Source organism: Streptomyces sp. HUAS TT7, from assembly GCF_051550175.1.
GTDB lineage: Bacteria > Actinomycetota > Actinomycetes > Streptomycetales > Streptomycetaceae > Streptomyces.
Map to the genome: position 1 here is coordinate 287,163 of NZ_CP196176.1, position 57,671 is coordinate 344,833.

Annotated in this window: 44 protein-coding genes and 2 pseudogenes; 27 read left to right on the forward strand and 19 right to left on the reverse strand. The window is 69.6% G+C overall.

The features are described from left to right. The first annotated feature begins 980 nt into the window (after positions 1–980). The 5 genes from ACSHXC_RS41685 (at position 981) to ACSHXC_RS41705 (ending at position 5,088) form a co-directional block, all read left to right on the forward strand. Positions 981–1,607 carry a hypothetical protein gene (locus tag ACSHXC_RS41685; RefSeq protein ID WP_438297432.1) on the forward strand — a complete coding sequence of 209 codons (627 nt, stop codon included), beginning with the start codon at positions 981–983 and terminating at the stop codon, positions 1,605–1,607. A 93-nt stretch (positions 1,608–1,700) separates the two neighbouring features. Continuing rightward, positions 1,701–2,396 (forward strand): class F sortase, encoded by a 696-nt coding sequence (locus tag ACSHXC_RS41690; protein ID WP_438297434.1) that lies wholly within the window; start codon positions 1,701–1,703, stop codon positions 2,394–2,396. Between the two features lie 14 nt (positions 2,397–2,410). Next, a complete protein-coding gene (locus ACSHXC_RS41695) occupies positions 2,411–3,256 on the forward strand; it encodes a hypothetical protein (protein WP_438297436.1) in 846 nt (281 codons plus the stop codon). Positions 3,257–3,294: 38 nt separating this feature from the next. Then, on the forward strand, positions 3,295–4,590 hold the full coding sequence (locus ACSHXC_RS41700) for a histidine kinase dimerization/phospho-acceptor domain-containing protein (protein WP_438297650.1): 1,296 nt from the start codon (positions 3,295–3,297) through the stop codon (positions 4,588–4,590). A gap of 78 nt (positions 4,591–4,668) precedes the next feature. Next, a complete protein-coding gene (locus ACSHXC_RS41705) occupies positions 4,669–5,088 on the forward strand; it encodes a pentapeptide repeat-containing protein (RefSeq protein ID WP_438297437.1) in 420 nt (139 codons plus the stop codon). A gap of 404 nt (positions 5,089–5,492) precedes the next feature. Here ACSHXC_RS41705 and ACSHXC_RS41710 read toward each other — a convergent pair whose 3' ends face one another. From ACSHXC_RS41710 to ACSHXC_RS41740, 7 genes are all read right to left on the reverse strand, one after another. Further along, the gene (locus ACSHXC_RS41710) at positions 5,493–6,269 is read right to left on the reverse strand and encodes a polysaccharide deacetylase family protein (protein WP_438297439.1); all 777 of its coding nucleotides are present in this window, start codon (positions 6,267–6,269) and stop codon (positions 5,493–5,495) included. Between the two features lie 502 nt (positions 6,270–6,771). Further along, the gene (locus tag ACSHXC_RS41715; RefSeq protein ID WP_438297441.1) at positions 6,772–8,322 is read right to left on the reverse strand and encodes an LCP family protein; all 1,551 of its coding nucleotides are present in this window, start codon (positions 8,320–8,322) and stop codon (positions 6,772–6,774) included. Continuing rightward, positions 8,315–8,845: a DUF6542 domain-containing protein gene (locus ACSHXC_RS41720; protein WP_438297443.1), complete on the reverse strand. Its 531-nt coding sequence runs from the start codon at positions 8,843–8,845 to the stop codon at positions 8,315–8,317. The genes ACSHXC_RS41715 and ACSHXC_RS41720 overlap by 8 nt, the downstream gene beginning before the upstream one ends. Before the next feature lie 255 nt (positions 8,846–9,100). Beyond that, complete coding sequence (locus ACSHXC_RS41725) at positions 9,101–10,561, reverse strand: D-alanyl-D-alanine carboxypeptidase family protein (protein WP_438297445.1); 1,461 nt, start codon at positions 10,559–10,561, stop codon at positions 9,101–9,103. Between the two features lie 237 nt (positions 10,562–10,798). Further along, positions 10,799–11,221, reverse strand: a complete 423-nt coding sequence (locus ACSHXC_RS41730) for a cytochrome d ubiquinol oxidase subunit II (protein WP_438297652.1) — start codon at positions 11,219–11,221, stop codon at positions 10,799–10,801. Continuing rightward, complete coding sequence (locus tag ACSHXC_RS41735) at positions 11,188–11,478, reverse strand: cytochrome d ubiquinol oxidase subunit II (RefSeq protein ID WP_438297447.1); 291 nt, start codon at positions 11,476–11,478, stop codon at positions 11,188–11,190. Before ACSHXC_RS41735 ends, ACSHXC_RS41730 begins: the two co-directional genes overlap by 34 nt. A 119-nt stretch (positions 11,479–11,597) precedes the next feature. Beyond that, on the reverse strand, positions 11,598–12,722 hold the full coding sequence (locus tag ACSHXC_RS41740) for a hypothetical protein (protein ID WP_438297449.1): 1,125 nt from the start codon (positions 12,720–12,722) through the stop codon (positions 11,598–11,600). A gap of 338 nt (positions 12,723–13,060) precedes the next feature. Between ACSHXC_RS41740 and ACSHXC_RS41745 the strand changes: the two genes are divergently transcribed. Both ACSHXC_RS41745 and ACSHXC_RS41750 read left to right on the forward strand, forming a co-directional pair. After that, positions 13,061–14,440: a fibronectin type III domain-containing protein gene (locus tag ACSHXC_RS41745; protein WP_438297451.1), complete on the forward strand. Its 1,380-nt coding sequence runs from the start codon at positions 13,061–13,063 to the stop codon at positions 14,438–14,440. Positions 14,441–14,526: 86 nt separating this feature from the next. Further along, positions 14,527–15,288: a lytic polysaccharide monooxygenase gene (locus ACSHXC_RS41750; RefSeq protein ID WP_438297453.1), complete on the forward strand. Its 762-nt coding sequence runs from the start codon at positions 14,527–14,529 to the stop codon at positions 15,286–15,288. A gap of 53 nt (positions 15,289–15,341) precedes the next feature. Here ACSHXC_RS41750 and ACSHXC_RS41755 read toward each other — a convergent pair. Further along, positions 15,342–15,518, reverse strand: a pseudogene (locus ACSHXC_RS41755) (FtsW/RodA/SpoVE family cell cycle protein); the annotation flags it as partial. Positions 15,519–15,728: 210 nt separating this feature from the next. Here ACSHXC_RS41755 and ACSHXC_RS41760 point away from each other — a divergent pair. Next, positions 15,729–17,192, forward strand: coding sequence for a chitinase (locus ACSHXC_RS41760; RefSeq protein WP_438297455.1), 1,464 nt, complete (start codon positions 15,729–15,731; stop codon positions 17,190–17,192). A gap of 104 nt (positions 17,193–17,296) precedes the next feature. Here the strand turns inward: ACSHXC_RS41760 and ACSHXC_RS41765 are convergent, their stop codons facing one another. Continuing rightward, entirely contained in the window at positions 17,297–18,916 is a 1,620-nt protein-coding gene (locus ACSHXC_RS41765; RefSeq protein WP_438297457.1) for a phospholipase D-like domain-containing protein, read from the reverse strand. 482 nt (positions 18,917–19,398) lie between these two features. Continuing rightward, a complete protein-coding gene (locus tag ACSHXC_RS41770; RefSeq protein ID WP_438297459.1) occupies positions 19,399–19,782 on the reverse strand; it encodes a WhiB family transcriptional regulator in 384 nt (127 codons plus the stop codon). A 931-nt stretch (positions 19,783–20,713) separates the two neighbouring features. On the opposite strand from ACSHXC_RS41770, the gene ACSHXC_RS41775 reads away from it, so the two are divergent. The 12 genes from ACSHXC_RS41775 (at position 20,714) to ACSHXC_RS41830 (ending at position 33,768) form a co-directional block, all read left to right on the forward strand. Continuing rightward, positions 20,714–22,018, forward strand: coding sequence for a PucR family transcriptional regulator (locus tag ACSHXC_RS41775; RefSeq protein WP_438297461.1), 1,305 nt, complete (start codon positions 20,714–20,716; stop codon positions 22,016–22,018). A gap of 293 nt (positions 22,019–22,311) precedes the next feature. Further along, positions 22,312–23,286, forward strand: coding sequence for a 3-oxoacyl-[acyl-carrier-protein] synthase III C-terminal domain-containing protein (locus tag ACSHXC_RS41780; RefSeq protein WP_438297463.1), 975 nt, complete (start codon positions 22,312–22,314; stop codon positions 23,284–23,286). A gap of 96 nt (positions 23,287–23,382) precedes the next feature. After that, entirely contained in the window at positions 23,383–24,300 is a 918-nt protein-coding gene (locus ACSHXC_RS41785) for a diiron oxygenase (RefSeq protein WP_438297465.1), read from the forward strand. Further along, positions 24,290–24,544: an acyl carrier protein gene (locus tag ACSHXC_RS41790; protein WP_438297466.1), complete on the forward strand. Its 255-nt coding sequence runs from the start codon at positions 24,290–24,292 to the stop codon at positions 24,542–24,544. Before ACSHXC_RS41785 ends, ACSHXC_RS41790 begins: the two co-directional genes overlap by 11 nt. Then, on the forward strand, positions 24,541–25,461 hold the full coding sequence (locus ACSHXC_RS41795) for a hypothetical protein (RefSeq protein WP_438297468.1): 921 nt from the start codon (positions 24,541–24,543) through the stop codon (positions 25,459–25,461). Before ACSHXC_RS41790 ends, ACSHXC_RS41795 begins: the two co-directional genes overlap by 4 nt. Beyond that, on the forward strand, positions 25,458–26,612 hold the full coding sequence (locus ACSHXC_RS41800; protein WP_438297469.1) for an SDR family oxidoreductase: 1,155 nt from the start codon (positions 25,458–25,460) through the stop codon (positions 26,610–26,612). The genes ACSHXC_RS41795 and ACSHXC_RS41800 overlap by 4 nt, the downstream gene beginning before the upstream one ends. Before the next feature lie 14 nt (positions 26,613–26,626). Beyond that, complete coding sequence (locus tag ACSHXC_RS41805) at positions 26,627–27,196, forward strand: ferritin-like domain-containing protein (protein WP_438297471.1); 570 nt, start codon at positions 26,627–26,629, stop codon at positions 27,194–27,196. A gap of 37 nt (positions 27,197–27,233) precedes the next feature. Next, complete coding sequence (locus ACSHXC_RS41810; protein WP_438297473.1) at positions 27,234–28,103, forward strand: 4'-phosphopantetheinyl transferase superfamily protein; 870 nt, start codon at positions 27,234–27,236, stop codon at positions 28,101–28,103. Positions 28,104–28,117: 14 nt separating this feature from the next. After that, positions 28,118–30,472 carry an MMPL family transporter gene (locus ACSHXC_RS41815; RefSeq protein WP_438297475.1) on the forward strand — a complete coding sequence of 785 codons (2,355 nt, stop codon included), beginning with the start codon at positions 28,118–28,120 and terminating at the stop codon, positions 30,470–30,472. Beyond that, the gene (locus tag ACSHXC_RS41820; protein ID WP_438297477.1) at positions 30,469–31,080 is read left to right on the forward strand and encodes a methyltransferase family protein; all 612 of its coding nucleotides are present in this window, start codon (positions 30,469–30,471) and stop codon (positions 31,078–31,080) included. Before ACSHXC_RS41815 ends, ACSHXC_RS41820 begins: the two co-directional genes overlap by 4 nt. Before the next feature lie 17 nt (positions 31,081–31,097). Continuing rightward, positions 31,098–32,756: an AMP-binding protein gene (locus tag ACSHXC_RS41825; protein ID WP_438297478.1), complete on the forward strand. Its 1,659-nt coding sequence runs from the start codon at positions 31,098–31,100 to the stop codon at positions 32,754–32,756. A 190-nt stretch (positions 32,757–32,946) separates the two neighbouring features. Further along, complete coding sequence (locus tag ACSHXC_RS41830) at positions 32,947–33,768, forward strand: thioredoxin domain-containing protein (RefSeq protein WP_438297480.1); 822 nt, start codon at positions 32,947–32,949, stop codon at positions 33,766–33,768. A 123-nt stretch (positions 33,769–33,891) separates the two neighbouring features. Here ACSHXC_RS41830 and lepB read toward each other — a convergent pair whose 3' ends face one another. Next, entirely contained in the window at positions 33,892–34,809 is a 918-nt protein-coding gene (lepB, locus tag ACSHXC_RS41835; RefSeq protein WP_438297482.1) for a signal peptidase I, read from the reverse strand. Positions 34,810–35,303: 494 nt separating this feature from the next. Here lepB and ACSHXC_RS41840 point away from each other — a divergent pair, with 494 nt between their 5' ends. Beyond that, the gene (locus tag ACSHXC_RS41840; RefSeq protein ID WP_438297483.1) at positions 35,304–36,743 is read left to right on the forward strand and encodes a protein kinase domain-containing protein; all 1,440 of its coding nucleotides are present in this window, start codon (positions 35,304–35,306) and stop codon (positions 36,741–36,743) included. A 147-nt stretch (positions 36,744–36,890) separates the two neighbouring features. Beyond that, positions 36,891–37,985 carry an alpha/beta hydrolase gene (locus ACSHXC_RS41845; RefSeq protein WP_438297485.1) on the forward strand — a complete coding sequence of 365 codons (1,095 nt, stop codon included), beginning with the start codon at positions 36,891–36,893 and terminating at the stop codon, positions 37,983–37,985. 226 nt (positions 37,986–38,211) lie between these two features. On the opposite strand, the gene ACSHXC_RS41850 is transcribed toward ACSHXC_RS41845, so the two are convergent. Then, positions 38,212–38,373 carry a hypothetical protein gene (locus ACSHXC_RS41850; RefSeq protein WP_438297487.1) on the reverse strand — a complete coding sequence of 54 codons (162 nt, stop codon included), beginning with the start codon at positions 38,371–38,373 and terminating at the stop codon, positions 38,212–38,214. A 239-nt stretch (positions 38,374–38,612) separates the two neighbouring features. Here ACSHXC_RS41850 and ACSHXC_RS41855 point away from each other — a divergent pair, with 239 nt between their 5' ends. Next, positions 38,613–40,814 (forward strand): transglycosylase domain-containing protein, encoded by a 2,202-nt coding sequence (locus tag ACSHXC_RS41855; protein ID WP_438297489.1) that lies wholly within the window; start codon positions 38,613–38,615, stop codon positions 40,812–40,814. A 43-nt stretch (positions 40,815–40,857) separates the two neighbouring features. Here ACSHXC_RS41855 and ACSHXC_RS41860 read toward each other — a convergent pair whose 3' ends face one another. From ACSHXC_RS41860 to ACSHXC_RS41880, 5 genes and pseudogenes are all read right to left on the reverse strand, one after another. Beyond that, entirely contained in the window at positions 40,858–45,411 is a 4,554-nt protein-coding gene (locus ACSHXC_RS41860) for a hypothetical protein (RefSeq protein ID WP_438297491.1), read from the reverse strand. Between the two features lie 89 nt (positions 45,412–45,500). Continuing rightward, positions 45,501–46,547 carry a DUF3626 domain-containing protein gene (locus ACSHXC_RS41865; RefSeq protein ID WP_438297493.1) on the reverse strand — a complete coding sequence of 349 codons (1,047 nt, stop codon included), beginning with the start codon at positions 46,545–46,547 and terminating at the stop codon, positions 45,501–45,503. A 119-nt stretch (positions 46,548–46,666) separates the two neighbouring features. Continuing rightward, on the reverse strand, positions 46,667–48,049 hold the full coding sequence (locus ACSHXC_RS41870) for a hypothetical protein (protein WP_438297495.1): 1,383 nt from the start codon (positions 48,047–48,049) through the stop codon (positions 46,667–46,669). Next, positions 48,027–48,203, reverse strand: coding sequence for a hypothetical protein (locus tag ACSHXC_RS41875; RefSeq protein WP_438297497.1), 177 nt, complete (start codon positions 48,201–48,203; stop codon positions 48,027–48,029). Before ACSHXC_RS41875 ends, ACSHXC_RS41870 begins: the two co-directional genes overlap by 23 nt. A 55-nt stretch (positions 48,204–48,258) precedes the next feature. Continuing rightward, positions 48,259–50,418: pseudogene (locus tag ACSHXC_RS41880) on the reverse strand (ATP-dependent Clp protease ATP-binding subunit); the annotation flags it as partial. A gap of 454 nt (positions 50,419–50,872) precedes the next feature. On the opposite strand from ACSHXC_RS41880, the gene ACSHXC_RS41885 reads away from it, so the two are divergent. The 4 genes from ACSHXC_RS41885 to ACSHXC_RS41900 are packed head-to-tail and all read left to right on the forward strand — an operon-like array spanning position 50,873 to position 53,632. After that, on the forward strand, positions 50,873–52,474 hold the full coding sequence (locus tag ACSHXC_RS41885) for a phage tail sheath family protein (RefSeq protein WP_438297498.1): 1,602 nt from the start codon (positions 50,873–50,875) through the stop codon (positions 52,472–52,474). 53 nt (positions 52,475–52,527) lie between these two features. Then, positions 52,528–52,986, forward strand: coding sequence for a hypothetical protein (locus ACSHXC_RS41890; protein ID WP_438297500.1), 459 nt, complete (start codon positions 52,528–52,530; stop codon positions 52,984–52,986). A gap of 41 nt (positions 52,987–53,027) precedes the next feature. Next, positions 53,028–53,456: a hypothetical protein gene (locus ACSHXC_RS41895; protein WP_438297654.1), complete on the forward strand. Its 429-nt coding sequence runs from the start codon at positions 53,028–53,030 to the stop codon at positions 53,454–53,456. Beyond that, a complete protein-coding gene (locus tag ACSHXC_RS41900) occupies positions 53,453–53,632 on the forward strand; it encodes a DUF6760 family protein (protein WP_438297501.1) in 180 nt (59 codons plus the stop codon). The genes ACSHXC_RS41895 and ACSHXC_RS41900 overlap by 4 nt, the downstream gene beginning before the upstream one ends. Before the next feature lie 2,776 nt (positions 53,633–56,408). Here ACSHXC_RS41900 and ACSHXC_RS41905 read toward each other — a convergent pair. Beyond that, positions 56,409–56,606: a hypothetical protein gene (locus ACSHXC_RS41905; protein WP_438297503.1), complete on the reverse strand. Its 198-nt coding sequence runs from the start codon at positions 56,604–56,606 to the stop codon at positions 56,409–56,411. A 612-nt stretch (positions 56,607–57,218) separates the two neighbouring features. Next, the gene (locus ACSHXC_RS41910) at positions 57,219–57,344 is read right to left on the reverse strand and encodes a hypothetical protein (protein ID WP_438297504.1); all 126 of its coding nucleotides are present in this window, start codon (positions 57,342–57,344) and stop codon (positions 57,219–57,221) included. Positions 57,345–57,671 lie beyond the last annotated feature (327 nt).

Here is a 57,671-nt window from a genome sequence, read left to right on the forward strand (position 1 = left end):
CCTCGATCCGTAGCCCTGAGGGCGTGAATACGCGGTCAGCCCTACGTCGGACCGAAAGCGCGCCGGTAGTCCCAAGGGACTACGACGGATCGGTCGAAAGGCAGAGAGGCGCCGGGGACCGCCCAGGCCTCTCCGGCAAGGCGCCCGGTGTGAGCCGGGTGGGAACGCCTTGCGCGAGAGGGCGCTGCGGCGGGACGAAGAGCTTCCTCCGGCGCTGCCGCCAGGCCGCCTGCACCCCTCGACGGCCACGGCCGTGACCTTCAGCCTCGCGAGGGCCGGCATGACCGTGGCCAGGGCCTCGCGGGGCATGACGACGACCTCGGCGAGGGCGCGCACACCGCCCGGCCCCGGCTGCCGGCCGAGGCAGATGCGGTGACGGGTGACGCTCAGTACGGAGGTGCCGTGGCAGGAGAAGCAGCGTGCCATCGCACCCTCTGCTCCAGGCCCCCACAGCGCTGGGGCAAGCCGCCCCCCCCCCCGGCCCCGCGGGGAACTGATACGAACCCCGCGGTTCCCAAGTGACCCACGCCGTACGCGCCGTGCGCGCTCCGATGGTGAGGGCCGCCGGAATTGCGGCCGCAACCACCAGGAGCCCCAAGGGGCGATTGCACCCACTTCGCGCGGTCGCCCCCCACCACGAGAAGCCCCACGTGGGTCCTCCTGCCAGACGGCCACCGACGCCAAGGCCGACTGGATCGCCTCCGACCGGACCGGCAAGTAGGGCCGCCCGGTCAACTCCCTTACGCAATCAGCACGTTGAGCGGATCGCACCACCGGATTCCTCGTACGGCACTTTCGAGGCTCGGCCATACCCATCGGTTTGTTACGAGCCCTATGGCACACCGTTACATCACTGGGCAATCTTCGCAATATGCGACATTTACGTTGTCGGAGTCAGATGAAGTCCTCGCAGTGACCAGCCGGGCAGCCCAACGGGCACAGGCCGGGGTTTCGTTGTGTGTAGTGAGAAGGAAGAGCTCTTGACCAGCAATCGCCGTGCCCTCGTCCGCGCCGTCGCTGTCTCCGCTGCCGTGAGCGGTGCGCTGCTCGCTCCAGCCGCTGTGGCCTTCGCCGACAGCCCCGCTCCCGCGCCGTCGCAGTCCGCTTCATCGACCCCCTCCCCCGACAGCAAGTCCGACAGCAAGAAGGACGAGAAGAAGAAGGACGACAAGGAGCAGGACGCCCAGGAGTTCAAGCTCAGCAACAACGCGGTCGCGCACGTCTACAAGCTGCCCAAGGGCGGCTACATGGCGTGGATCACGATGAACGGCCAGCGCATAGCGAACCTCAGCGCCGAGAACCCGACCGCCACGGTCAAGGGCTACAAGTACGAGCTCAACCAGGCCAACGGTTTCGTGGGCGTCGTGCACCCCGACGGCTGGCACAGCGAGCAGGACAAGCCGAAGCCGAACTCGGGCGACAAGAAGAAGGACGACGTCCGGCAGCGTGACGGCAAGACCGTGACGCCGAAGGGCGGCGTCAAGGCCGGCGCCGAGGGCGTCCAGGAGCAGAACCCGGCATTCCTCGTCGCCGGCGGCGGCATGGCGGCGGCCGGCGCCGCCGGTCTCGGCTACGCGATGCTGCGCCGCGGTCGCGTCAAGGCCTGACCCCGGGCCGTACGGCCACCTCTTCCCCTCACCGCACCCCGGGCCGCCGAACGGAGCCGATCCGTCCGGCGGCCGCCCTCTGCAGGAGTTCTCGTGCCCAGCACCCCCGAAGCGTCCGCCGAACGCGGCATCTCCCACCCCGGCGTCGACGGGCGACCGGACACCGCCGCGACACGGGCACCGCGCCCGGCCCGGCGCACCCGGCATTTCGCGGCGGCCGCCCTCCTCACCGGGGCGCTCGGCATCGGCCTCATCGCCTGCGGCTCGGGAGGCAACGCCCCCGACGTGAACGTGAAGAACACCGCGTCCGCCGTCGCAAGCAGCGCCGCCGCCCCGATGAAGGAGTCCAAGCCGACGGGGCTGCGCATCCCGTCGGCGGGCGTCGACGCGAAGTCGATGCTGGACCTGGGCGTCGACGGCGACCAGGAGTTGCAGGTGCCGCCGGTGGACAAGGCGAACGAGCCGGGCTGGTGGACGGGCGGCGTGACGCCCGGCGAGAAGGGCGTGTCCGTCATCGTCGCGCACTACGACACCGCCAAGGGCCCGGCGCTGATGAAGGACGTTGCCAAGGTCAAGGTGGGCGACAGCATCGAGGTGCCGCGCGCGGACGGCAGCACGGCGACGTTCAAGGTGCGCGAGATCCAGCAGGTGAACAAGAAGAACTTCCCCACGGACAAGGTGTACGGCAAGACCGACCGTCCTGAGCTGCGCCTGCTGACCTGCGGCGGCCCCATCAAGGACGGCCATCGCACGGACAACATCGTTCTGTACGCCGACCTCGTCAAGTAACGGACCCCGCAGGCGTGCACCGGACGGCCGAGAGAGCAGGCAGCAGGCGGATCGCGCACGCGGTGCGCTCCGTCGGGCACCCGAGGCGCGGCAGGGCCGGCCATCCCGTACTGAGAGCGCTCGTCGTCCTGTCCACGGTCGGCCTGCTCCTGACCGGCTGCGGCCACCCGGGCAGCCTGCACAGCGCGGGCGCCACCCCGACCGCGATCGCGCCCGCACAGCTCTGGCCGGACGCGCCGTCCGCCCCGGCGCCGGCGCCGGACTACAACGGTATTCGGCCCGAGGCGGTCGAGGGCGTGGCGGTGCCGGGCGGGAACCTGCACGCGGTAAACCCGGTCGACATCGTCAAGGCCCAGCTGGCGCACCACTCGGACACCTTCGACGATCCGCTGGCCATGTACGACGCGACGGCCCGAGCAATCGACGCGTGCACGGGCGCGGGTGTCGGCGCGTGCCCGGTCCGCAAGGCCTACTACCGCGATCTCACCGGCGACGGAGGGGACGACCTGGTCGTCGGCATCGGCATGCCCGAGCATCAACTTGCCGTCCGCGTCTACGCGTTGCAGCACGGCAAGCTGGAGATGATCATGCACCAGTTCGGCATCATCGTCAGTGTCCAACTGGCCGGACGCGATGTCGCGATCCACTCCAGGGACGGCCTCCCGGGGTTCGAGCAACACACGGTCTGGTCATGGGACGCACAGCGCCGGGCGATGCTGATCACGCGCGACGACTCCGTCCGCACCGCCCGCCCCACGCCTCACCTCGACGCCCCCACACGTTCGCTTACCCCTGCCGCGGCTCCGTTCTCCGGCGGTGTCTGCGATCCGTTCGACTCCTGCCCGCAGGACACACCGTGAGCCGTCCTCTCAACCGCCTCCGTCGCGGCGCGCACGCTCTGCTTCTGCGGTTGCCCTCGTGGACGGCCACGCTCACCTGGAAGGCCGCGGTCTTCATCACCGTGATGTGCTGCGGGCTCACCGCCCTGCTCGGCACCCTCGTGCACATCTCGGTGACCAAGCAGGTCGTGGGCCAGGCGGAGCAGCGCGCACTGTCGCGGCTGGCCGTCGCCACGAAGGCGTACCAGGCGGGAAACCGGCCCGGCCCTGACACGGGCGTGGATCCCGACGGTCTGCCCGGGCCGCTCAGAACCCTCGCGGCGGACGGCAGGCGCGGCACGATGGTGAGCACCGTCGGCGAACGGCCGGTCATGTGGGCAGCGGGGCCGGTGGACGGCGGGCGCGCGCTGGCCGTGCGGATGGACTACTCCTCCAGTGTGCGCACGATCGAGGGCTTCGACCGGGCGATCCTCTGCTCGTCCGTGCTGGCCATCGGGGCCACCCTCCTGGCCGGCGCGTTCGCCGTGACGCGCGTGACGCGGCGGCTGCACACGACCGCGACGGTGGCCCGCAGGATCAGCGCGGGTGATCTCGACGCACGCGTCGACGATCCACGGGTGCGGGGTACCGGCCGTCATCAGGACGAGGTGGCGTCGGTCGCCGGGGCGCTCGACACCATGGCGTCGTCGTTGCAGGGGCGGCTGTTGAGCGAGCAGCGGTTCACCGCGGACGTGGCGCACGAGCTGCGCACCCCGCTGACCGGTCTGCACACGGCGGCCGAGCTGCTCCCGCCGGGCCGCCCGACCGAGCTCGTCCGCAACCGGGTGTCGGACCTGCGCACGCTCACCGAGGACCTCCTGGAGATCTCCCGGCTCGACGCGCGCACGGAAACCCTGGACCTGGCGTCCCACCAACTCGGGCCGCTGCTGGATCGCATGGTGCGAGGCTCCGGCCTGGAGACCCATGTGGATGTCGTACACGACATCACGGCGGAGACCGACCGGCGGCGCCTGGAGCGCGTGCTCGGCAACCTCACCGCGAACGCCCACAAGCACGGGCTCGCACCGGTCGTCCTGACCGTGGACGGCCCGGTGATCACCGTACGCGACCACGGCTCCGGGTACCCCGACTACCTGATCGAGCACGGTCCCCGCCGGTTCCGCACCGAGGGCACCAACATGGGCCACGGCCTGGGCCTGACGATCGCGCTCGGACAGGCCCAAGTCCTGGGCGCACAGCTCACGTTCGCCAACGCCGCCGACGGCGGGGCGGTGGCCACGCTGGTGCTGCCGCACGGCGGTGATCCGGAGGACCTGGTGGCGACGCAGGCCGCCGAGCCGGTGTCCGGCCAGTAGGCCACCCGGCGAGTCAGACCCGTACGCGGCGCTCCCCCCCCCCACGCACACTACGAGGTGTGGCTGCACACCGTCCGTATGGTCGGCACCAACCTCGCGGAGACCACCTGGCTGGACAGCGAGTGCACAGCCGGCATCTTCGCCGGCACGGAAATCCACGGCAGCGAGATGCGCCGCGTCGTCTTCCACCAGTGCAAGTTCGACTCGGTCAACTTGCGTGCCACCTCACTGAAGGACGTCGTCTTCGCCGACTGCCTGCTGCGGGATGTGGATTTCGCCGGGGCGCAACTGGCGGACGTCCGCTTCCCCGGCTCGACCCTGGACCGGGCACGGCTCGACCGGGCCACCCTGACCAGGGTCGATCTGCGCGAGGCCAGCAGCCTGGGCATTGCCTCCGGGATCGACGCCCTGAACGGCGCCACGATCAGCACGCCCCAGCTGTTCGACCTGGCTCCCCTTCTGGCCCAGCACATCGGCCTCACCGTGAGCGACAACTGACCTTCACGAAACCGGCGGCTACGGCCTTTGGTCCTCCAGGCGCTTCCCCCTGAAGTTCCTGATGGAGCCGGGACGGTGGCTGCACTGCGTGGTGCGTGAGATGTGTCTGCTTCGAGGGCGAAGCACGCTTCACCCGCCGGCCGGGGGAAGGGCCTTCCGTTCGGGCTTGGTTCGAGTTCCGCATCGGGGCAGATCAACCAGAGGGCTCGGTCCCAGGCGTCCACGGTGGTCGCCAGGACCTTCTGGCCGTCGTACTGCCGAGGCAACAATGCGTGAGGACGCAGTGCTACCTTCTTCAAGAAATCACCTCACGGGAGGATGAACATGACCCACCCGTGATCACATCTCTCCTTGCCCGCCGTCCGGTCGGCCTTACCAAAGCCACGGAGGTCAGGACTTGGCGCTCAGCGCTGCGGAAAACCGAACCCGTAACCCTGCTGCTTCATCCACGGCAGCAACTGCTCCAGTGCGTCCACCGTTTCGCCGCGATTTCCGCCGCCGTCGTGGAAAAGAACGGTCGGCCCGTTGCTCATCTCGCTCTTCACCGTGTTCACTATCGATTCGGTGCCCTTGCGCTCGAAGTCCTTGCTGTCGACGTTCCAGCCCAGCGGTCGCATGCCGTGGTCTGCGGCGAGCTGGCGGCTGTAGGGAGTGAAGGCGCCACCCGGTGCACGGTAGTACTCGACCTTCGCGCCGCCCGCGGCGTCCTCGATCATCTTCTGGGCGTCGAGTATCTGCTCGGACTGATAGCTGTCGGGCTTCTTGCCCATGCCGATGTTGTGGCTGATGGTGTGATCGCACAGCTTGTGGCCGGCCGCGACGACCTTCTTGACCAGGTCGGGGTGTGCCTTGGCCTGCGGGCCGATCATGCAGAAGACCGCCTTGACATCGTTGTTCTTGAGCACCTCCAGCACCTTGGGGGTCCACACCGGGTCCGGGCCGTCGTCAATGGTGATGTTCAGGCTCTTTCCCGGCCGGTCGGAGGCGTGCACGATGCTCGGATCCACCTTGGACGGTGCCGAGTTCTGCGACGTGGCCGGCTTGGAGGGCTTGGCATCCGCGCCGGATCCGTTTCCCTCGGCAAACGCGAACACCCCCGCAACGCCCAGCAGAGCCACGGCTGTCGCGGCTATGCCTACGATCCTTCCTTCAATGCCGCCGCGCTGTCCCAGCTTTGTCATCGCCCATTCCGTCCTTCCGCGGTGCGAGTACTGCCGATCACGTGTTGTGCACTCGCTGACTTCACCAGGACAGATACGAAGTGAACCCGAGCGGATGCGCCTGTTACCGAATCATCAAGAATCTCTTTGACTTGTTCTCGGTCCCCGTGAGTGACGTTCCCGGTCAGCACAAGAGGGGGACCCGGCTGACCGAAGACGTGCCCTATCTGATCAGAGCCAACTTCCGCACGATCAAGGCCCGTGACGGGTGAGGCTCCATGGGCACCTCCACCGGCGGCTTCGCGGGGCTCAAGTCCGTGCTCCAGAAGCCGGACAAGTTCAGGCGGTGATGGCCAACGGCCCCGGCATGGTCCCGGACTCGCTCCTGTGGCAGGGCCACGAAAGGGAGAAGGCGGCGAACAACCCCCGGGTCCTCGCCCCGAAGCTCATCCAGAACGGCGGACCCGAGGTCTGCCTCGCTTTCCAGATCGGCGACGGCCGGTCACGCCGCGCCCCCCTGTGCTCAGTCGACGCAGGGAATGCCGCCTCCGTCGACCTCCGGGCCCTGGAAGACCAGACGCGGACTGGACGAGGGCGACGGCGTGGGGCCGGTGGCGGGCGGGGTGAAGCCGGTACCGAGGATCACCTGCACGTGCCCGGCCGGAACCGCCGAACTGGCCGTCGCTGTACCGGCGTTGAGCTTGGTGGCGATCTGTGTTCCCGCCTTGTCGGCGCCGGCGCCGTAGAGGACCTGGGTCTTGCCGCCCTTGGCGCGGGTGCCGACGGCGCCCTTGGTGTAGCCGGCGGCCACCAGCGACTTGGAGGTGGCCTCCGCGCCGCCGGTCACGCCGGAGGCGTTGTAGACGTCGACCGTCGCGGGGGCCGCCTTCTCCGGAGTGGCCGAGGGCTTCGGGGAGGAGCCGGCGTCCTGGGTGAACAGGGTGCGTACGGTCTTGCGGACCTGTTCGACGTCGACCTCGTTGACGGACTGCTTTCCTTCGCCGGGGACATTGACGTCGGTCAGGGCCTTGACCGGCAGGGTGTTGTAGACGACGTTGCCACCGGTGAGGTTGGGCGCCTGCTGAGCGAAGTCGAGCAGGTTCCACTGGTCGTCGATGACGATGTCCTTCTTCACCACCTCCAGCAGCCCGTGCACCTTGCCGAGATCGCTGATGATGCCCTTCTTCTTCAGAGCGATCATGGCGGAGGTGATGAACGCCTGCTGGCGGTGGGTGCGATCGAAGTCGCCGTTCTGCAGGTTGTGCCGCTGGCGCACGAAGGCGAGTGCCTGGGCCGGGGTGGCAAGGGTGTTGATGCCCTTGTGGAAGTCGGCGCCCGATCCCTGCCCCTTCATGGCGGGGTCCTTGGTGGCGTTCTTGAGGCACACGTCGATCGGGCCGATCGCCTTCGCGACGTCGTAGAAGCCGATCAGGTTGACCTCGGCGAAGTGGTCGATGTGCACGTCCAGGAACTTCTGCACGGTGGCGAGGGTGGCTTCGCGGCCCGCCTCCCGGCTCTGCCGCTCCAGGGCGGCCCCCTTGAGCCCCTTCGCCTTGAGCCCCGGTTCGGCGGCGCTCTTGGCGATCCCGTACGCCTCCTTGATCTTGTGCATGCCCTGCTGGGAGCCGTCCCCGTTGTACGTCATCACGTAGTTGTCGCGGGGGATGGAGACGGCCTGCGCCTTGGCCTTTCCGCCGGGCGGGATGTGCATGAGGATGAGGCTGTTGGTGTTGTAGCCGCCGACCTCGCTGGACGCACCCGCGTGCAGCTCCTGGCTGACGACCTCGGGCGGCAGGTCGTTGCCGTCCATGTCCTTGCGGCTGTCGAGCCCTATCAGCAGCAGGTTGACGGAGTTGTCCAGCTTGGGCGGGGCGTTCTTCTGTGTACGCGACAGCGCGTCCGAGGTGGACGTGCCGTTCGCCAGCGACTGGTAGGTGTACCAGGACGTCGCGCCACCGACCAGCGACAGGCAGCACACCCCGGTCGCCGCCGTACGCCCCACGACAGTGAGGCGCGACGGCCCGGCACCCCGGCGCTGCTCGGCCCGGCTCCTGCCTGCTCCGCGCTCACCCACGGCGCTTACCCTTCCCCCGCGTCCGCCGGACAAAGGGCACGGCGAGGGCCCCTGCGAAGGCGGACAGCATCGCGACGAAGGCGTGCGCGGACCACTTGAGCAGGCCCGTGGCGAGAGCCGCGCCGGTCGAGGTGTCCGAGCCGAGGGCGATCCGTACGCCGACGGCGACCAGCAGGACCACCACCGGCGCCGCCGTCACCGTCCACCAGGCACCGGACCGATTGCTGACCCACGTCGCCCCGGCCGCGCCGGCGGCGGCGCACACTGCGAAGAGCGGCCCCTGCCCGTCGGACACCAACGCGCCGAGCAGCGCGCCTCCGACCAGCAGCAGGCCGGCCACACCCGGACGGCCCCGGGTCCGGCCGGGCGGGGAAGCCGGTGCGCCCGACGGCGGGCGTCCGGGCTCCCGGGTGCTCTGACGCTGCTGGGGCAGCCGGAGCTGGTGCGGCCTCGCGTGCTCCGCATGCAGGTTCACCTGGCGGGCGCGGCCGGACTCGCCCGGCTGGCCCCATACGTCAGTCATCCCTCACACCTCTTGTCCGGCCACCGTGCCCGCCCTCCGCTCGCGACGCTGTGGCACTTCTTCATGGACGACAACCGAACGTACTTTTCCGTTGCTTATTTGCGCAAATGTAAGAATTTTTCATGCCTCTGAGGCAAAGGCGGGCGAACCGGGTCGCCAAGAGCCCGGCGCACACCGACGCGAGGAACCCGGAGCCGTCATGAGGGCTCTCCCGCAAGGGAGTTGACCACCGGCCGAACAGCCCGGGCCGTCAGCTCACCCCAGGCGGATCAGGCGCGAGCCGAGGGACGGGGGTGCCAAGTCGCGCTCCAGGGCGACGGGAACGCTCGGCGCGTCGGCGACACCGGCCAGCCTCAGCCGGCCGACCTTCGTCCCGGACTTCGCCGAGCGGGGCAGCGCCTTGCCCCCGTCGTCGAGCGCGAGGGTGGCCTTGTGGCCCGCTACGCCGATGAGGCGCAGGTCCTCGGTGGCGACGAGCGGGGTCCGTCCGCCGAGCCCGTCGTCCACGTACCCGACGGTCTGACCCTTGCGGACCGCGACCACCGAGGTGAGGGCGCTGCGTACGGCCTCGATGACCTTTTTGCTGTTCGCCTTGACCAGGGCAAGGGAGTTGAGCGCATTGTGATCAGGGCCGTCCGCGTGCTGGTCCATCATCGTGCCGAGGATCAGCGGGGTCTTGTCGCCGACCGACTTGTAGGCCGCCCACATCAGCGCGCCGCCCGCCGCCGAGCTGGAGCCGGTCTTGATGCCCTTGATGCTCAGACCGGACAGGAGCAGGTCGTCGTTGTTGTTGTTCAGCGGCGCGGAGAGGCCCTTGAGGGTGGCGTTCGGCAGCGTGACGATCGGCCGGAACGCGTCGGACTTCATCACCGCCTCGGCGAGTTTCAGCTGGTCGACGGCGGTGCTCACGGTCTTGGCGTCGAGACCGCTGGGGTCGGTGTAGACGGTGTCCTTCATGCCGAGGCGCTGGGCGGCCTCGTTCATCTTCTGCACGAAAGCGGCCTCGGAGTCGCTCCCGCCGTCCCAACGGGCCAGCAGCCGGGCGATGTTGTTGCCCGAGGGGATCATGAGCATCTTCAGCATGTCGAGCTGGCTGAACTTGGCGCCCGCCGACAGCCCTTCGATGCGGGACTCGTCCTCGGCCGTGCCGTCCGCCACGGCCTTCGCGTCCACCTCGATCTCGGGCCCGGCCTCGTCCTTCTTCAACGGGTGGTTCTGGAGAATCACGTACGCCGTCATGACCTTGGCGACACTGGCCGTCGGCACGGGCCTGGGGTCCCCGAAGGTGCCTATGCCGCCCACCCCCTGCACCTGGACCGCGCCCTGCCCCTTGGCGGGCCACGGTATGTCGAAGCGTCCGTCGAAGGTGTACGAAGACGCGTCGGCGCCGGTCCGCAGGACCGGGTCCGGAACGGCTCGCACCATCTGCACCCCGGCGAGGGCGAGGAGGAGCACCAGGGACAGCGGCAGCCAGATCCTGACGCGGTGCGCGGCCGATTTCCTGTCCCGGGGCGCCCCGCCCCCTCGCCGGGCGGGCGGCGCGGTGCCCTGGGCGCGGGGCATCACGGGATGAGGTGGCCGGCCGACGGCCGGGTCCGACAGCCGGCCCGTCATGAACTCACCGGCGCGCTGCGAGTCCCACACCACGTCCGACTCGCGACCGGGCAGGGCCCCGGGTCCCAGTTGCGCCGCCCGCTCCTTGGGAGACTTCCCCACCACCGCGATCTCCTTCGTCCTGCCCTTACGGGTTATTTTGCCTAGATACAGGGATATGTAGGGATGACCGGTTGGTTCCATCAAAAGGGACATAAGTGTGCTGCCGGGAGCATCGCCCGACGGCGATCGGTCACGATGCCCCGGTCGCCTGAGCCGATCTACCCGCCGGGACGACGCGGCGGCGAAGCGGCTCGGACGGAGCCACGGGCAGATCATCGAACGAAGCAGTAAGCCTTCTCACAGGCCGCGGCTTGGGCCGACATCCGCCGATGCCTGTTTCTGCTGCTGCAAGGTGACTGGCAGGTGACGTATCCCGAGACGGTGCCGGAACACCCAGTACGTCCAGATCTGGTACAGCAGGACAAACGGCAGCACGACGACCGCCACCCACGTCATGAACCGGAGCGTGTACGGCGATGCCGAGGCGTTATGGACCGTCAGACTCCACTGCGGGGGCAGAGGCGAGGGAAGCACATGGGGGTACAGCGCCAGGAACATCGCCCCCACCACCGAGGCAACTGCGGCGCTGGAGAATCCGAACGCCCAGCCGTTGCGCCGTCCCTTGTGGGCCATTACATAGGCAGTACCCAGGTTCACTACGGCGAGGAGGGCCGCGAGGACGACGCTCACCTTGATGTTCTGCCCGACCAGCCATGCCAGGAAGGCAACGAGGACGGTGAGGTGAGGGCCATCACGCCAAGTGCGGAGGCTGCCCGTCGGGAGCGCCTGCGTACGCTCCCTTCCGTGCGCAGGGCGAGGAACACCGCCCCGTGGAAAAGACACAGCGTCAAGGTCGTCACTCCACCCGGCAGGGCAAAGGGATGGAGCAGAAAGTGCGATTTGAGCTGCCACGAAAAGATGTCCTTGGGGGTTGAATCCACATCACGAGAACCCCGAAGGGAGAATCTCGATGCCATCTTGAAGAGCAGGCATACGCCACACCGCCGTCAGACGTTGACACTGTATGGCCACGGTGGACAGCAATCTGCCCCGCCTGCCGCCATCCCCGCACGCAGAATGACCGACAGACGCTCGGTCAAAGGACGTTGAGGAGTGCGGAGTCGGCCGGGACCTTCACGGCCGACATGCCGACACCGGCGGTCACCTGCCACGCCCCGGGCAGGCCCAGAGAGACGCGGTCGTGCGTCCATGTGCCGCCGTCCCGGCGGGTGAGTTCCGCTCGGACGGTTCTGCCGCTTTCCAGGTGCGTGAAGGTCAGCCACATGCCTTCCAGGTCACCGACGGGCCCGTTGTGGTCGGTGGCGTTCACCGTCACGGCCGTTCCCGTGGCGCTTGCGCGTTCCACCACGAGGGCCAGCTGCCCCTTGCCGTGCAGGCCGCAGAGGTGTCCCGCGCGCGGGTCGTAGGTGAGGGTGCGGGCGACGGGGGCGGCGCTGATCTCCGCCGGGGTGTGGGGAACGGCCGCGCGGTAGCCCGTCGCCGCGAAGACCGTCAGGGCGAGCAGCAGCCCGGCGGCGGCCGACTTCCCGAGTCCGCGCCCGCGCGTGAAAGCCCTGGCGTGGGTCACGGCGACGAGGGCGCCGGCCATCAGCAGCGCACCGAGTTGTACGAGAGCCGCGGTGCCGAAGTCGGTGTGGAACAGGCCCCAGAGAGAAGACGATTCGACCACCGCCAGGTACGCACCGCTGATGACGGACAACGCGGTCGTACCGGCGATCAGCCTGACCGTGATGGCCGGCCAGCGGCGCGACAGGCAACACACCGCCGATGTGCCGAGGCTCGCCGCGGTCGCCAGTGCCTGGAGCGTCGACGCGATGAGCAACACGGGGTGGGACGTGCCGTCGTGCCCATGGACCTCAAGCGTCCCGGCAGCCCCCCACAGGAACAGGAGCAGAGCCGCCAGGACGAGTGCCGTGCGGCGGGCCCGGGCCGCAGCGCCTGCCCGGCCCAACACCTGCGGGAGCAGCACTCCGACGAGCAGCAGCAGAACGAGCCGGCCGAGGCGCCCGGCATGGGGACTCGGCCCGGACGGCACGAGCAGGCCGGCCGCGGAGGCGGCGAGCAGCACTCCCCACAGGCCGAACGCGGACCTGCGCACCCACGAGTGGCGCGACGCGAGGAGGTCCCGGAAGCAGGCCACGAGTACACCGCAGAGCCCGGTGAACGCACCGAATTCCAGGGCGTACAGCCCAACCGTCACCCACTGGTCCTCGGGCAGAAGCTTCACTGTGTCCTCTGGTGGTTCAAATGAATCAGGGATCTGGGCCGAACCCGGGGCGCCAGAAGGCGGGCCGGACAATTTCGGCGGCGTATTCGCAGAACGCATGGGCACTCTACCCACGACACGTACGGGGCGACGCCAGTCTTTTGTCCCTTCCTGCGGGGTCCGTTGATAGGTACCGGCATCTGTCTTCCAATGTCGACCGGCGGCCAACTTTTGCCGGACCACCCTGCCGAATCCCGCTGCTACCTTCCTCACAACCAAAGGATTTTGCACGGGCTTTACTGGAAGTCGTCCACGTCCATGAAGAGGATGGAATGAGCCGCAAGCGCGGGAGCAAGAAGAAGGTCTTCGTCTGGCTGGCCGGAATTGCCGCAGCAGGGGCATTGGTGCCGCTGGCCTCGTACGCGGTCGCCGGTCAGGAAGGGCTGACGGCCAAGATGGAGATGGGCGGTTCGACCACGTGGTGGTCGAGTGGTTCGTTCAACCTCGCGAACCGGACCTCGTCCCCGGCGGCGGACTGGACGCTCGAATTCGACACCTCCGCGGGCAAGGCCCAGGTGAATTCCACCTGGACGGCGTCCGGTGCGCAGGAGGGGCGCCACGTCACCATCAAGTCGACCGCGCACGGCACCGTGCCCGCCGGCGGCAAGCAGCGCATCGAGTTCGGCATCCAGGGTGACGGCAAGAAAGTTCCCGAGATCAGCGGCTGCAAGCTCAACGGGGAGTCCTTCCCCTGCAAGGGCGACGACGAGACCGACCGCGAGCCCCCCACCGCTCCCACGAAGCTGACCGGTCAGGCCCAGAAGGACGGGACGGTCAAGCTCGGTTGGGGTGCTTCCCACGACAACAAGGGCGTCGTCAACTACGAAGTCTTCGACAAGGGCAAGAAGATCTTCGCCACCGCCGCCGACCGGACGGACGCGGTGCTGACGAAGGAGAACGCCGGCATCAAGCCCAACACGGCCTACGAGTTGACGGTCAAGGCCGTGGACGGTGCCGGCAATGTCTCTCCGGCCAGCAACGCCGTGAAGGTGACGACGGGGGCAGGTCCCGCGCCGGACGACCAGGCGCCGACTGCTCCGAAGAACGTGAAGGCCGCCGCAAGCGGGGCGCAGGCGATCCGCCTGACCTGGGACAAGTCCACGGACAACGTGGGCGTCACGGGCTATCGCGTCTACCTTCAGGGAACCAAGGAGCCGCTCCAGACCACCGGTCCCGACGAGCTGGCCGCCGTGGTGTCGGGCCTGAAGGCCTCGACGAGGTACACCTTCGAGGTCAAGGCTGTGGACGCGGCCGGGAACGAGTCGTCCTCCGGCACGGCCTCCGCTACCACCTCCGCCGGGGACAAGCCGGTCGACGGCACCGCTCCGACGGACCTGGACGCGAAGTCGTGGATCGTCAAGGACGGGCCGGGAGTCCACTATCTCGGCCTGACGTGGGACGTCCCCAAGGGCCAGAAGAAGATTCTGCGCTACGAGGTGTATCTGAACGGCAAGTTCAGCACCACGGTGAGCTACTACGACCCGGACACGGCCACCAACGTGAAGCCCGGACCCGCCAAGGGCGGCAAGGCCATGGCAGAGATCACGCTGGGCGACCGTCCGGAGAAGACGTACAAGGTGAAGGTGCGCGCGGTGCTCGAAAACGGCAGCCCCGGTGAATTCTCCGAGGAGAAGACCGTCTCCACGAAGTAGCACCCCGTCCTGACCCACCGCTTCCCGGACCGCCGCATCAGGTTGTTTCCGGAGAGGGAAGAATTAGCGTGAAGGTGAAGATGAATATGAAGGTCCGGAATTTCCGCCGCACTTTCAGGGTGGCCGCGGCCCTGTGCACCGCACCGCTCTTCCTGCTCGGCCCCATGAGTCTCGGCGCGTCCGCGCACGGCTCCAATGACGGCCCCATCGCGCGCAACTGGTACTGCGTCAAGCCCGAGTTGGGCAGCATCTGGAGCCCGGACGCCATGAAGGACCCGGCCTGCAAGGCCGCCGCGAAGGCGAGCAAGAACCTGGGCGCCTACGGCACCTGGCAGCAGATGGCCCATGGGAACGTCGCGGGCAAGCACCGCAACATGATTCCCGACGGGAAGCTGGCGAGCGCCAACGTGCCCGGCTTCGAGGGCATGGACCTGCCGCGCAGCGACTGGCACCGCACCGACCTGTCCGCCGCCCGCAAGCAGGGTGGCGACTACGAGTTCGTGTGGCAGGCGACGGCGTCCCACACCGGCCACATCTCGTACTACATCACCAAGGACGGCGTGGACACGTCGCAGCCGCTCAAGTGGTCCGACCTGGAGCAGACGCCGTTCCTGGTGGCCTATACGCACGCGGGCCGCACCCACGGCCCCAACGGCATGGTCGCCACCTACCGGCACACGGCCCGGCTGCCCGAGAGCAAGCACGGCAAGCACACCATCTACGCCATCTGGCAGCGCCAGCTCCCGCCCGGCCACGACGCGTCGCCGAACCACGCCCTGGAGGAGCAGATCTTCGGGTCCAACAACAGTGACGAGTCCTTCTACGCGGTCATGGACGTCACCCTCTGATCGAGGAGACCGTGTGCGCTGGTCCGGCGGCTGCCGCCGGACCAGTCGGCGTCTCACGCCGACCGGGCGGACGCGGCGGGCTCGCGACGACGCTGGGCGTTGTCACTGATGCGGATGAGCAAGGCCACCATGAGCCAGTTGGCCACCCTGGAGGAGCCGCCCTTGGCGAGGAACGGCAGGGCCTGGCCGGTGAGCGGGATGAGGCCCAGGACTCCCCCGCTGACAAGGAAACCGTCCCGGTTCGAAGACAGGCGGTCAACCTTCTCCCGGGGGGTACAACTCCCTTGACCGATAACGTCATTGACGAGCCGCTTCCGCTGACTCCCTCTGCGACAGCGCGCAGCCACACCCACTCCTCATGAGTCCGTCAATGAATGGAATCCCCCGGTGAATCGACGGCGTTTCAGCCTCCCCAAGAGCCCCAAGTCCAAGATTGTCGCGTGCACTGCGATCGTCGCCGCGATCGGCGGCTCGGCCATCGCAGCGACCGCCGGCGCCACCCCCGCGCCGCCACCGCGACCAGCAAGGCCGCGTCCCACCCCGGCAAGGTCACGGCGTACGGCATGACCGGCGTCAAGGCGGAGGCCGACAAGGGTCTCAAGGCCACCATCGGCACCATCCAGGACTGGCAGACCTCCGGTCAGCTGGAGCTGAACCTGGAGAACCAGGGCACCGGTGACGTCGCGACGGGCTGGACCGCCACGCTCAACTTCCCCACGGCCGTCTCCGTCGAAAGCCCCCAGATCTGGGGGGACTTCTGGAACCTGAAGGCGGAGGTCGTCAAGGCGCCCAAGAATTCCGGCCACGGCGACCAGATAAAGATCAGCCCCAAGGACGCCACGGGCAAGGCCGAGAACGAGACCATCGCCAAGGGCGGAAAGAAGAAGCTGACGCTCGGCTTCTCGTACAAGTTCGACACCAGCACCATTCCGGCGGTCAAGGCCGACAAGGCGGTGCAGGGCATGCAGTCCTGGTCGCCGTACATCGACCCGACGATGGGCCAGTCCAACGGGACCATCACGTGGGACAAGGACACCTTTTCCGTCGCCGACTACATGACGAAGAAGGCCCCGGGGACGAAGAATGTGACCCTGGCCTTCATCACCGCGGACACGGCCGGCAAGCCGGCCTGGGCCGGCCAGCCCACGCTGTCGACGGACAAGAAGACCTACATCGACGTGGTCAACACCATCCGTGAGCAGGGCGGTGACGTCACCTTCTCCTTCGGTGGCGCCAACGGCACGATGATCGACGAGAAGCAGTCCGACCCGGACAAGCTCGCCGAGACGTACAAGAAGATCGTCACGGACTACGACCTCACCAAGCTCGACTTCGACGTCGAGGGCGCCCACGAGCAGCAGACCCAGGTCAACGAGGTGCGCGCCAAGGCGCTGGCCAAGGTCCAGGCGTGGGCCGAGCAGCAGGGCCGCCGGCTGCACATCTCCTACACTCTCGCGGTCCTGGACAGCCACGGTCTGAACGACAGCGGCGTGGCCGTCGTCGACCAGGCCAAGAAGGCCGGGGTCAACGTGGACCAGGTCAACATCATGACCATGGACTACGGCGGCGACCGCTCCGACATGGCCAAGGCCGCCGAGGACGCGACGGACAAGACCGCCGCCCAGCTGGCCAAGGTCTACGGCAAGCCGGCCTCGGACATGTACAAGATGATCGGCGTGACGCCGATGATCGGTGTGAACGACGTCCCGAACGAGACCTTCAAGACCAGCGACGCCCCCAAGCTGCGCGACTGGGCCAGGAGCAAGGGCGTGGGCATGCTCTCGATGTGGTCCGCCAACCGCGACCAGCCGGGCAGCAAGAACGAGCTGTACAACCACTCCGGCCTGCTCGACCAGCAGCAGGGCGAGTTCTCGAAGGCCTTCGCCCAGTACCAGGGCAAGTAGGGCCCGGTCCGCCGGTCGGGGGCCGTACCCGTCCGGCGCGACTTGTGCTGTGGGCCCCGGGATGTCCCGGGGCCCACAGCAGTTGGCCACCGCACCGGGCCCGCTCAGACTCCGTCGGCGGGGTGGGTGCCGGTCTCCCAGTCGTAATAGGCCGTGGCCTTGGAGTACTTCCACTGGGGATCGAGGAGATTCTCCTTGAGCTGCCGGGCCGCGGCCGCGTCCTCCACGATGTAACCGTGGTCCTGGAGCCACGCGGGATAGAGGTTCTTGGATCCGATGTAGAAGGCGGCGTCGTCGACGGCGACGAGCTTGGCGTGGTTCGCGCAGGTCTTGCCGTCGGCCCACCGGCCTTTCCGGCCCTTGCCGTCCCGGTCCGCGGTCGGCACTGCGTTGGCCACGGAAGCCAGCTGGAGGTGGGCCCGCAGCTTCGCCTCCGCCAGCTCCTGGTGCGCGGGGCCGTCCCCGCCGAGGTGGAGGGCGAGGCGCTCCCGCAAGGGCCGGCGGATCTCCTCGAACGAGGTGATGTTGGAGTAGTTGTACTCGTTGCCCGGCGTGCTGATGACGATGCGGACCTTCACCCCCTCGTTCAGCTTGGCGGCCAGAATGTCGAAGAGCCGCACGTCATAGGCGGGCATGTCGCCGATGGGGGAGCGCATGCCGTTCAGGTCCTGCTGAGACAGGACGATGTTCGTCCGCGCGGCGGCGATGAGTGTGCGCAGTGCCGTCTGGTCGGGGTTGACCGTGGCGTAGTCGCGGTCGCGGCTGGTGTGGTCCTGCCACGAGCCCTGGGCGGCCTCCGGCTTCGTACACGGTGGCAGCTCGTAGCGCGATTCCGGGTCCTTCGCGAGAATTCCGAGCCCGAGACCGCCGACGGACAGCACGGGTACGCCGCCACCCCGCACTGGCGCGGCCTCCGCCTTGGGCAGGGACATCATGTAGTCCGCCTTGCCGGACTTCGCGAGCCAGGCCTTGGCTGTCGGGCCGTCGCCCTTCTTGCGGTGGGCCCACTCCCACAGGGTGTCCAGGTATTTGCTGGCGGAGAGCGCGGCCGGTCCGGTGAGCGCGAGGTCGACGTCCTGCACGGGGTGCGTGGTGTCGATGTAGTTGGTCTTGTAGTTGTTGATGCCGCCGGTGATGGCCGTCCGGCCGTCCACGACGATGAGTTTGGAGTGGTTCCACGCGACGCCCGCGTGCGTCCAGGACTGCTCGCCGGGGAGCCGGCTCGACAGCATCGTGGCGACATTGACATCGAGCTGTTGGAACGTCTTCTTGCCCAGACCGTCCTGGAGCTTCGCGAGGAAGGTCTTGGGCGTGGCGAAGTTGCCCAGCAGCGGGAGCGTGCCGCCGAGGAACCTCACCTTGAGGCGCGGGCCATCCGCCGGACGTGCGGCGACCGCCTTCTTGAGCCCATTCAGCACCGCGGTCTTGAACCTGCCGCCCGGCCACACCCCGATCATGAACGGGTCGCCCAGCAGGGTGGAGATGTCGACGCTGTGCTCGGCCCTGGAGATGTCCTGCTCGATCTTGGCCAGCAGGCGGTCGATGCCGGGCTTGCTGACGCCCTCCGAGTCGCCCCAGGAGTTGGGCACCTGCAACAGCCAGTCCTCGGCCGCGCCTTCGAGGAGGTTGCCGTCGGTGCGCTCCCACGTCTGGTGCTCAAGGCCCGGCGACACCTTCCGCAGTTCGGCCTCGACCGCATCCAGATACGGGGTGGGCTGTGCCACGGGCGGGGCGAGGGTTCCGACGCTCGCGGGGGCAGCGGCACCCAGTCCCAGGCCGGCGCGCAGATAGGCGCTGTTCGCGAAGCTCGGTGACCTGGTGAAAGCCGAAGTGGAACCTCCGGTCCCGCGGACGTTCGACCGCCCGCTGGAGACGGTTCTCGATGCGTTTCTGACCCGGCTGGATTTCTCGACCTGCAAAAGGGCGTCAAAGGCCATCTCGTCCACCGATCGGTTGGGGGATTGGGCCCGACACGGCCGTGGCCGTCCATAGCCGAGCCTCATAAAGTTCGCATCTTGACCCTAAATGTGACATGTGTTCAGATGCAAACAAAATGGACAAGTGGAGGGCCGACAAGGTCCTTTGCACGACCAAGTGCCCTCCGGCCGCGGCCAGGGCCTCGTCCAACTCCCCTGCGCAGAGGCGCCGTTCAATCCTCGCCCGCCTTGAGGTGCCCCGGGTGGGAGACACCCCATGCCGTTTCAGTTCAAGCGGCCTGCGGGTGGCTGTCGGCGGCCGGGGCCCGGTCGGATGACGGCCCGGCCCCGGTGGCGCGGCGTCGGTCGAGCCGCTTGCCGTACTTGTCCCAGCCGCGCTCGAAGGGGGTGGTACCGCCCCAAATACCGAAGCGCTCCGGCATGTTGCGGGCATGCTCCAGACACAGGGCCCGCACCGGACAGCCCGCGCACAGGGCGAGGACCTCTTCCAGGCCCTGACGGGTGTAGTGCGGGGGATAGAACAGTGCGGCGTCCGCCTCGGTACAGGCCGCCTGGCGCGACAGCGGGGCCGGGGCCGGGGACGCGCCGGAGTGCGGACTGCGCGGGCGGCGGCGTCGGGAGGCGGCGGGCATCGGGAGGTCGTCGACGGTCATGATCCTCAGGGGGACGACGGGCGGAGGCGCGTTCATCGGTCGGGCTCGCGGACCCCGCGCCGCGACGCTCCGCCGGAGTCACCGAGTGCGCCGGCAGGACGTCGCCGCGTGGGCCCTGTACGAGACGTACGGCGTGCAACCCCGTGACCGACTGCCCGACGTCCCTGGTCGGGGGCGGACCGGCGGCAACGGCCCGGGGTTGCCTCCATTGTCCGCGTCTGCGGCCGGAGTCGAGACGTCGAAAGGTCCCGCGTGAGGGGCTGAAGTACCCGGGCCTGCCGAGGCGGTTGCTCGTCCCTTCGGGCGAGGCGGTTGGTTGCGCCGAGCCTCGCGGCGCCGGATGTGCCACCTCCTCCACGGTGAGCGTCGCGCCCTCTGCCGTGCCGCCGGACGCGATGGTGACAGTCCTTGTCATGGTGAATCCGCTTTCCTGTCGATTGGCCTGATATGACGAACCGTCAGCAGCTCCGATCGCGGGACGCCTCGCGTTACGAAGAGCCGCAGTACGGCGGTCAAGAGAGGCAGGTCGGTGCGGGGCGTCCGACGGCGGCGGGCACCACGTCCGCTAGGCGCCCGTCGGCATGAAGGATTGAGACACTCTTCGTCGCGGCAGTTGCCTCTCCCCCTTCTTCGACGTCATCCCGTCGCGAAGGGGATCCGCTCGATGCACGGGCGCATCATCGAAGTTATCCGGTGAAACAGGACTCATCCCCTGCCGAAAGCCCCTTGACTCATGACCAAGGGCCTGATCACCGCCCATAGTTCACAGAACGTCAGGCGGAGCGAGGCCGGTTGGCGGCGCCGGGGGCAGTGAGCGCTACCGGCCACATCGCCGTGCGCGAAGGGAAACCCCGTCGTCACGCCTCGTAGTGTTGCGCACGGTGGCCGTCGGCGGTGGACGGCCGATGTACGCAACGCACGGAGGGCTCGCATGCCGTTATCCACCCCCATGGGCGCAGTGCTGCCCGGCACCGGCAAGGGTGTTCGCCGGGACACATCGGGTGGGACACAGCCGCTACGGACGCTGGGGCGGGGCGATTCCGTGGTCCCCCGGCTCGCCGGAGCGCTGATACCCCGGGTGCCCCAACTCGTCGACGAACTGGTGGAAGTGGCGCGGGAGCGGGACGTACGGTACTTCGCCGATGTGCCCGTGGCCGACATCAGGCGTTCGGTGCGCGAGCACGCCCTCGGCTTTCTCCGGTGCGTCGTGGACGTTCCCGCGCCGCAGGGCGATCCGCTCGCCGTGCCCATGGCGTGGGGGCACTGCCGGGCCCAGGAGGGCGTGGCCATGGAGGCGATGCTGCGGATGTACCGCCTTGGCACCCAGTTCCTCTGGGAGAAGCTGTTCGACGAGGCGCGGGCGCAGTCGTCCGAGACACTGCAACGCCTCCTCGACGAGAGCGCTCTGGTGTGGGAGGTGCTCGACAGCTACTCGTCCGCGCTGGTCGAGGGCTACCGCGCGGCGGAGAGCGACGCACGCCGCCAGGACTCGGCACGCCGGGACGCGCTCTTCGACGCGCTGGTCGAGGGGCGCGGGGTCGAGCCCCTCGTCGCCGCCGAGGCCCGTGCCGCGTTCGGCCTGCCCTCGCGCGGCCGGTTCGTCGTGGTCGCCATGGACGCGGGTGCCGCCCCGGAGCCGACGCGGTTTCCCGTCCTGCCCTCCCACTCCGTCCAGGCAATCTGGCGGCTGCGGGCCGGCCAGGTCGTGGGCGTACTGGAGTTGGGACGCACCCCGATGCGCCGGCTCGTGGACGAGCTCTCGGCGGGGCGGCCGGGGCAGCGGGTGGGCATCTCCAGCGAGGTCGACGGACTCGCCGACCTCGCGGCCGCCTTCCGCTGCGCGGAGACCGCGTTGCAGACCCTCCCGTGCGGCTCCGTCGGCGTCGCCGCCTTCGACGACCGGCTGCTCGAAGCGTTCGTGGTGACCAGCCCGCACGTCGCCGAACGGCTGGCGCAGCGCACGCTCGGCGGGCTCCTCGACTGCGTGCCGGAGGAGCGGACGCTGCTTCTGGACACCTTGGACTCGTGGTTCCACTGCGGCTGTTCGGCAGCCCGGGCCGCCGAAGAACTGCACTGCCACCGCAACACCGTACTGAACCGGCTGCGCCGCATCGAGGCCCTCACCGGCGCCCCGCTGGACGACGACCGCCATCGGCTCGCCTGCCGGATGGCGCTGGTGGCCGTGCACACCCTGCCACAGGCCGCGACCCCGCATACGGAAGCCAGGACGCCCTGAGCCCCCGGCGGGGCACGACGCTCGTCGGCTGGACCCGCCCCGTTGTGCTCCCCGCACAATCGCACCCCCTCAACCCGCAGCAGGCGACCATCGACCCGGCTGCGCCCGGACGCAAGCATGGAACGAGGGTTCGGAGACGCACCAGGGGGTGCGCGCGTCTTCAGCGAAGGACCTGTTCTGGCTTCTGGATGAGTGCAACGGGCTTCCCCGACCGGTGATCCCGTCCGCGACGGTGCGGGCGGCGACGGGCCGTGGGGATGTGCCGTTCGCGAGGATGTGCTGGGGAGTTGTCAGTGACGGAGGTATTCGTCGACTCGTTCGTCTACGCGCTGGGCGAGCGCAAAACGCTCGTCCACGAGTCGGCCGCCGACGGCCGGCTGGTCTCGGACCCGCAGGACCTGGAGTCCGCCGGCTTCCGCTGGCACCACATGTGCGCGCCGACCACCAGCGCCTACGACCTGGCCAAGCGGGTGACCGGACAGCTCGCCCAGTCCGGGCGGCTCGGCGAGGTCGACGCCATCGTGTACGCGACCTGTCTGCCCGGCAACGCCAACGCGGGCGACCACGGACAGTGGGAACGCAGCCGGGACGTCAAGCACCTCATGGACTTCCCCGCCAGCCGCCTCCAGGCCGACTTCGGGCTGTCCAAGGCCGTCGTCTTCGGGCTCAACCAGCAGGCCTGCACCGCCATGCTGGGCTCGGTCCGGCTGGCCGCCGCGCTGTTGCGAGCGGAGCCGGAGTGGGAGCGGGTGCTGTGTGTCACGGCCGACCGCTTCCCCGAGGGCGCCACCTACGAGCAGGCGTACAACTTGATCTCCGACGGTGCCGCCGCCTGCATCACCAGTCGGACGCCCGGCGCCTTCCGCCTGGTGACGGCCCATCAGATCACCAACGGCGGGCTCGGACAGGCGGGCGACGACGAGACGGTGGGCAGCTACTTCGCGTACACCCACCGCCTCGTGCGCGAGACCCTGGAGCGCGCGGGGCTCACCTCGGCCGACCTCGACTGGGTGGTCACCCAGAACACCAACGACAAGGCGTGGCAGATCCTGGCGCGGCTGCTCGGTGTCCCGTACGAGAAGGTCTTCTTCTCCTCCATGCCGGACGTCGGCCATGTCATCTCCGCCGACAACATCGTCAACCTCGCCGAGCTGCTGGCCGGCGGGCAGGTGCGCCCGGGCCAGCGGATCGCGCTGGTCATGGCGGGGTTCGGACTGAACTGGCAGTGCCTGATCCTCCAGGCCACCGACGCGGTGACCCACTCCTGAACCGCCGGAGCACCGGTACGGCCGTGGACCACCCCCTACGCCGCCCGAGCCCCGTCGTCCGCCCGGCCCCGACCGACCCACCACGATGAGGACCGCTTGAGTACCACGCACGACCGCAAAGCCCGCCTCGCCGAGGCGCTCGCCTCGCTCGGCCCGACCGTCGACCGGCTCAGCCACCTTTCGCAGCGCTCGTACCAGAATCCGTACGCCACGGTGGAGTGGCCGGACGAGGTAAGACCGGAGGAGGAGTGGTTCAGCTCCCCCGAGTATCTGAGCCTGTACGGCACCGAGCACTGGGAGCGGCTCGACGAGAAGTCCCGGCGGCGGCTCGCCTTCCACGAGGCGGCCAACTTCTACAGCCTCAACATCCACGGCGAGAAGGGCCTGATGCAGGGCCTGGCCGAGCGTCTCTACCGCAAGGATCTGCTGGACGTCGCCGAGTACCTGCACCACTTCCTCGACGAGGAGAACAAGCACAGCGTCTTCTTCGGCGGGTTCTGCACCCGGTACGCGAAGGTGTACCGCAGCCGTCAGTTCTCCTTCGCGGAGTCGCACGATCCGTGGCCCCGTGACGTCGAGGACTTCCTCTTCTTCACCAAGACCATGGTCTTCGAGGAGATCGTGGACCACTACAACTGGGTGCAGTCGCGGGACCTGCGGCTGCACCCAGTGGCGCGGTTCATCAATCACAACCACCACTTCGAGGAGTCCCGCCACCTCGTCTTCGGCCGCCGTCTGGTGACCGCCCTGTGGGAGGCGTGCGCGCCGTCCTGGGACGACGCCATCGTGGCGGAGATCCGCGCCCACCTCCACCAGCACTTCACCACCAGTTGGCGGGAGTACTACAACCCCGACGTGTACGCCGACACCGGCTGCGCGGACCCGTGGGAGGTCGCCGAGCAGGCGTGGGCGGCACCCGCGCAGCGCGAGCACCGCCGCGCGGTGTCGCAGAAGGTGCTGGGCTTCCTCACCACGACGGGGATTCTCGACAAGGAGCCCGCTGATGCGTTCTGACCAGGAACTCCGTGACGGCCTGCACACCTGGGTGCGGACCAAGGCCCCGGAGGGCGTGACCATCGACGACGACACCGCGCTCTTCGAGCAGCGGCACATCAGGTCGATCCACCTGCCCGAGCTGATCCTGCTCCTGGAGCGTCTTTCCGGGGTGCCCGTCGACGTCGAGGAGCTCAACCCCCGGGACTTCCGGTCCATCGATGCGATGGTGCTCCGTTTCGGGCGAGCCGGAGCCGCGTCGTGACCATCAACTCCCTGGACACTTCTACCGAGTTGTTCCGCATCGGGCTGTCCTGGCGGGCCTCGGGGCAGGCCACGCTGCGTGGCCCGCTGCTGCGGCTCGCGGAGTCCTGCGACCGGGCCTTCGTGCGGCTTTCCGGGCTGTGGCGGGCCGAGGAAGAGCACCACCCGGCGTCGATGTCGGCGCAAGCGCTCCAGCGGGCCGACTACCTGCGGTCCTTCCCCCACCAGGCGGCCTTCACCGCGCGCCTGAGCCCCGAGGACACCAACCTCCGTGCCTTCCTCGACGGCCCCGTCCTCGCCCCGGACGGCTCCGTGCGCCTCACCGAGTTGTCGCCCGTGTCGGAGGTCCTGACCCCGGCCGCCTGCTACCACGTCTACGACGACCGCCAGGGACAGGCGCTGGACGGGCCGCAGTGCGTAACCACCCGCAACACCTGCTTCCGGCACGAGCGGGAGTACGTGCCGCTGCGCCGGCTCAGCAGCTTCCGCATGCGCGAGGTCGTGTGCCTGGGCCGGGCCGAGGACACGGCGGCCTTCCTCCGGTCGGCGACGGCGGCCGTCGACGCGTTCTGCGAGCGGGTCGGCATCGGGCTTGAGTGGCAGGCCGCGACGGACCCCTTCTTCCGGCCGCGCGACAATCCGCGCTATCTGCTCCAGCGCGTCGACCCGGTCAAGTTCGAGGCCACGTACGGCGGCGACCTGGCGATCGCGTCCGTCAACCGCCACCACGACCACTTCGGCGAGAGCTTCGACCTGACGCTCGACGGGGCGCCGGCGCACAGCGCGTGCCTCGCCTTCGGCATCGAGCGCTGGCTCTTCGCCCTCGTCGACCGGCACGGCACCGACCCGGCAGCCTGGCCCGACGTGGAGCGGGCGGCGACCGAGGTGTGCGCGGCGCTCGGCGGAGGCCCGGCATGAACGGAACCACGCTCATCACCGGCGCCGACGGCTACCTCGGCCGCCGCCTCGCCGCCGCCCTGCTCGCCGAGGGCGACGACCACCTCGTCCTCGCCGTACGCGCCGCCGATGGCAGTGAACTCTCCGTCAAACAGCGGCTGTTGAGGGACGAGCTCGGCGAGGAGGCCAGGCACCGCACCCGGGTGGTGGCCGCAGACGTCACCCGGGACGAGGTACTGGCGGAAATCGATCCCGGGACTGTGACCCGGATAGTCCACGCCGCCGCACTCACCCGCTTCAACACACCGCGCGACGCGGCGCGGCGGGTGAATGTCGAGGGCACCGCCCGCGTGCTGGCCTTCGCGGCCCGCTGCGAGCACCTCCAGAGGTTCGCCCTGCTGTCCACGCTCTACGCGGCGGGACGGCGTCGCGGCGCGGTCCGCGAGGAACGGCTGACCGACTCCGGCTTCGTCAACCACTACGAGTGGTCGAAGTGGGCCGCCGAGGAACTAGTGCTCGACGCTGCCGTGGAGCTGCCGGTGTCCGTGCTGCGTCTGCCCACCCTGGTCGCGGACGACGACACCGGCCGCGTCACCCAGTACAACGTGTTCCACAACACCCTGAAGCTCTTCCACTACGGGCTCCTCTCGCTCGTACCGGGCGAGCGGGAGACTCCACTGAGCCTGGCGACCTCCGAGTTCACCGTCGCGGCGGTGACCCGGCTCCTGGACCCGGCGGTCGCGGGCGGCATCTACCACGTGTGCCCGGACCCGGCCGACACGGCCTCGCTCGGCGAGCTGATCGACACCGCCTTCGACGTGTTCGAGCGGGACGAGGCGTTCCGGCGGCGCGGAGTGCTGCGGCCCGTGCCGTGCGATGAGGAGAGCTTCGAGGACCTCCTGGGCGCCGCCGGCGTGCTGCGGGCCGGTCCCATGCACCAGTCGCTGGCGTCGGTCTCCCCCTTCGCCCATCAGCTGTACCTGCCGAAGACGTTCCACAACACGGCGCTGCGGGCCGCCTGGCCCGGCTATGCGGCGCCCGATCCGATCGCCCTGGCGGAAGCAACCTGCGCCCGGCTCGTCGCGACCCGCTGGGGCCGCCGCAGCGAGCCGGAAGGCCAGCCGGAAGCGACTCCGGGGGCCACGAACAACCCGATCGGATCAGCGAGTTGAAAGGCGATCCCCGCATGGCCCTGTCCGAGAACGACCTGTGGCTGATCAGCTACTACCGCTCGTCCGAGATCAACGGCGCCCTCTTCTTCGGCCGCGTCGCCCGGACCCTGCGCGGCAGCCCCCTCCAGGCGGACGTCACCCACCACTTCGCCGACGAGGCCAACCACGCCAAGTACTGGACGCAGTGCATCGAGGACCTCGGCCACCACGCGCAGAAGCTGCGCGGCTCCTACCAGGACCGGTACCTCGACGCGGTCGGCCTGCCTGCCAACCTGATGGAGGTCATGGCCATCACCCAGGTCTTCGAGAAGCGGGTGATCGGCCAGTACCGACGGCACCTGCGGGCGCCCGACATCCATCCGCGTGTCCGGCAGACGATCGAGACGATCATGGAGGACGAGCGGTGGCACGTGAAGTACGTACGTGACGCACTCCAGGACATGGCGAGCCGATACGGCCAGGAGACCATCGACGACACCCTCGCCCGGTTCACCGCCGCCGACGAAGAGGTCTACGCGAAGACGCTGGCCGAGTACGGGGAGCGGGTCGTCTTCCTCGGCCAGGACGACGAGGGGGTGGCGTGATGACCCCGCGCCGAACCTCGACAGGTGCGACCAGGCCATGAAACTGCTCGTCGTGTGGAACGAGCGGCCGCTCGCCACCCACACCCTGTCCGCGCGGGAGCGGGAGCAGTTCGACGCCCTCCCCCGCCGGGCCCGTACGCGGTGGCTGGTCTCCCGGCGCGCCCTGCGGCTGCTCCTTGCTCTGCTCGGGCTGCCGGGAGACACCACCTCGTACGCCTTCCCGCACCCTCGGGTCTCGCTCTCCCACATCGAGGGCGCGGCCGTGGCGGCGGGATGCATTGCAGCCTCAACCAACATGATTCCCAAGGGAGTTGGGGTCGATCTGGAGCATGCTCGGGCGGCCCGCGTGGACACCTCCCGGTTCTTCCTCGACGAGCGTGAGCAGGCTTGGCTCACCTCGCTCCCCCTCTCCGTACGGGCCTCCGAACAGCTGCGGCTGTGGACCGTCAAGGAGGCGCTCTTCAAGGCCGACCCGGACAACCGCCACACCGTTCTGTGCGACTACCTCACGGCCGATCCGGCCGCCCACCACGGTCGGGCCCGCGCGCGACCACACCCCGACCGCACCTTCGCGTACACGAGCACCCGGCTCCAAGGCGGCCATCTGTCAGGTGCCGTCGCCTTCGAGAATGCGGCCGTCCCGACCCAGCCCCAACCAGAAAGCGAGAGCCCTGTGCCCGCCCTCACCTTCGCCGATGTCGCCGAGCGCGTGACCTCGACGCTCTCCATACCGGTGGAGAAGCTCACGCCAGAGACCAAACTGCGTGAACTGGCCGCCGACAGCTTCCTGTTGGTGGAGATGGCGGTCGACCTCCAGGAGGAGTTCGACACGGTCTTCACCCAGCACGAGCTGCGCGAGGTCATCACGCTCGGCGATCTCGCCGCCCTGGTGGGAGTCCGGTCCTGAGCCCCCGGGCGAACGTGCCGGAGCGCTGGATCCGGGTGCTGACCCGCTTCCGGTGGCCCATCCTCGCCTGCTGGCTGGTGGCGCTGGTCGCGGCCGGGGTGGCCGCGCTGCCGCTGGCCGACCGGCTGAGCGGGGGCGGCTGGTACGTCCCCGGCTCCGGGTCCCAGGAGGCGATCGCCGCCACCCGTTCAGGCTTCGCGGACCGGGGTGCGAGCAATCTGACCCTGGTGATCACGGACGAGCGGAACACGGCCACGAGCCCGGCCTTCGAGCAGCGGGTGCGCCAGGCCACTGCCGAGGTCACCAGCGACAAGAGGCTTCAGACGGTGGGCAGTTACGGCTGGACCACCCTGTCGTCCGAGAACCGGGGGCAGTTCCTCGGCAAGGACGGGCGCACCGCCGTCACCCTCGTCGGGCTGAAGCTTGACGACGGCACCGCACGGCGCGTACTGCCGGACGTGCAGGAGGAGATCGACCGCCACTGGGCGCCGGACGGGCTGCGCGTGTCGCTGGTCAGCGCCGGAACGCTGTGGGGCGAGATCAATACGCTCAGCCAGTCGGGGCTGCAACAGGCCGAACTCATCACGTTCCCGCTGCTCCTGGTGATCCTGCTGCTCCTGTACCGGGGTGTGGCCGCCGCGGTGGTGTCGTTCGTGGTGTCCGCGACGGCGATCGTGTTCACGCTCGGGGTGGTCTCGCTGCTCGCGCGCCACTTCGAGCTGTCGGTGTTCGTGGAGAACGCCGCCACGATGATCGGTCTCGGGGTGAGCGTCGACTATTCGCTCTTCGTCATCTCCCGGTACGTCGACGAGCTCCGCCGGGGCCGCGACCGTACGGCGGCCCTCGCCGCGACGCTGCGCACCAGTGGGAAGACGGTCGTCTTCTCCGGGCTCATCGTCGCCCTGGCGATGTCCAGCCTGTTCCTGGTGGGCCTCAACGTCATCCAGTCGATCGCGCTCGGCATCGTCATCGTGGTCGCCTTCGCCGTCCTCGCGTCCGTGGCCGTCCTGCCCCTGGTGCTCGTACTGCTCGGCGACCGCATCCTGTGGGGGCGGCTGCCCGCAGGCCTCGGGGCGCTGGGCCGGCGCTCGCGGCGAGGCGGGGCGCCTTCCGGCCCGGCGGCGCCCAGCGACCGCTGGCAGCGCGTGGCGCGGGGAATCATGCGCCGCCCGGTGTTCTTCCTGAGCATCGCGGTCCTCGCCATGGCCGCGCTCGCGGCCCCCTCGCTGTCGCTGCGCACCTTCACGCCGGACGCGCGGATCGTGCCCGAGTCCTCCCCGGTACGGGCCGGATTCGACGCCATGCGGGCGCAGTTCGGGCCCGGCGCCGCCTCGCCCCACCAAGTGGTCGTCACCTCGGACACCCCACTCGGCACGTCACCGGACAGCGGCCGTGTGCTCACGCTCCACGACGAGCTGGCCGCGCTCCCCCACGTCACCGGCGTCAACTCGCCGCTGGAGACACTGCGGAGGGCGAGCCCGCAGCGGCCGTTCGCCGCCCTCGACCCGGCGGCCTTCGCCCGGCTGCCCGGCGACGCCCGCGCCGCCGTCGACCGCTACGTCTCGGCCGACCGGCGCACCCTGGTCCTGGAGGTCCTCTCCGACGGCCAGGCGTCCAGCCCCGACTCCCGCGCCCTGGTCACCTCGATGCGCTCGCTCGCCCACGACCTGGACGGCTCGGGTCTGCGGGCCGTGGTGGGCGGCGAGACGGCGGAGGGCGTCGACGCCAACGCAGCCATCGAGGACGCACTGCCCGCGGTGGTCGTCGTGATGCTCGCGGTGATCTACCTGCTGCTCCTGATCGCGTTCCGGTCGCTCCTGCTCCCGGTCAAGGCGATCCTCATCAACCTCCTTTCCCTGGGCGCCACTTACGGCGTACTGGTGCTGGTGTTCCAGCACTCCTGGGCCGCCGATCTCCTCGGCTTCCAGGAGTTCGGCCACCTCCAGAACTTCGTCCCCGTACTGCTCCTGGCGATCCTGTTCAGCCTGAGCACCGACTACGAGGTGTTCCTGCTCCACCGCATCCGGGAGGAGTACGACGGCGGCGCGGACAACACCGCGAGCGTCGCGGGCGGCATGGCCGCCACCGCGCCCCTGATCTCGGGCGCCGCACTGCTGATGGTGGCGGTGTTCGGCGCGTTCGCGTTCACCGGGATCATGCCGATCCAGCAGCTCGGCCTCGGCCTCGCCGTCGCCATCGCGCTCGACGCCACGGTCATTCGCCTGGTCGTCGTACCCGCCGCGATGCAGCTCATGGGCGACTGGAACTGGTGGCTGCCCAGCCGCCGCCGTCCGGTGCGTCCGCAGCCCGCCGCGCCCTTCGAGCCCACCCCCAACTCCTCACCCCAGAAAGGAACAAGCCGCACGTGAACGGCCCCGCGCTCCTCCTTCTCCTGCTGAACTTCACCTTCATCGGCGCCCTGCCGAGAGTCTTCTTCCGCACCGACGGCCGGCTCAACGCCAAGTGGTGGCTGACGGCGCTGCCGTTCTTCCTGTGCCCGGTGTTCATCGCGGTGGCGGTCCTGCTCGGCTGGCAGCCACTGGCCGACGACGCCTGGCTCACCGGAGGGACCCTGGTCGCGGTGGTCCTCAACGTGGCCTCCATCGCGCTGATCTTCATGACCCTGGGCACGCACCGCATCCCGCTGGCCCTGTGGCACCAGGCCGACGACGCCCCGCGCCACCTGGTGACATACGGCGCCTACCGCCGCATCCGGCACCCCTTCTACGCGGCGTTCCTGCTCGCCTTCCTGTCCGGGCTCTTCGCGTTCCCGCACCCGGTCACGCTCGTCCTGGCCGTCTACGGCTTCGCCGCGCTCAACAAGACGGCCGCGGTGGAGGAACGGCGGCTCTCCGCCTCGGAGTTCGGCGCGGAGTACGTCGCGTACATCGGCCACACCGGCCGCTTCTTCCCGTACCTGGGACGGCTCGGGGCGGCACACGCCGAGCCCGTGCTCGCGCCCTCGGCCGTCGAGTGATAGGAGGAGGTGCCGCGATGTCACGTCTCCTGTCCTGGCTGACGGCCCCGCACTCGGAGCAGGGTGTGCACTTGGCCGACGAGTCGGACGGCTGGGAGTTCGTCCCGTACCGCGAGCTGGCGGCCTCGGCCCGTCGTACCGCGACCGCCATGACGGCGGCCGGGGTGCGACCCGGCTCCGTCGTGTGTCTGATCCTGCCCAGCGGGCGCGACTTCCTGTCGGCGCTGTTCGGCGCGTGGGCGGCGGGCGCCACGGTCTCTCCGCTCGTCCCGCCCTCCTTCCAGCCGGATGAGGAGTACGTCGCGTACGTCGCCGCCATCCTGCGGCAGGCCGAGCCCTCGCTCGTGGTCGCCGCCGAGGAGCTCGCGCCACTGGTCGCGCGGGCGATGGACCGGGCGGGCCGGGAGGACGGGCCGTGGCTGCCCCGGGAAGGCGCCGTGGAGGCGGAGGTCGTCCCGGCGGCCGGGACTGCGCTGCTCCAGTTCACCTCGGGCTCCACCGGCGAGCCGCGCGGCGTGCGGGTCTCCTGGGCGAACATCGCGGCCAACCATGCCGTACAGGGCCGCATGGTCGGCTGGCGGGACGGCGACGGCACCGCATCCTGGCTTCCCCTGCACCACGACATGGGGCTGATCGGCTGCTGCCTCTTCCCCGTCGCCGCGCAGTCCCCGCTGTGGCTGATGCGGCCGGAACAGTTCATCCGCGATCCCGCGCGCTGGCTCGCCTGCTTCGCGCCGGGGAAGGCGGCCCACACGGCGGCCCCGTCCTTCGCGTTCGCCTATGCGGCCCGGCGCATCCGCCCACAGCGCCTCGCGAAGCTGGACCTGTCGGGCTTGCGCTCGGTGTTCGTGGGGGCGGAGGCCATCGACCCCGCGGCCCTCGACGCGTTCGCCCGCCGCATGGAACCGGCCGGGTTCTCCCGCGACTCCTTCCTGCCGGCGTACGGCCTCGCCGAGAACACCCTCGCGGTGACCGGCGCCGACGCCCCGGTCATCCTGGTCCGCCCGGACTGGGCGGCACTGCGCATCGGGGAGGCCGTGACGGTCGAGGAGGAGGCGAAGTTCGGCGACCGGGTCGTCGAGCCCGGCTCCGGCTGGCTGATCGGGCACGGAGCGCCGCATGCCGGGGACGACATCCACGTACGCGTCCTCGACGACGACGGGCACCCGCTGCCCGAAGGGCGCCTCGGCGAGATCGCGGTGACCGGCAGCTCGGTCGCGGGCGGCTATCACGGCGGCAGGGAGGGCTCCTCCACCCGGTTCGTCGACGGCGAACTCCGCACCGGGGACGCCGGGTTCCGGCACAACGGCGAGCTGTTCGTGCTGGGCCGGATGGGAGACAGCCTGAAGCTGCGCGGTCGCAGCGTGTACGTCGACGACCTCGACGCGAAGGTGGCCGCGGCGGCCGGCGTGGACAAGGACCGGGTGGGGGTGGTGGCCGTCAACGACCAGGGCCGCCCCGGCCTCGCCGTCTTCGTCGAAACACCGCCCGGCCCCTGGGCACAGGCGGTGACGGAACTCCTCAGGAACGAACTGGGCCCCGAACCCGCCCTCACGCTCGTCACGGGCCGGCGCGGCCTCCTGAAGCGCACCACGAGCGGGAAGCTGCGCCGGGGGCAGATGTGGCGGTTGCTGCGGGAGGGGCAGGTGACGGGAACAGCGGTGGAAGAGCCGTAGCGGGCGCCCGCGCTCTGGCGGGGGCGGTCGGGCCTTGGGGCCCACCCCTTCCCGGATGCCGCCCTCCTGGAGCGGACAGGTGACTTTCGTCCTGGCACAAGGTGACCTGCGGTCCTCAGCGGCACACGATCCGGCTGGTCACGATGGAGGGATGGCAGGAGCGCGGGGGCCGAACCGAGGGACGAGTGGCTTGAAGGGCAAAGGCAACGCACGGGCGCGGATGCAGGCCGAGCGCGCGGCACGGGCCAAGAAGGAGCGGCTGTACCGGCGGCTGATCGTCTCGGGCGCGGTGCTCGGCGGGGCCGCGCTGCTCACCGGCGTGGTCATCGCGGTCACCGGTTCCGGCGGCGCAAAGACCGACGCCGCCGTGGCGGCCGCCCTGAAGGGTCCGCTGGTCGTCCCGCAGCACACCTCGGGCACCGACGGCACCGTCATCACGTACGGCGACCCGGCCGCCAAGCGCACTCTCGACGTCTACGAGGACCCGCGCTGCCCGTTCTGCGGGATCGTGGAGCGCGGCCTCGGCGCGACGATGCAGCAGCTGGCCGACGACGGCAAGTACAAGATCCAGTACCACATCGCCACGTTCCTGGACGACAACTTCGGCGGCAGCGGCTCCAAGAGCGCGCTCGGCGCGCTGGGCGCGGCGCTGAACCAGGGCACCAAGCAGTTCGCGGCGCTCCACGCCGAGCTGTACAAGGACCAGCCGGACGAGCGCGAGGACACCTTCGCCGACCAGGACAAGCTGCTCTCCCTCGCCGCGAAGGTGCCGGGCCTGGACCAGGCCGCGATGAAGAAGGCCGTGAACGACGGCACGTATCTGCCGTGGACGGCCAAGGTCGACAAGGCCACGGGCAAGGACCTCGCCGAGGCCTGGAAGAAGGCCGGCCTGACCGGCCCGTCCGGCACCCCGGCCGTCTTCCTCGACGGCCGGCGCCTGAACGTGATCAACAACGCCCAGGCGGCCATCTCGGCGGAGGACTTCAAGGGGCTGGTGGCGAAGGGGAAGTGAGCGGGTAGCGACGCAATCTTCCGCTTCGTGATCACCAAGTTCGACCTGCCGGCGCCGGGCCGCGAAGCCGAAGAAGCCGAGGAGACGGGCAAGGACGTGGCGGCCTGAGAGCCGGTTCTCCACTCACCGGCAAAGCCGGCGGCGGCGGCGCCACAGCACCAACGGCCCTGCGCCTACGAGGCCGACCGCAGCCGGGGCGGCCACGTCCATCGTGCTCAGGCCGGACTGGTCGAAGGAGTCGGGGACGCCGAGCCGGTCGATGCGGCTCAGCGGCCAGGCGATGGTGAAAGCGCGGCCGACGACCTCGTCGGTGGAGACGGCGCCGCCGCCCGGCCCGCTCTGGTGGTAGCGGGAGTCCCCCGACGCCTGGCGGTGGTCGCCCATCACCCAGATCTTGCCCCGGGGGACGGTGACCTTGAACTGGCCACCCCTTCCGTCGTCACTGCACGGGGTGTTGCCGGGGAAGACGTACGGCTCGTCCAACGCCTTGCCGTTGACCTTCAACGGGCCGGTGCCCTTGCACTCCACGGTGTCACCGCCGACCCCGATGACCCGCTTGATGAGGTCCTGCTCGTTGTCGGAGGGCAGCAGGCCGACGGACGTCAGGCCCTGCTTGATCTGCTTGACGACGACCGGGTCCTCGCCGGGAGGCGTCTTCTGTTCGTCGCTGAGCCAGCCGCCGGGGTCCTTGAACACGACGACCTCGCCCCGCTCCGGCTTCGAGCCGAACCACGGGGTGAGCTTGTCCACGAGCACCCGGTCGCCGATGGTGAGCGTCGGCTGCATCGAACCGGACGGAATGACGAAGGCCTGCACCAGGAACGTCTTCAGGACCAGCGCGACGAGCAGGACCACCACGATCAGCAGGGGTATCTCGCGCACCGCCGACCGGCGTCTGCGCCGCTTCACTTTGCGGGCGAGCCTGCGCCGCTCGGCCCGACCACTCTGACCACGCCTTCCCGGGGCAGCGGGGGGCCGGGTCCCGGTGGGTAGGGGCTGGTCGCGCGCGGGCGCAGTGGAGCCCAGCCCGCGGTTACCCATGCCCCGCACCCGAGCCACGGACACCCGCGAACGCGTCGGGGTCGCTCGCCGAGGTCCAGCGCCCGTACGGCAGGCCGGACTCGTCAACGGCCGTCCCGTTCACCTGGATCCTCCCTCGCTCAGCACCCCAGTGGGCGACTGTCACCGCGGACGACGCGGCCCCGCACCGACACCCACAACGCTCCTCTACGTAGCCCGGCCCGGCGAGCCCGAGGGCGACTCCTGCTGAACGCACCGCACGCCCCACCGGGTTCCCCTTCCCGCGCGAAGGAGCCCCGGCCGTCGAAGAGGGCCGCCTGCCCGGCCACTCCCTGACACAACCGGGACTTTCGGCGGCGATCACGGGACTTGTGGTCCCACCGGGTGGCCGACCGGCCGGGTCACGATGGAGGGACGCCCAGTGGCGGGTTCGGAGTGCTTGCGCAGGATGGGCCGGTGACGGGGGATCAGAATGCGCGCAGTCCGCGGCACGGTCAGGGGTGATGTGAGAACCGATGGATGCCGAGCCAGCGGACCATCATGTGGCTGTCGACCAGTTCGTCGGCGACGGCCGTTACCGCCTCACTCACCGGCTGGGGCGTGGCGGTATGGCGGAGGTGTTCGCCGCCGAGGACGTGCGCCTGGGCCGTACCGTTGCCGTGAAGCTGCTGCGTGCGGATCTTGCCGAGGACCCGGTGTCCAAGGCGCGGTTCACGCGTGAGGCGCAGTCGGTGGCGGGGCTGAACCACCATGCGGTGGTGGCGGTGTACGACTCCGGTGAGGATTTCGTGGGCGGTCAGACCGTCCCGTACATCGTGATGGAGCTCGTCGAGGGCCGCACGATCCGTGATCTGCTGGTGGACGCGGACGCGCCGCCGCCGGAGCAGGCGCTGATCATCGTCTCCGGTGTGCTTGAGGCGCTGGCGTACTCGCACCAGCACGGGATCGTGCACCGTGACATCAAGCCCGCCAACGTGATCATCACGGACACGGGCGCGGTCAAGGTGATGGACTTCGGCATCGCGCGGGCGCTGCACGGCGCCCAGTCGACGATGACGCAGACCGGCATGGTCATGGGCACCCCGCAGTACCTGTCGCCCGAGCAGGCGCTGGGCAAGGCCGTCGACCACCGCTCCGACCTGTACGCGACCGGCTGCCTGCTGTACGAACTCCTGGCGCTGCGGCCCCCGTTCGTGGGCGAGACGCCGCTGAGCGTGGTCTACCAGCACGTCCAGGACATGCCGGTGCCGCCGTCGCAGGTGACCCATGTCGCGCCGCCGGAACTCGACGGCCTGGTCATGCGTTCTCTCGCCAAGGACCCGGACGACCGTTTCCAGTCCGCCGAGGAGATGCGCGGCCTGGTCCAGTACGGCCTGCAGATGCTCCAGGCGCAGGGCGGCCACACCGGCACCTGGAACACCGGCCCGGTCGAGCTGATGCACGAGGGCGCCCACACCCCCGCCATGGGCACCACCGGCCCGGCCGGAGCCACCACCGCCATGCCGGTCCAGCGGCCGGGGGCCCACCCGGACGGTGCCGGATACGACGGTGCCGAGCCGCGCCGGAAGACGGGGCTGCGCGTCGCACTCTGGGGGGTCGCTCTGCTGGCCGCCGCCGGCGGTACAGCCCTTGCCCTGAGCAGCTTCGGCGCCCCGGGCACGGACGGCAGCGGCGGCGGGGCCGGGCCCAACCACCCGTCCCCGGCGGTCTCCCAGCAGGACCAGGTCAGTGGCTCACCGACGCCCCGCACGGACCCCTACGTAACCTCCCCGGTCTCCGACGGCCCCTCCTACCGCCCCGGCCCACCGCAGACCAGCCGGCCGTACACCGGCAAGCCGACTCCTCCGCGCACCTCCAAGCCGCCCCACTCCCACACGCCCACACCCACCCCGCCCTCGCCACCGCCGTCCCACACACCCACCCCCACGCCCACTCCCTCCGACCCTGACGACTGAGCCGCTCCGCAGGCGCGCCCTCTTAGAGATCTCTTAGTGGGTTCTGAGATATCTGGACGCACTTGTCCCTCAGGGCAGGTCACCGCCCTGAGCAGGCCGGACGGACCGCCCTGCCTTCAGTCACCAGCACCCCGCGGAGCGCAGACGATGACACCCCCCGACACCGTGGCACCCCCTGTCCAAGGCCGTCGGCGCACCAGGCGCTGGGTCCTCGTGGCCGCCGTCGTGGCGGTGCTCGGCCTGGCCGCGTGGCCGGTGCTCAACTACTTCGAGGTCTTCTCCGACAAGGGCGACGCGATCAGCTTCGGCAAGGACGACAATCAGGGCGGCGGCGGAACGAGCGGTTCCAAAGCCTCCATGCCGACCGGTCCGAAGGCCGACTTCACGATCTCGGGCACGGTCCCGGAGGACGGCAGCAAGATCGCGGTCACCACGTACAAGGGCAAGAAGTCCGGGTTCAAGGGCAAGGTCTGGGTCTGGGTGCCGCCGCAGTACAAGGACCCGCAGTACGCGAAGAGCGGCTTCCCCGTGATGATCGCCCTGCCGGGCGGATCCGGGTACCCGAACAACTACTGGATGGGCCCCGACCTCAAGCTGGAGGCGAGCATCGCCAAGTGGTCGAAGGAGGGCAAGAGCCTGCCGTTCATCGTCGTCATGCCGGTGCTCAACCCCGAGGACCACGACCGGGACCCCAAGGACCCCAAGCTGGGCCAGTACTGGGACGGCAGTGACATCCCCGGCCAGCCGAAGATGGGCACCTGGCTGACCGAGGACGTGCCCGACCTGGTCAAGGAGAACTTCCGCACGGTCAACTCCCGTGACGGCTGGGCTTTCATGGGCGCCTCGACCGGCGGCTTCGCGGGGCTGAAGTCGGTGCTGCAGAAGCCCGACCGGTTCAAGGCCGTCATCGCGGCGGGCCCGGACATCGTTCCGGACTCCCGCCTGTGGAAGGGCCACGATCAGGAGAAGGCGGAGAACAACCCCAAGGCCCTCGCCCCGAAGCTGATCAAGTCCGGCCGCCCGGACGTCTACCTCGCCTTCGAGGTCGGCACCAAGGAGACCGCGGCCATGCCTCCCATCGAGGACTTCGTGAAGCGCTATACGAAGGGCCCCATCCACACCAAGCTGGACGTCATCCAGGGCGGCAAGCACAACGCCGCGACCTACGTGCCGAACATGGAGTCCGCCGGGCTGATCCAGTGGATCAGCGAGCACATGCAGGGCCCCACTCCGATCGAATGAAAGAACCCCTACATCTCCGCTCCTGACCTGCACGTCCTGGTGGCCGACGACGACCCGGGGGTACGGGAGTCGGTCAGTACGTGGCCGGAACTGGAGGGGTACCGGGTCAGCGTCGCCCGCGGCGACGCCTCATCGAGTCGCGCAGTCGGCGCGCGCTGCCGTCACGGACCGCGTCGCGGATGCTCGCGGCCTCCCAGCCCTCCTTGACCCGGCCCCAGGACGGGATCTACATGAAGCCGACGCCGCCCAGGGCCCCGGCCTCCGGCCCTTCGGCCCAGGCGAGGTGCTCCTGCGGATCGGGCCGCACCAACTGCGGCTCCCCCGCCGCGCATCCGGCCTCGCGGGGCGGAGCTTGTCCGGGGAGGACCGTGCCTTCGGGGTGGCGCATGGGCCCTCCTTTCCTGCTCGGCTTCCGGTCTGGCACCGGCGGCTGCCGTGCAGTGTGTACCGAACGACCTGAAAGAGGGCTAAAGATGCTTAAGTTCCGCCAAGGGGAGCCTTTCTTATGATTTGTGCCAGACTGGCGCCGGACAGCGCCCCTCGGGGTTCAGACACAGGCTCTACGGGGGCCGCAGCCGGCGGGTTGCGCGGGGAGCGGGACGTACACGCACGGAGAGTTCGGGAGTCATGAGCCGAGGCGCGGGACGACGAGGCACACAGCGCAGGGCGGCCCGCCGCGGCAGAAGCTCCCGCCGCACTCCGCGCAAGGGACTGCGGCGCTGGTTCACCTGGCGCAAGCTGCTCGGCTACGCGATCGCGGTGTGCGCGCTCACCATCGGCGCCTTCGTCTCGCTGTACCTCTACGTCGACGTGCCGGAGGGCAACGCCGCGGCGCAGTTGCAGAGCAACGTCTACATGACCAAGGACGGGCAGGTCCTCGCCCGCACCGGAAAGGTCAACCGGGAGTCCGTGCCGCTGGAGGCGATACCCGAGGACGTCCGGCACGACATGCTGGCCGCCGAGAACAAGGACTTCTACAGCGACTCCGGGGTCTCGCTCAGCGGCACCGTCCGCGGCCTCGTCAACACCGCGCTCGGCCGGGGCACCCAGGGTGGTTCCACCATCACCCAGCAGTACGTCAAGAACTTCTACCTCTCGCAGGAACAGACGGTCACGCGCAAGGCGAAGGAACTCGTCATCTCGCTCAAGGTCGACCGCGAGAAGTCCAAGGACGAGATACTCGCCGGCTACCTCAACACCAGCTATTTCGGGCGCCGTTCGTACGGTGTGCAGGCGGCTGCCCGGGCGTACTACAACAAGGACGCCAAGCAGCTCACGGTGGCCGAGGGCGCCTATCTCGCGGCGCTGCTCCAGGCCCCGAGCCAGTACGACTGGGCGAGCGCGACCGAGGTGGGCAGGGCCCGGGTCAAGGAGCGCTGGAACTACGTCCTGGACAACATGGTCAAGCAGAACTGGCTCGACAAGGGCGCGCGCGACGCCCTCACCTTCCCGGTGCCCGCCGAGCCCAGGCCCACCGCCGGCCTGAAGGGCCAGACCGGCTATCTGATCAAGGCGGCCGACGACGAGCTGCTCCGCCGGGGCGTCGACGAGCAGAAGCTCGACGCGGGCGGCTGGACCATCACCCTGACCGTGGACCCGGCCAAGCAGAAGGCGCTGGAAGCGGCCGTGCAGTCACAGCTGACCGGCAAGCTCAGCCCGGGCAGCCGGCCCGCGGACCGCGCCGTGCAGGCCGGAGCGGTGTCCCTCGACCCGAAGACCGGGAAGCTGCTCGCCCTGTACGGCGGCACCGACTACCTCAAGCACTACATCAACAACGCCACCCGCCAGGACTTCCAGCCCGCCTCCACCTTCAAGCCGCTGATCCTCGCGGCGGCCCTGGAGCACAACTCCACCACCCAGGACGGCCGGCACATCGACTCGGAGACCCTGTACGACGGCACCAACAAGCGCCCGGTCCGGGGGAGTTCCATCCCCTTCAATCCTGAGAACGAGGACAGGAGGAGCTACGGGCAGCTCTCCGTACAGTCCGCGATGGACAGCTCCGTGAACTCTGTCTTCGCGCAGATGGCCGTCGATGTGGGTCTCGACAGGGTCAAGGCGACGGCGATCGGCATGGGCATGACCGCGACCCCGGGGTTCACCAACCACCCGGCCATCTCGCTCGGCTCCATGGGTGCGAGCCCCCTGGACATGGCCGCCGCCTACGCGACCCTGGACAACCACGGGCAGGCGGGCGTCCCGACCATCGTGGAGTCCGTCAAGCGGGCCAGCGGTGCGGACCCCGGGCTGGGCATGCCGAAGCCCGGCCGGTCCATCAGCCGCGACGCCGCGGACTCGGTGACCTCCGTCCTGTCCGGCGTCGTCGACGACGGCTCGGGCAAGGCGGTGCGCGAGGCGGGCTTCACGGCGGCCGCAGCCGGCAAGACCGGCACCTCCGACGACAACAAGTCCGCCTGGTACGCCGGGTACACGCCCCAACTGGTCACCGTGGTCGGCCTGTTCGGCGAGGGCGAGGGAGGCCGGCAGGTCACCCTGACCGGCCTCGGCGGCGGCGGGCGCGCGGGCGGCGGCGGCTACCCCGCCAAGATCTGGGCCGCTTACACGAAGGAGGCCCTGGGCGCGAACCCCACGGCCTTCTTCGACCTGAAGCTCCCGACCCCGCCCCCCGCTCCGACCCCCACCCCCAAGCCCACCCCGTCGTACCGGCCGACCCCGTCGGCACCCACGACCCCCAGCACCCCGCCCACCCGCCGCACGACTTCACCGCCCGCGCCCGACCCGTCCCACTCCACTCCCACGCCCCACCCGGACCCGGACCCCAGCCACTCCACGAAGCCGTCGGAGCCGCCGGCGGAGGCAGGTGGCTGAGCGGGTCGGGCGTCTGCCCCCGTACCGGGGCGGTGTTCGCGCCCTACCGGTACGTAGTGGTCGAACCGGTCGCCCAGGCGGTCACGGTGAAGGCCGCGGCGCTCACACCGGACGCCGCACAGGAGGCGGCGCCGCCGGCCAGGGAGGACAGGAGCGTCGTCACGTCGGACACCGCCGCGTCGGGCCACTTGGCCAGCGGCCGCACCGCGTTGACGAATGTCAGTCCGGCCATGGCTCCGTTCATGACGTACTGGAGCCGTGGGTCCAGGCCGCCGTACTTGGTGACGAGCAGTTGCACGGCCCCCATGGCCAGGCCTGCCTGCTGAAGGCTGAGGCGGCCGAAGATCCTCTCTCCGACCAGGGCGGCCGAGTGAACCGCTGACAGTCCACCGGACACCGCGGCGGTGGTGACGGCGGCGGTGGTTCCGTTGGTGCGCTGGTTGAAGGTGTAGCCCTCGTAGCCGCCGATGACACGCTGGCCGACGGCGCTGCGCAGGACCGCGCCGGTGAATCCGCCGGTGGACAGGACCTTGTCGACGATGGTCTCCGGGCCCACCTTGATGATCGTCTCGATCATCCCGAGAGCGGCTCCGATCACCAGCGCCGCGTTCTGGGCCTGCTCCATCCTTTCCTGCTTCTCCTTGTGCTTCTGGTACTTGTCCAGAGCGGTCTCAAGAAGCTCGATGGACTTCAGGATGATCTTCGTCTTCGTGCTGCTCTCCTGGCCCGCCTCCGCCTTCAGGGCCGTACGGAACTCCTTGAGGCAGCTCTTCACGTCGTCGCCGCGGGCTATGTTCCCGACCAGCTGGGCGAGCCCTTCGTTGAGGCCGATGGCACGGGCCCCGGACGTGGTGGCCCAGGCCCGCAGTTCGTCCGTGAGCTTCGGAGCGGTGTCCTCCTTGGTCGCGTACCGGTCCCTGGCCTCGGTCCACAGCCCTGCGGCCGTCTCGCCCAGGACCTCTCGCACGAACCGCTCCATGTCGCCCTGGTAGTACTCCATGACGAACCCGGAGATCTGGTGGACGGCGTGCATGCTGGTGCCGATCCCCAGCAGGTGTCCGAACACTCCGCTGGAGGACTCGGGCGCCTCCTTGAGCCAGGAGAGGTTCGCGAGCGTGGTCGCCTCGATGGCCAGACCGGTCTTGGCCGTCTTCGGGTCGAGGTTCTCGGTGAGCAGGTTCAGCTCGACGGCACCGACGCCCGGGATGCCTCCGACGACCTCGGTCTGGGTGACCTCCAGTTCGGCCCCGGCCAGCAGGACGGCGTTCTGCCCGTGGGAGTGGGCGGAGGCCTGGGCGAGGGGGCCCAGTTCGCGGCCGTTCTGGTCGTTGAGGTCGATGCGGGAGAGCACGAGGTGGCGGTCCCCGGGCTCGGTCTTGGCCCGGTTGATGGCGTAGTCGATCGCCGCGGCCTGGTCGCGGAAGGCGAGGACCGGCTCACAGGTCCGGAACTTCTGCCCGACCTGGGGCTTGTTCACTTCACGCAGTGACCGGCTGAGGGCGTACTCGACGGTGATGTCCTGAAGCTTGGAGAGCTGCTCCTTGAACCCGTTCAACGCGCCTGTGACCTCGCCCTCGCCGCCCTTGAGCTTCATGAAGAACTTGCCGCTCATTTCGGCGGCCCACTGATTGGCCACCGCGAGGACTTCCTTGAGGGCCTTGAGCGGCACGCTCGAAGCGGCGGCTTCCAGTGCGCTGCTCAGCAGGCTCTGCAGTCCGTCGAACAGGCCCTGGAGGTTCTTCAGGCGCTCCCACAGGTCGGCCACGTTCTCCAGGAAGACCCGCAGCGCGGTGTCGAGGTGCTCCCTGATGTCCGGCAGGTAGGCGGCCACCTTCTCGCAGACGCCGGAGATCTTGTCCCACAGCGGGCCCATCTTCTCCCACAGCCGGGCGACCTTCGCCTTGATGTCGGAGCAGAACTCCTTGAAGGTCTCCCAGATGCTGCCCAGCACCTCCGTGGTCGTGGCCACGCCTTCCTGGACGTTCTCGGGGAGCTGTTCGAGCAGCGAGCCCAGCTTCTCCTGGACCTTGGCCGCCGCCTCGGAGATCTCCTGGCCGATCCCCTGCATGCCTTCGCGCAGCGAGTCGAGCGGGGCTTCACGCAGGACGTCCAGGCCGAGGCCGGCGAGACGGCTGGTGCGGCCGCCACTCGCCAGCGTGATGCTCGCCATGTCCAGGGTCAGGCTCGACATGGCGCTCACGGTGGAGCTCGTGAAGCGGTCGACCCCGCCGGTCACGAGCTCGAAGAAGGCCCTCACCGTACGTTGCGTGATCTTCCCGCCGGCCACGGTGCCCAGCGCGGCGTCCCGCAGGTCTCCCCGGATCCTTTCGAGTTCCTTCTGCGCGGCCGCGCAGGTGAGGTCGGTGGAGAACTTCGAGACGGCGGACTCGTACGACATCTCGGGCGACCAGGGCAGGAACTCCTTGGCGTCGGTCCGGTCCCCCTTCGACGCGACGACCCGGCTGCTGGCTCCGAGCGAGCCGGGCGCGGTGGTGACCACCCAGACGGGGCCGGCCAGCTTGGGCAGCCGGGAGGCGCCCCGCGCGAGGTCCGCCAAGGAGGAGGACTGGCCTTCCGGTACCGCCTGGGCGGCCTCGGGCGCACGGGCCTTGGTGCGCTCCGCCACCAGGGAATCGGCAGGCCTGGCCGCGTTCAGCCCGACGGCGTCGAGGACCGGGTCCGCGCATCCCGGCAGGGCGCGCACGGCCTCGGCCCCGAGGACCTGCAGCAGCTCCGCGCCGGACGCGAGCCCCATCCTCGTCAGGTAGGCGGACACCTCGCGGTCGAACCCGTCCGCGTCGATCTCCCGGGCGGCGTCGTTCCCGGTCCAGGGGACCTGGAGGTCCGGGAGCGCGGTCAGCTCCATCACACGGCGCAGCTTCGGCGACAGGGCAATGCCCTGCAGGGCGAAGTCCCGGCCGATCTCCTCCTGCTTGTCCTCGACCTGTGCGAAGAACTCCCGCTTCGCGGCCAGCACTTGCCGGTTGAGGTCACCGACCACCTTGGTCTCGAACTCGTCGAGGCCTTCGCGTTCCTTCTGGCGGTCCGACTGACCGGCGAGGCGCGGGTCGTTGTACATCTCCAGCATGCGGGCCAGGGCGTCCAGCGCCTCCTGGCGCCGGCGCGTGAGGCTTTCGAGTTTCATGAACTCCGGCACGGTGCAGGCCCTGGCGACCGCACCGTCCATCGGCAGCTGCGAGAACACCCGCGCGACCGCGTCGGACAGCTGCTTCCTCACTTCCGCGGCTTCCTGCTCGCCCTGGATGAGCGGCAGCCTGGCCGTCAGTCGTTCGATGGCCTGCGCTCCTGACAGGGTTCCGGCCGGTTTGGCCGGCGCCGCCTTCGGTGCCTTGGCCGCGGTGAACCCGCCCTCAAGGACGGCCTTGGTCAGCTGTCCTGTCGCCCCTGCTCTGTGCTGTGACTCCTGGTCGGCCTCGGCGAGATACTTGGCGGAGGCCGCCAGCTTGGGCCTCAGAACGCCTTCCTTGAACTGCGGGTGCTTCTCGCCCAGCCCGACGTTGTAGACCAGGTCCGCGCTCTTGCCCATGGGGTTCGCCCCGTGGCTTTCTTCTCTTTTCTTCAATTCGGCCAGATCGGCGCGCAGCGCGAGCCCGGAACCCGACACGGCCTTTCCCTGGTGGTCCTTGGCGGTGACTCCGACGCCGGCCGCCCCTCTGTCGAACCACTTGTTGACCAGCCCCTTCCCCATGGACCAGTACGTGGCACTTTCCCGCACGGTATCCGTCAGGTCCTGGACTGCCTGGTCGCATACGTCACCGACCGTCCCGTTCGCCCGCACCGAGCGCTGCGCGTCCTCCTTCTGTGCGGCCTTGGTCGCCTCGGACAGCTCGGACTGCCAATGGGCTTGCTGCTTTCCCTTCTCCGCCTCGCGCGCGGCCTTCAGCTTCGCGTCGGCCTCCCGCGCCAGCTGCTCCCTCACCTCGTCCAAGTGGGCCTGCTGCTCGGCAGCGGCTCGGTCCCGGGCCGCGTACTTGGCCGCGATCTCGGCGTCCTTCTGTGCGTTGCGGACCCTGTCCTCATGGTCCTTCTGCGCGTTGGAGACAGCGGTTCGGTGCTCGTTCTCCTCGAAGTGGCTGATGAGACCCTGCATCGAGGTGTCGGGCTGCCAGGTCTTGTGAGTCCGGTATCCGTGCTCCTGGGCATAGGACTTGATGGCCGCGTAGGCGGCGGCCGCGGCCACGCGCCGTTCCATCTTCTCCTCGGCCAGGATCGCGTCGACCTCCGCGCGCAGGGCCGGTACGTCGATGGAGTCGAGCAGGGCGTTGCATTCCGAGAGCAGGCTCTGGACCTCTTGCCGGTTCAGCTCCTGCAAGTGCGCGATCTGGGCTTCCGCACCGGCCCCTACTTCGTTGTACCGATACACGATGTCGGGGCCGGCCAGCGTCGGCGCATCCGCGATGTACTCGTACTTCCGACCGATGTCGGCCATGATTGCCGTGCTCGAACCGCCCTTCCATTGCGCGATTTCCTGCGCGGTCGGCGGCTGCGGGACGACGCCTTCCACAGCGCTCTGCGAGGCGGCGGAACGCGAGGTGGAGCTCTTCGGCCTGCACCGCTCCGGCATCATTTCGGTCATACGGGTTGCACTTTCCTCTCGAATGGGACGTCAGCTAGGCGGGATGTGGGGCGGCATGCCGGGGCCCTGGCTACGCCGGCGGAGTGCGTTCAACGTCCGTCCGCCAGCCGCACGGACAGGCCCGGGTGTGCGCGAGCGAACTCCTGGAAGTCCGCCACGATCCGGGAGGCATCCGCCTCGGCCGGGCTGACGACGATCTCGGCGATGTCGCGCCAGGCGATGCCGCCGTGGATCTGTGCCTCGACGTACTCGCCCGCACCGGGCGCCCGCCCGGCCTCCGGCGACTGGCGCCATGCGGTGTCGCAGCCGGTCGCCTCCGCGAAGGCCAGCCGCAGCAGCCGCGGCGGGGTCCGGGGCGAGAGGATCAGCCCGAGGGGGTCGGTCGCCGGAAGCGCGTACCGCGCGGTGCTGTATCGCGTCTCCTGCGCGTAGGTGTGCACGAACGAGTCGGTGGGCGTCAGAGTGGCGCGGGCACGGACGGACTCCTTCAGCACCAAGTGGCTGACGCCGTACTGAGGGGCCGATCCCTGCGACGAGCCGGTCACGTTGAGCGCCGCGTACAGCGGCATACCGCCGGCCTGGCCGGGCTCAGTGATCCGCCCGAGCGGCAGGCCGTATCCCATCCACCGCTCGGCGGCTGCCCGCCGGTCCAGGTCGTTGGAGGCTCCCGTGGTGCCCGTCTGCCACTGGTTCATGAGTCCCGCTCCCTCCCGGAGCCGGGCCGCCAGCGTGGGCGACTCGGGCGAACGGCGCCCGCCGAGTGTCAGGTTGACGGTCAACGGGGCCCGGGCCAGCCAGTCACGTACGCGAGCCAGGTCGGCCGGGGCGTAGGAGGTCCCCCAGGTTTGGTTGAGGAGCGCGATGCGGTCGTCCGGGCGCGCCATGCCCTCCGGGATACCGGACTCCTCCGCGGCACTCGGGAGCGTGGCCGCCCGGCGGTGGGCGAGCGTCAGGGCAACCGCCTGACTCGGGGTCAGCTGTGTGCCGCGTCCACCGGATCCCGGCAGGGGGGCGGCTCCGTAAAGGTCCTGCGCCTGGGGAGTGGCGCCGAGCTTCTGGGATTGCTCCCAGGGACTGAGCCGCCGGGGCGGCTCCGAGGTCCGCTCGGGGCGGGGCTTGTGGCGACGGGTGGGCATGATTGACCTCCGGTTCGGCGCGCGTTCCTCAGCGCCGTTGGTGAGCGGGGACGGTGGCGGGGTGATGTCGGGAGCGAGGCCTACCGGTTCGCCCCGAGCCCGGCGTCCTGCGCGCGGACCTATCGCATGGCGCGCGCCGTCTGCTGGATCTGGTCGAGCCGGGCGTTGGCCGTGCTGAGCGTTTCGTGGGCCCGCAGTGCCTGTGCGACCCGGCTGCGGTACTCGTCCGACTCGTACAGGGCGATCCGCTGCGCGGCCTTGTCCAGGTCGGCCCGCACCTGTTCGATCTCGGCGGCCAAGCCGTGCCGGACCGCGTCGCGCTCCGGGTCCTCGGTCCGCGGGCCCCAACTGCCGAGGAGGCGCTCCAGATAGCCCGGTTCCAAGGAGTGCAGCGTCGACTCCTTGCGCGCCAGGGTCTGCTGGAAGACGTCCCGCGATTCGTAGAGGCGCTCCGGTCCCCGCGCACGGATCGCGGCCAGGGTCTCGCGCGCCAGCGGCTCGCGCTCCACCCGCGCCAGCAGGGCCTCCATGCGGGAGACGTCGTACCGGCCGCGCGCCTGCTCGATGCGGGTGCCGAGAAAAGCGGGGAGACCCTCCAGATAGCCGTTGCCCATCTTCTGGAGCCCCGCGGCATCGGGGCCCGCGACGCACAGGAACAGAGCACGGAGCATGTCGATCTCCTTGATGTTGCGCCGGATCAGCTCTGCTTCCTCCGCATGGGCCTTCTCCAGCGCGGCAAAGTCGTCGATGAGCCTGCGCTGTTCCTCGCGGGTGCGCTGCGCGGACGGCGAGAAGAGCGCGCGGGTCTGGAGCAGGAGATCGTTCTTCTCGTCGCGTGCCTGGTCCTGACGGTCTCTGAGATCAGCCACGCTCTGGTCCAGCTCACTGAGGTACCCGGGGACATCACCGACGGCGATCGACTGGAGGTGGGCACTGCGCCGCGCGATCTCCAGCTTCTGTTCCGACAGCGCGTCCGGGGTCTTCTCCAGACCACGTATCACCGACTCGATCTCCTGCGCGTCCAGGCCGGTCAGGCTCGCGCCGAACGCCCTCAGTTCCAGGTCCCGGCGTTCCGCCTCCAACTCGGCCGCGGTGATACCCCGATCCCGCGCCTCGACGGCCAACCGCGCGAACTCACTGTGCAGTTGGGGCATCAGACGGGCGGCGTTCGTACGGGGCCCGCTCGGTCCCGAAGCCTTCATGCTCTCGGCGCCGGTCTCCGATGTGACGTCGGCCCCCTGTCCAGTGCGCCAGATCATGCCGCCGAGCCGTGTGATCCCCATGCCGCCGAGCGCCGCGACCAGTCCGACGCCCGGGTGGTCGGCGCGCTGGGCCCACTGCGCGAGCTCCAGGCCCCAGTGCTCGGCGCCGGCCACGATCCCGCCGGGTGCCGGGGGTCCGGTGCGCGGCGCCGGGCCGAGGCCGACGTCCGGTGAGGCCGAGCCCGACCGCTTACGTAGAGTCCTGGCCTTCGGCAACTCAGCAGGGGCGGGCGTAGTCATGCGGGACGTTCCTTTCCTTGAACGCGGAGATCCGCGCAGTCGAACCTGACGAGTCGTCACCCCTGGCCCCGCCCGCCGGCACTTCCTCGGCGGGCCCGTCATCGATCCCGGTCTGGATGAGGCGGCGCCGCGGGCGCGCGCCAGGTGTGGTCATGAGGTGTTCCTCCTCTGGGTTTCAGGCGAGTCGTTCCGAAGCAGTGATGCACGGCCTATCGAGCAACCCGCCCGATGAGGAGGCTGTCGCCCTCGGCACGGACGTCCACGGTGTCGCCGTCGGTGACTTCGCCCGCCAGGATCTCCTTGGCGAGCCGGTCGCCGATGGCGGTCTGGATCAGGCGGCGCAGCGGGCGCGCTCCGTAGGCCGGGTCGTTGCCCTCGTCGGCCAGCCACTGAAGGGCCTCGGGGGTGACGTCCAGGGTGAGCCGGCGGTCCGCCAGACGCTTGGCCAGGCGGTCGATCTGGAGTCCGGCGATGTGGGACAGCTCGTCCTTGGTGAGCGCGGAGAAGACCACGAGGTCGTCGAGCCGGTTGAGGAACTCCGGCTTGAAGGAGGCCCGCACCACTTCCAGGACCTGCTGCTTCTTCTCCTCCGCGCTGGTCAAAGGCTCGACCAGGTACTGGCTGCCCAGGTTGGAGGTGAGGATCAGGATGGTGTTGCGGAAGTCGACCGTGCGGCCCTGGCCGTCGGTGAGGCGGCCGTCGTCGAGGACCTGGAGCAGGATGTCGAAGACCTCGGGGTGCGCCTTCTCCACCTCGTCCAGGAGCACCACGGAGTACGGGCGGCGGCGGACGGCCTCGGTGAGCTGGCCGCCCTCCTCGTAGCCGACGTAGCCGGGAGGCGCGCCGACCAGACGGGCCACGCTGTGCTTCTCGCTGTACTCCGACATGTCGATGCGGACCATGGCCCGCTCGTCGTCGAAGAGGAAGTCCGCGAGCGCCTTGGCCAGTTCCGTCTTGCCGACGCCCGTCGGGCCGAGGAAGAGGAACGATCCGGTCGGCCGGTCCGGGTCGGCGATCCCGGCCCGGGTGCGGCGCACCGCGTCCGAGACGGCCTGCACCGCCTCCGACTGGCCGATCAGGCGCTTGCCCAGCTCGCCCTCCATGCGGAGCAGCTTCTGCGTCTCGCCCTCCAGCAGGCGCCCGGCGGGGATGCCGGTCCAGGCGCCGACCACATCCGCGATGTCGTCCGGACCCACCTCCTCCTTGACCATCTGCTCGTCGGGGTCGAGGGAGCGGGAGGCTTCTCGTTCCGCCTCGGCCGCCTCCTCCAACTGCTCTTCGAGGGCCGGAATTTCGCCATAGAGAAGTTTGGAGGCGGAGTCGAAGTCGCCGTCGCGCTGGGCGCGTTCGGCCTGGCCGCGCAGGTCGTCGAGCCGCTCCTTCAGCTCACCTACCCGGTTCAGAGACTGTTTCTCCTTCTCCCAGCGTGCGGTGAGCCCACGCAGCTCCTCCTCCTTGTCGGCGAGGTCCTTGCGGAGTCGGCGGAGACGATCGCGGGTGGTGGGGTCGGACTCGTTCTTCAGCGCGAGTTCTTCCATCCGCAGCCGGTCGACGGCGCGCTGCAGTTCGTCGATCTCGACCGGTGAGGAATCGATTTCCATACGAAGACGCGATGCTGCCTCGTCCACCAGATCGATGGCCTTGTCCGGAAGGAAACGCGTGGTGATGTACCGGTCCGAAAGGGTCGCGGCCGCCACCAGCGCGCTGTCCGCGATCTGCACCTTGTGGTGCGCCTCGTAGCGGCCCTTGAGCCCGCGCAGGATCGCGATCGAGTCCTCCACCGATGGTTCGGGGACGAGGACCTGCTGGAAGCGGCGCTCCAGGGCCGGGTCCTTCTCGATGCGCTCGCGGTACTCGTCCAGCGTGGTCGCGCCGACCATACGCAGCTCGCCGCGCGCCAGCATGGGCTTGAGCATGTTGCCCGCGTCCATCGCCGAGTCCCCGATGGCACCGGCGCCGACCACGGTGTGCAGCTCGTCGATGAAAGTGATGATCTGGCCGTCGCTCTCCTTGATCTCGGAGAGGACGGTCTTGAGGCGCTCCTCGAACTCGCCCCGGTACTTCGCACCCGCCACCATCGCGCCGAGGTCCAGCGAGACCAGCCGCTTGTTCTTCAGCGACTCCGGCACGTCCCCCTTCACGATGCGCTGGGCGAGCCCCTCGACGACGGCGGTCTTGCCGACGCCGGGCTCGCCGATCAGCACCGGGTTGTTCTTCGTACGCCGCGAAAGCACCTGGACGACCCGGCGGATCTCCTGGTCCCGGCCGATGACCGGGTCGAGCTTGCCCTCGCGCGCGGCCACCGTGAAGTCCGTACCGAACTTCTCCAATGCCTCGCACTGGCCGTCCGCTTCGGAAGTGGTCACCCGGGGTCTCCTCGTCTCGTTCCGGTCGTGCTGCGCGGCCCGCGTGCGCACGCGTACACGTCGGATCTCAGTCTCGGGGGCGCGTGCCGGAGGAAACGGCAGAGAAAGTTGACTCCTGTATCCAGAAGTTGATCGTCTACGATTCAACCGAATTCGGCGGTGAGTAACAGCCCGTCGTAGGCCAAAGGTTGATCCGCGCAGGACCACGGAAGACAAAACCTCGCCGGAGTTCCAGAATGCGCGATCCCGTTTGACACGGCGTCGAACCCCCGACGATGCTCATGGACAGAATCCACGGTCCGAAGCTGGCAATGAACAGCCAGTCGTGCGGCAAGAGAACCGTCTCCAGCCCCGGCGAATGGGTAGCAGTTTCCTTTCCTCCTGGTTTCCCCGCGAGGAAAGCGCAGCCCGCTAACTGGATTCACCCTCGGGATAACTCATCAAGAAGGAGTGCTGGATGGCCACCTACCTGTCCCCCGGCGTATTTGTGGAAGAGAGCACGGGCGGCTCCCGCCCCGTGGAGGGCGTCGGCACCGCGGTCGCCGCCTTCGTCGGCTTCGCCGAGCAGGGGCCGCTCAACGAGCCGGTCCGGGTCACCAACTGGGCCCAGTTCACCAACACGTTCGGCGAATTCGTCGAGGGCTCCTACCTCGCGCACTCCGTCTACGGCTACTTCTCCAACGGCGGCGGCACCTGTTACGTCGTCCGTGTCGGCGGGCAGTCGGCCAACGGCGACGCCGTCGACGGCGCCCAGGCCGTCGGCTCCGCCCCGGCGCAGGTGCTCGGTGGCTTCCGGGTGGCGGCGCTGCCGGCCGCGACGGGTCGCGACATCTCGGTCGACGTGCAGAAGAAGCCCGCCGACCCGAAGAGCAAGCGGGCCACGGGCGCCGCGGCCGACAAGGCGAAGGCCGCCGACGGCGGTTCGGACGACGTCTTCACCTTCACCGTCAAGGTGGACGGCTCGGCCACCGAGACGTTCGACGTCTCCGCCGACAAGGCCTCGGCCGCGTACGTGGTGACGCAGGTCAAGGAGCGCTCCAAGTTCGTCATGGTGGAGGAGGCACCCACCGCCGGCACCGCGCTCGCGCTGCCCGACTCCTCCTCGCTGGCCCTGCCGGCCGCCCCGAAGGGCAGCGCCGCGGGCGGCGAGGTCGTGGCCAAGGACGTCGTCGGCAAGTACGTCGGCAAGGTCAACGACCGCTCCGGCCTGTCCGGCCTGGAGGCCATCGACGACATCACCATGGTGATGGCCCCGGACCTGATGGCCGCCTACCAGGCGGGCAACGTCAGCCGCGAGCAGGTCAAGGCCATCCAGATGGCCATGATCAACCACTGCGAGAACATGGCCAACCGCATGGCCATCCTCGACCCGCTGCCGGACATGGGCCCCACCGAGGTCCACGAGTGGCGCCAGAACGAGGCGGGCTACGACTCGAAGTACGCCACGCTCTACTACCCCTGGATCCAGGTCGCCGACCCGTCCAGCGGCAAGGGCTTCCTGATGCCGCCGTCCGGCCACGTCGCCGGCCTGTGGGCCCGCAACGACGAGGCGCGCGGCGTGCACAAGGCCCCCGCCAACGAGGTCTTGCGCGGCGCTCTCGACCTCGGCATCCAGGTCACCAAGGGCGAGCAGGAGCAGCTCAACCCGGCAGGAGTCAACTGCATCCGCAGCTTCCCCGGCCGTGGCATCCGCGTGTGGGGCGCCCGCACCCTCTCCAGCGACCCGTCGTGGCGCTACCTGAACGTCCGACGCCTCTTCAACTACCTGGAGGAGTCGGTCTACCTGGGCTCGCAGTGGGCGGTGTTCGAGCCCAACGACGAGCGGCTGTGGGCCACCATCCGCCGCAACATCGCCGCGTTCCTCACGAACGAATGGCGCAACGGCGCCCTCTTCGGCGGCACGCCGGAGGAGGCGTTCTACGTCAAGTGCGACGCGGAGACCAACCCGCCCGAGGTCATCGACGCGGGTCAGGTCATCTGCGAGATCGGCGTGGCACCCGTCAAGCCTGCTGAGTTCGTCGTGTTCCGAATCGCACAAGAGTCGCCGAGCGCGGAATAAACCGCAACAGACTCCTGTCGCCCGAAAAATAATCACCAGATCAAGGAGAAACAGTGGCCGATAGCTTCTCGATTCAGTGTGACGGCATCCAGATTGCCGCACTCACTCAGGTCAACTGGCCGGAGGAGGGGTTCAATCACAGCACTGTGACCTTCGTCAACAATGAGGGCCACCTGGTGACCAATGCCTTTGCCACCGAGGCCGTGCATGGCGAAATCACCGTTACGTTCCTCGCGGGAGACCCCTCGAAGCAGGGTGACGATGCCAACCTCAAGGCCATGAAGCAATGGCTGAAGGACGCCGGCGCCACCGGCAACGACGAGAAGGCATTCAAGAACATCTCCATCATCACGAAGGACGAGGCAGGGAAGGACAAGGCTGAAGAAAAGCGCAGCTTCCTGCAGGCCCGGTGCGTGAAGATCAGCCCTCCCAGCCTTTCGGCGGGGCCGAACTCGGGTACTGAGACGTACTCGGCCACGATCATCCACAACGGCGAGAACAAGGCCAAGTGAAACGGGGGCGTGTGACCGAGGGGTCCACCGGCACGGCTGCTGTGGCACCACCGGCCGCGCCCCTCGATTCCCGGTCGGCCGCAGGCCTGTGCAGCGGGCCTGCGGCCCTCCAGACAGAATTCTCGTTCACTCTTCCGCGCGGGTATGTGGATTCACAAGGGGTCGTGCACCGCGAGGGAATCATGCGTCTCGCCACGGCACGGGACGAGCTGCTGCCACTGAGCGATCAGAGGGTACGCGAAAATCCGGCTTACCTGTCCGTCGTCCTCATCAGTCGACTCATTACCAAATTGGGCGATCTGACGGATATTCATGCCGGGATCATCGAGGATCTCTTCGCCGCCGATCTCGCATTTCTGCAGAAGTTCTACGAGAAGATCAATCTGGACGGCACGTCGCTGGCTTCGACCGTGTGCCCCGACTGCCGACATGAATTCGACGTCGACTTGGGGAGCCGCCTGGGGGAATGACGGTGTACGCGGCCGAGAACCTGCGCTCTGAGATCGCGTACATCGCCTACCACTTCCACTGGTCGCACAACGAACTGCTGGACATGGACCACATCCAGCGTCGTGCCTACATCCGCCAGATTACGCAGATCAATCAGCGTCTCGACGACCAACTTGACCAGCCTTACGGAACTTAGGGAATCAGCTCATGCACCGGACCACCGAGGCCGACCGCGCTGCGGCGGCAGCCGGGCGTGTTCCGGTGGTGCTGGCGGAGACAGTACGGGCGATCGCGGCCGGGGTGCACCCGGTCACCGATTCCCGCCGGGTGACGGACCGGCTCCCCTCGTTCCAGGACCACCGGCTCTCCGGGGAACTCAGGACTCTCATCAACCCTGAGCCGCCGCAGGTGTTCAGGCCCGGGGTGACGGCCTGGAGTACGGCGGGAAACCCGGCCCACCGCGCGCCCGCACGGCTGTACTGGCGTCCCGCCGCTCCCCGTGGGGCCAGGGCGGCGAAGGGGATGGATGCCGTGCTGGGGAGCGCGGGTGCTCCGGCGGTTCCGTCCGTTGCCCCGGCCGAACCCTCGGCAGACGTACGCGAGGCCGAGGCGGCGCCCGCACCGGTGCGACTGCCTGGCCAGAGCCCGGAGCCGGTCCAGGGTTCGGCTCCACAGCGCCGGTTGCGGCTCCGGCGCGGTACCCGGCACGAGGAGGCCGCCTCGGGCATGCGCCGGTTCCGCCGAAACCGGCGCCGCAAGCCCGACACCCCGGAGACGCAGGCCGACGCAGCCTCGCGACTCGCTCCCGAGGGCGAAGGCGCATCCCCGAACCAGCAGGGGTCTGCGGCGCCGAACCCCGGGCCCGACTCGCGAAAGACTCCGTACGGAACGGTCACGGACGCCACGGCCACCCCGGCCCAGGGCGCCGATTCCGCGACGACCACGACTGCTGCCCGCAAGCCTGCGGCCGTGCCTGGTGGCGGGACGGCGCTGATGGCCACCCGTGAGCCAGCGGTGCGGAGTTCCGAGCCCATGCCGGTGGCCGATCGTGGGCCCGCAGCCGCAGCTAGTGGTGTGTCTGCGCCGATGCCGGGTTCCGAGTCTGCGCTGACGGGTGTTGACGAGGCTGTAGTGGTGCCGGGCGATGCGGCTGTGCCGACGCCTGGCCGTGGGGCTGCGCCGGCGCCAGGGACTGCGGAGGTGCCAGGGTGCGAGCCTTCCCCGTCGGCTGATCGCGGCGAGTCCGAGCCGCTGATTGACTTTGGGGTCGCGCCCGTACCGGACACCGAGTCGGTGACGGTCGCTGAACCCACATCAACAGGCGACGCCGAGCCCACTTCGACAACTGAGCCCGCGCCGGTACGTCTTGAGTCCGCCTCGGCGGCCGAACCCGTTCCGGTACTCGCGCCTGAGCCCATCTCGGTACGCAGCACCGCCCCTGCTTCCCTGCCTGTCGGCGAACCTGCTGCGGTACGCACCTCTGCGCCCCCGTCCGCGTCGCCGAACCATGGGCCCGTGATGAGTTCCGACTCGGTGTCGGAGCAGGGGCGGATCTCCCTGCGAAACGGTGGCGATCCGCGCGCCGAGCACGGCTCGGCCCTGCACCCGGCCATCGAGCAGTCGGCCGCGCCTCTTGCCGCACGTCGTCTTCCCCGGTGGATCACAGCCGCGCGGGCGGCGGCGCGACGCCGCTTCGGCGCTGATCAGCGCCTCGACGACCACGGCCAGGCCGAGGCCCCGGCACAACCCGCAGGAGCCGGCGGAGACGGATTCGACGGAGGCGCACTCGCCCGGACGGCATCGGACCGGTCGCCGCGCCAGAACCCCGAGCACGATCACGTGACGGCCGTACGGGCGGAAACCGCACCGGCCGCCCCTGCTCCGCTCCTCCTGGGCGGGGCCGCACCCACGACGATGCGCCCCGCGCGCACGTCGTCGCGCCGCGCGGCCTCGACGCATGAGGCCAGCCTCGACGAAGGCGTCGACAGCAGCTCCGTTCCGGCGAGGGTCGACGTACCCGCACATGTCCGCGAGGTCCTTGAGGCGCCTGCGCATGAGGTGGTCGCGCGGCAGGAATCGGGCGCTGGCCCCGCACGCCGGGGCGGCGTGGACAAGGCTGCCCAGAGCCCCCTGTCCCCGGCTCCGGAGGACTCCGGTGAGGGCTGCACGGAGCTCCCGCACGAGGCGCCCGCGCGGCAGGAGTTCGCCGCTGCCCCCTCTCACGATGCCAGCCTGCGCGAAGGTACCCGGAGCACGCCAACCCCGGCGACGGACAGGGCCCCCGCGGATTCCAGCGACATCGCCCCGCTGCCGCTGCACGAGGCGCCTGCGCAGCAGGAAGCCACCGCTGCCCTAGCTGCCGATGCCTCTCACACCGCTGACGAAGGCAGCCGCGCCGCCACCGCCCGCACGCCTTCCCGTTCGCATGGGTGCGAGGCGGACGCGCACGAAACGCACGAGCGTGTCCAGGACTCCGCGCCCGGGACGGCCGCCCCGTCGGACGGTAAGGACCCGGTCGGCACTCTGCCGACGGAAGCCGCTGCCAAAGCCGAGCAGGCAGGTTCCTCGCCGACCGGGCCAATGGCCGAGCAGACTGGTTCCTCTTCGACCGGGCTGGACGAGGCCCGATATCCGACGGACCGGACCGCCAAGACCCGTGCCGGCCACGACGCGTCGGGTGTTACGGCCGGCTCCCCCGTCGAGAACGGCACAACTTCGGCACCGGCCCCCGCGTCATCGCAGCTCCCCCACGACGAGCAGGGGACGGACGGTCCGGCCGTGTCAACGGAAGTGGCGTACGGCGATACGGAGCTCCCCGAGCTCGACGCAGGTCGGCCAGCTACCACATCCGTGGACGTGACCGACGGTTCCCGCCGGACCGTCTCCTCCCCCGCCGCCCAGCTCCGTGTCGATCGGCCCGCTTCCCCGGCCATGCGGCCCCGGCGCAACCGGAAGCGGAGCGAGCGCCCGATTCACAACACCGCCGCTGAGGACGACACCACCTCTCCGGCGACAGCCGCCCAGGCCATCCCGCTCCTGGACGCAGCCGACCAGCCCACGCCCAGCGCGGCAGCCACCGTGCAAGAACCGTCGGAGACCTGCGACCAGGCTCCGGGCGCCACGCCGTCGACCGCTCCCCAGCGGGTTGCCTCGTCCACACTGCCAGACACGGCCAACTCCGCTACGGGTGAGGCGACCGGAGCCGATACCGCCCCTCAGGCGTCGGGCTCCGACGACATGCGCTCCGCCCCGGGGAACCCTGACGTGTCCGCGCTCGACTCCACACTCCGGGAGAGTCAGGCGCAACACGGCACCACTCGGGAGGCCCCCCGAGCACATATACGGCTCGACAAGTCGGACACCCCTGATCTCGGAACCGCCGCCCAGCCTCCGGTCGCGCCCACGACGAACGTGAGCACCCCGGTGCCGACACCGGCGCCGGCCCCGGTGTCGGCACCCTGCTCGGGAGCCGCACCAGACGCATCAACTGGCGCCGATGAAAGCCCTGTTGACGACAGCACCCCTGCCGCCACTTCTGCGGCACAGGGGCGGATCCCGCATGATGCCCCTCGCCACGACCAGGAGCAGGGCAGCGCTGCCCCCAAGCGGGTCCCGTCTCCCGCTGCCCCGCTACAGTTCGGCGAGCCCACACCACCGGCCATGCGGCCCGTACCTCGCGCCCGCCGCAAGCAGAACCCGCAGGACCGGGACCAGAACACCCCTGCCCACCCCGAACAGTTCACGACGCCCGAGGCAAACCACCCCACCGCCACGGCGCACCCTCAGCACGCCCCGACCCAGCCCTCGGCCTCCACCGCCCAGCCCGCCCCGCGCGCCTCGGCATCCGGACGGAGCGCCCTGGCCACCCCGGCGGCACCGCCCCACACCTCGCAGCCGGAAGCGACCAACCACCCCACCCCGCACACGCCCAAGCTCGCAGGAAAGGCCCCGGCAGCACGGCACGCCTCGGCCCCTCATCCAGGAGCCGCCGACCAACCCTCCCCGCACACCCCCACATCCGAAGGAATGGGCCCAGCCACCGCGGTGGCGCATGGCACCCCGGCCACTCGCTCGGATACCACCGCCCAGCCCGCCCCGCGCAGCCCGGCGGGCCACTCCACACCCGGAACCCCGCGCCAGCCGACTGCCACCGCCCCGGCCACGCTCACCGATTCCTCGCCGCAGTCGTCGCGCGAAGAGCCCGTACGTGATCTGATCACCCTTGTCGGGCCGGC

Bases quoted from the DNA above. Each gene is read 5' to 3' on its own strand.
- ACSHXC_RS41705 (WP_438297437.1), top strand. From the start codon at position 4,669: ATGGTCGGCACCAACCTCGCGGAGACCACCTGGCTGGACAGCGAGTGC.
- ACSHXC_RS41710 (WP_438297439.1), bottom strand. From the start codon at position 6,269: ATGACAAAGCTGGGACAGCGCGGCGGCATTGAAGGAAGGATCGTAGGC.
- ACSHXC_RS41720 (WP_438297443.1), bottom strand. From the start codon at position 8,845: ATGACTGACGTATGGGGCCAGCCGGGCGAGTCCGGCCGCGCCCGCCAG.
- ACSHXC_RS41735 (WP_438297447.1), bottom strand. From the start codon at position 11,478: ATGGCATCGAGATTCTCCCTTCGGGGTTCTCGTGATGTGGATTCAACC.
- ACSHXC_RS41745 (WP_438297451.1), top strand. From the start codon at position 13,061: ATGAGCCGCAAGCGCGGGAGCAAGAAGAAGGTCTTCGTCTGGCTGGCC.
- ACSHXC_RS41750 (WP_438297453.1), top strand. From the start codon at position 14,527: ATGAAGGTCCGGAATTTCCGCCGCACTTTCAGGGTGGCCGCGGCCCTG.
- ACSHXC_RS41770 (WP_438297459.1), bottom strand. From the start codon at position 19,782: ATGACCGTCGACGACCTCCCGATGCCCGCCGCCTCCCGACGCCGCCGC.
- ACSHXC_RS41775 (WP_438297461.1), top strand. From the start codon at position 20,714: ATGCCGTTATCCACCCCCATGGGCGCAGTGCTGCCCGGCACCGGCAAG.
- ACSHXC_RS41790 (WP_438297466.1), top strand. From the start codon at position 24,290: ATGCGTTCTGACCAGGAACTCCGTGACGGCCTGCACACCTGGGTGCGG.
- ACSHXC_RS41800 (WP_438297469.1), top strand. From the start codon at position 25,458: ATGAACGGAACCACGCTCATCACCGGCGCCGACGGCTACCTCGGCCGC.
- ACSHXC_RS41805 (WP_438297471.1), top strand. From the start codon at position 26,627: ATGGCCCTGTCCGAGAACGACCTGTGGCTGATCAGCTACTACCGCTCG.
- ACSHXC_RS41810 (WP_438297473.1), top strand. From the start codon at position 27,234: ATGAAACTGCTCGTCGTGTGGAACGAGCGGCCGCTCGCCACCCACACC.
- ACSHXC_RS41825 (WP_438297478.1), top strand. From the start codon at position 31,098: ATGTCACGTCTCCTGTCCTGGCTGACGGCCCCGCACTCGGAGCAGGGT.
- lepB (WP_438297482.1), bottom strand. From the start codon at position 34,809: ATGGGTAACCGCGGGCTGGGCTCCACTGCGCCCGCGCGCGACCAGCCC.
- ACSHXC_RS41840 (WP_438297483.1), top strand. From the start codon at position 35,304: ATGGATGCCGAGCCAGCGGACCATCATGTGGCTGTCGACCAGTTCGTC.
- ACSHXC_RS41845 (WP_438297485.1), top strand. From the start codon at position 36,891: ATGACACCCCCCGACACCGTGGCACCCCCTGTCCAAGGCCGTCGGCGC.
- ACSHXC_RS41850 (WP_438297487.1), bottom strand. From the start codon at position 38,373: ATGCGCCACCCCGAAGGCACGGTCCTCCCCGGACAAGCTCCGCCCCGC.
- ACSHXC_RS41855 (WP_438297489.1), top strand. From the start codon at position 38,613: ATGAGCCGAGGCGCGGGACGACGAGGCACACAGCGCAGGGCGGCCCGC.
- ACSHXC_RS41860 (WP_438297491.1), bottom strand. From the start codon at position 45,411: ATGACCGAAATGATGCCGGAGCGGTGCAGGCCGAAGAGCTCCACCTCG.
- ACSHXC_RS41865 (WP_438297493.1), bottom strand. From the start codon at position 46,547: ATGCCCACCCGTCGCCACAAGCCCCGCCCCGAGCGGACCTCGGAGCCG.
- ACSHXC_RS41870 (WP_438297495.1), bottom strand. From the start codon at position 48,049: ATGACTACGCCCGCCCCTGCTGAGTTGCCGAAGGCCAGGACTCTACGT.
- ACSHXC_RS41875 (WP_438297497.1), bottom strand. From the start codon at position 48,203: ATGACCACACCTGGCGCGCGCCCGCGGCGCCGCCTCATCCAGACCGGG.
- ACSHXC_RS41885 (WP_438297498.1), top strand. From the start codon at position 50,873: ATGGCCACCTACCTGTCCCCCGGCGTATTTGTGGAAGAGAGCACGGGC.
- ACSHXC_RS41900 (WP_438297501.1), top strand. From the start codon at position 53,453: ATGACGGTGTACGCGGCCGAGAACCTGCGCTCTGAGATCGCGTACATC.